53 protein-coding genes and 2 riboswitches (1 of these 55 cut by a window edge) are annotated in these 55,045 nt (G+C 69.9%); of the genes, 33 read left to right on the top strand and 20 right to left on the bottom strand.

Going from position 1 to position 55,045, the window contains the following annotated elements:
* Together arsJ and IHD13_RS11600 are read left to right on the top strand one after the other, a co-directional pair.
* Positions 1-939 carry the 3' portion of an organoarsenical effux MFS transporter ArsJ gene (arsJ, locus tag IHD13_RS11605; RefSeq protein ID WP_195861210.1) on the top strand. Its footprint begins 279 nt before the window's first position, so only the last 939 of its 1,218 coding nucleotides appear in the window; its start codon lies beyond the left edge, outside the window; it ends in the stop codon at positions 937-939.
* Between the two features lie 197 nt (positions 940-1,136).
* Positions 1,137-1,481 (top strand): metalloregulator ArsR/SmtB family transcription factor, encoded by a 345-nt coding sequence (locus IHD13_RS11600; protein WP_195861238.1) that lies wholly within the window; start codon positions 1,137-1,139, stop codon positions 1,479-1,481.
* Positions 1,482-1,538: 57 nt separating this feature from the next.
* Here the strand turns inward: IHD13_RS11600 and arsB are convergent, their stop codons facing one another.
* A complete protein-coding gene (arsB, locus tag IHD13_RS11595; protein WP_195861209.1) occupies positions 1,539-2,612 on the bottom strand; it encodes an ACR3 family arsenite efflux transporter in 1,074 nt (357 codons plus the stop codon).
* A gap of 151 nt (positions 2,613-2,763) precedes the next feature.
* Here arsB and IHD13_RS11590 point away from each other — a divergent pair, with 151 nt between their 5' ends.
* Positions 2,764-3,399, top strand: a complete 636-nt coding sequence (locus tag IHD13_RS11590) for an ABC transporter ATP-binding protein (RefSeq protein WP_195861208.1) — start codon at positions 2,764-2,766, stop codon at positions 3,397-3,399.
* A complete protein-coding gene (locus IHD13_RS11585; protein WP_195861207.1) occupies positions 3,390-4,193 on the top strand; it encodes an ABC transporter permease in 804 nt (267 codons plus the stop codon). Before IHD13_RS11590 ends, IHD13_RS11585 begins: the two co-directional genes overlap by 10 nt.
* A gap of 122 nt (positions 4,194-4,315) precedes the next feature.
* Here IHD13_RS11585 and IHD13_RS11580 read toward each other — a convergent pair whose 3' ends face one another.
* The gene (locus IHD13_RS11580; protein WP_195861206.1) at positions 4,316-4,993 is read right to left on the bottom strand and encodes an NADPH-dependent FMN reductase; all 678 of its coding nucleotides are present in this window, start codon (positions 4,991-4,993) and stop codon (positions 4,316-4,318) included.
* A 398-nt stretch (positions 4,994-5,391) separates the two neighbouring features.
* Positions 5,392-6,570 carry an acetyl-CoA C-acyltransferase gene (locus IHD13_RS11575; RefSeq protein WP_195861205.1) on the bottom strand — a complete coding sequence of 393 codons (1,179 nt, stop codon included), beginning with the start codon at positions 6,568-6,570 and terminating at the stop codon, positions 5,392-5,394.
* A gap of 97 nt (positions 6,571-6,667) precedes the next feature.
* On the opposite strand from IHD13_RS11575, the gene IHD13_RS11570 reads away from it, so the two are divergent.
* The 6 genes from IHD13_RS11570 to IHD13_RS11545 all read left to right on the top strand — a co-directional run bounded on the left by IHD13_RS11570 (position 6,668) and on the right by IHD13_RS11545 (position 14,311).
* Entirely contained in the window at positions 6,668-7,246 is a 579-nt protein-coding gene (locus IHD13_RS11570) for a TetR/AcrR family transcriptional regulator (RefSeq protein ID WP_195861204.1), read from the top strand.
* 341 nt (positions 7,247-7,587) lie between these two features.
* Positions 7,588-9,018, top strand: coding sequence for a solute carrier family 23 protein (locus IHD13_RS11565; RefSeq protein WP_195861203.1), 1,431 nt, complete (start codon positions 7,588-7,590; stop codon positions 9,016-9,018).
* A gap of 184 nt (positions 9,019-9,202) precedes the next feature.
* Positions 9,203-10,864 (top strand): AMP-binding protein, encoded by a 1,662-nt coding sequence (locus IHD13_RS11560; RefSeq protein ID WP_195861202.1) that lies wholly within the window; start codon positions 9,203-9,205, stop codon positions 10,862-10,864.
* 15 nt (positions 10,865-10,879) lie between these two features.
* Complete coding sequence (locus IHD13_RS11555; protein WP_195861201.1) at positions 10,880-11,653, top strand: SDR family NAD(P)-dependent oxidoreductase; 774 nt, start codon at positions 10,880-10,882, stop codon at positions 11,651-11,653.
* Between the two features lie 175 nt (positions 11,654-11,828).
* Complete coding sequence (locus IHD13_RS11550) at positions 11,829-12,257, top strand: organic hydroperoxide resistance protein (protein ID WP_195861200.1); 429 nt, start codon at positions 11,829-11,831, stop codon at positions 12,255-12,257.
* 242 nt (positions 12,258-12,499) lie between these two features.
* Positions 12,500-14,311 carry an acyl-CoA dehydrogenase C-terminal domain-containing protein gene (locus IHD13_RS11545; RefSeq protein WP_195861199.1) on the top strand — a complete coding sequence of 604 codons (1,812 nt, stop codon included), beginning with the start codon at positions 12,500-12,502 and terminating at the stop codon, positions 14,309-14,311.
* Between the two features lie 91 nt (positions 14,312-14,402).
* Here IHD13_RS11545 and IHD13_RS11540 read toward each other — a convergent pair whose 3' ends face one another.
* Both IHD13_RS11540 and IHD13_RS11535 read right to left on the bottom strand, forming a co-directional pair.
* Positions 14,403-15,386 carry an alpha/beta hydrolase gene (locus IHD13_RS11540; RefSeq protein WP_195861198.1) on the bottom strand — a complete coding sequence of 328 codons (984 nt, stop codon included), beginning with the start codon at positions 15,384-15,386 and terminating at the stop codon, positions 14,403-14,405.
* A 13-nt stretch (positions 15,387-15,399) separates the two neighbouring features.
* Positions 15,400-15,699 (bottom strand): winged helix-turn-helix domain-containing protein, encoded by a 300-nt coding sequence (locus tag IHD13_RS11535; protein WP_195861197.1) that lies wholly within the window; start codon positions 15,697-15,699, stop codon positions 15,400-15,402.
* Positions 15,700-15,772: 73 nt separating this feature from the next.
* On the opposite strand from IHD13_RS11535, the gene IHD13_RS11530 reads away from it, so the two are divergent.
* Positions 15,773-16,768, top strand: coding sequence for a zinc-dependent alcohol dehydrogenase family protein (locus IHD13_RS11530; protein ID WP_230086264.1), 996 nt, complete (start codon positions 15,773-15,775; stop codon positions 16,766-16,768).
* Between the two features lie 28 nt (positions 16,769-16,796).
* On the opposite strand, the gene IHD13_RS11525 is transcribed toward IHD13_RS11530, so the two are convergent.
* On the bottom strand, positions 16,797-17,870 hold the full coding sequence (locus tag IHD13_RS11525) for a PA0069 family radical SAM protein (RefSeq protein WP_195861196.1): 1,074 nt from the start codon (positions 17,868-17,870) through the stop codon (positions 16,797-16,799).
* A gap of 220 nt (positions 17,871-18,090) precedes the next feature.
* On the opposite strand from IHD13_RS11525, the gene IHD13_RS11520 reads away from it, so the two are divergent.
* Together IHD13_RS11520 and IHD13_RS11515 are read left to right on the top strand one after the other, a co-directional pair.
* Positions 18,091-18,600, top strand: coding sequence for a T-complex 10 C-terminal domain-containing protein (locus IHD13_RS11520; protein WP_195861195.1), 510 nt, complete (start codon positions 18,091-18,093; stop codon positions 18,598-18,600).
* Positions 18,601-18,620: 20 nt separating this feature from the next.
* Complete coding sequence (locus IHD13_RS11515) at positions 18,621-19,130, top strand: hypothetical protein (RefSeq protein ID WP_195861194.1); 510 nt, start codon at positions 18,621-18,623, stop codon at positions 19,128-19,130.
* 22 nt (positions 19,131-19,152) lie between these two features.
* On the opposite strand, the gene IHD13_RS11510 is transcribed toward IHD13_RS11515, so the two are convergent.
* On the bottom strand, positions 19,153-19,617 hold the full coding sequence (locus IHD13_RS11510; protein ID WP_195861193.1) for a 2-hydroxyacyl-CoA dehydratase: 465 nt from the start codon (positions 19,615-19,617) through the stop codon (positions 19,153-19,155).
* A gap of 276 nt (positions 19,618-19,893) precedes the next feature.
* Between IHD13_RS11510 and cobT the strand changes: the two genes are divergently transcribed.
* The 16 genes from cobT to tnpC all read left to right on the top strand — a co-directional run bounded on the left by cobT (position 19,894) and on the right by tnpC (position 35,093).
* Positions 19,894-20,949: a nicotinate-nucleotide--dimethylbenzimidazole phosphoribosyltransferase gene (gene cobT / locus IHD13_RS11505; protein WP_195861192.1), complete on the top strand. Its 1,056-nt coding sequence runs from the start codon at positions 19,894-19,896 to the stop codon at positions 20,947-20,949.
* A complete protein-coding gene (locus IHD13_RS11500) occupies positions 20,946-21,632 on the top strand; it encodes an adenosylcobinamide amidohydrolase (RefSeq protein WP_195861191.1) in 687 nt (228 codons plus the stop codon). The genes cobT and IHD13_RS11500 overlap by 4 nt, the downstream gene beginning before the upstream one ends.
* Positions 21,625-22,614 (top strand): adenosylcobinamide-phosphate synthase CbiB, encoded by a 990-nt coding sequence (cbiB, locus tag IHD13_RS11495; protein ID WP_195861190.1) that lies wholly within the window; start codon positions 21,625-21,627, stop codon positions 22,612-22,614. Before IHD13_RS11500 ends, cbiB begins: the two co-directional genes overlap by 8 nt.
* Positions 22,611-23,732 (top strand): threonine-phosphate decarboxylase CobD, encoded by a 1,122-nt coding sequence (gene cobD, locus IHD13_RS11490; protein WP_195861189.1) that lies wholly within the window; start codon positions 22,611-22,613, stop codon positions 23,730-23,732. The genes cbiB and cobD overlap by 4 nt, the downstream gene beginning before the upstream one ends.
* On the top strand, positions 23,729-24,265 hold the full coding sequence (locus IHD13_RS11485) for a bifunctional adenosylcobinamide kinase/adenosylcobinamide-phosphate guanylyltransferase (RefSeq protein ID WP_195861188.1): 537 nt from the start codon (positions 23,729-23,731) through the stop codon (positions 24,263-24,265). Before cobD ends, IHD13_RS11485 begins: the two co-directional genes overlap by 4 nt.
* 56 nt (positions 24,266-24,321) lie before the next feature.
* Positions 24,322-25,068 (top strand): adenosylcobinamide-GDP ribazoletransferase, encoded by a 747-nt coding sequence (gene cobS, locus IHD13_RS11480; RefSeq protein WP_195861236.1) that lies wholly within the window; start codon positions 24,322-24,324, stop codon positions 25,066-25,068.
* Positions 25,069-25,087: 19 nt separating this feature from the next.
* Complete coding sequence (locus IHD13_RS11475; protein ID WP_195861187.1) at positions 25,088-25,801, top strand: histidine phosphatase family protein; 714 nt, start codon at positions 25,088-25,090, stop codon at positions 25,799-25,801.
* Entirely contained in the window at positions 25,753-26,163 is a 411-nt protein-coding gene (locus IHD13_RS11470) for a bifunctional adenosylcobinamide kinase/adenosylcobinamide-phosphate guanylyltransferase (RefSeq protein ID WP_195861186.1), read from the top strand. The genes IHD13_RS11475 and IHD13_RS11470 overlap by 49 nt, the downstream gene beginning before the upstream one ends.
* A 251-nt stretch (positions 26,164-26,414) precedes the next feature.
* Positions 26,415-27,407, top strand: coding sequence for a bile acid:sodium symporter family protein (locus IHD13_RS11465; RefSeq protein WP_195861185.1), 993 nt, complete (start codon positions 26,415-26,417; stop codon positions 27,405-27,407).
* A 20-nt stretch (positions 27,408-27,427) separates the two neighbouring features.
* Positions 27,428-27,667: riboswitch (cobalamin riboswitch) on the top strand.
* A gap of 119 nt (positions 27,668-27,786) precedes the next feature.
* Entirely contained in the window at positions 27,787-29,634 is a 1,848-nt protein-coding gene (locus tag IHD13_RS11460; RefSeq protein WP_195861184.1) for a TonB-dependent receptor domain-containing protein, read from the top strand.
* A complete protein-coding gene (locus IHD13_RS11455; protein WP_195861183.1) occupies positions 29,634-30,524 on the top strand; it encodes a cobalamin-binding protein in 891 nt (296 codons plus the stop codon). Before IHD13_RS11460 ends, IHD13_RS11455 begins: the two co-directional genes overlap by 1 nt.
* Positions 30,524-31,492 (top strand): FecCD family ABC transporter permease, encoded by a 969-nt coding sequence (locus tag IHD13_RS11450; RefSeq protein WP_195861182.1) that lies wholly within the window; start codon positions 30,524-30,526, stop codon positions 31,490-31,492. The genes IHD13_RS11455 and IHD13_RS11450 overlap by 1 nt, the downstream gene beginning before the upstream one ends.
* On the top strand, positions 31,492-32,259 hold the full coding sequence (locus tag IHD13_RS11445; RefSeq protein ID WP_195861181.1) for an ABC transporter ATP-binding protein: 768 nt from the start codon (positions 31,492-31,494) through the stop codon (positions 32,257-32,259). The genes IHD13_RS11450 and IHD13_RS11445 overlap by 1 nt, the downstream gene beginning before the upstream one ends.
* Positions 32,260-32,890: 631 nt before the next feature.
* A complete protein-coding gene (locus tag IHD13_RS11440) occupies positions 32,891-33,100 on the top strand; it encodes a hypothetical protein (RefSeq protein ID WP_195861180.1) in 210 nt (69 codons plus the stop codon).
* Entirely contained in the window at positions 33,097-33,453 is a 357-nt protein-coding gene (tnpB, locus tag IHD13_RS11435; protein WP_195861179.1) for an IS66 family insertion sequence element accessory protein TnpB, read from the top strand. The genes IHD13_RS11440 and tnpB overlap by 4 nt, the downstream gene beginning before the upstream one ends.
* A 44-nt stretch (positions 33,454-33,497) precedes the next feature.
* On the top strand, positions 33,498-35,093 hold the full coding sequence (gene tnpC / locus IHD13_RS11430) for an IS66 family transposase (RefSeq protein ID WP_195861178.1): 1,596 nt from the start codon (positions 33,498-33,500) through the stop codon (positions 35,091-35,093).
* 135 nt (positions 35,094-35,228) lie between these two features.
* On the opposite strand, the gene cobO is transcribed toward tnpC, so the two are convergent.
* The 5 genes from cobO to cbiE all read right to left on the bottom strand — a co-directional run bounded on the left by cobO (position 35,229) and on the right by cbiE (position 39,124).
* Positions 35,229-35,834, bottom strand: coding sequence for a cob(I)yrinic acid a,c-diamide adenosyltransferase (gene cobO / locus IHD13_RS11425; protein WP_195861177.1), 606 nt, complete (start codon positions 35,832-35,834; stop codon positions 35,229-35,231).
* 1 nt (position 35,835) lies between these two features.
* On the bottom strand, positions 35,836-36,606 hold the full coding sequence (gene cobF, locus IHD13_RS11420; protein ID WP_195861176.1) for a precorrin-6A synthase (deacetylating): 771 nt from the start codon (positions 36,604-36,606) through the stop codon (positions 35,836-35,838).
* On the bottom strand, positions 36,603-37,397 hold the full coding sequence (cobM, locus tag IHD13_RS11415) for a precorrin-4 C(11)-methyltransferase (RefSeq protein WP_195861175.1): 795 nt from the start codon (positions 37,395-37,397) through the stop codon (positions 36,603-36,605). The genes cobF and cobM overlap by 4 nt, the downstream gene beginning before the upstream one ends.
* Positions 37,398-37,547: 150 nt before the next feature.
* Complete coding sequence (locus IHD13_RS11410) at positions 37,548-37,904, bottom strand: cobalamin biosynthesis protein (RefSeq protein WP_195861174.1); 357 nt, start codon at positions 37,902-37,904, stop codon at positions 37,548-37,550.
* A complete protein-coding gene (gene cbiE / locus IHD13_RS11405) occupies positions 37,901-39,124 on the bottom strand; it encodes a precorrin-6y C5,15-methyltransferase (decarboxylating) subunit CbiE (RefSeq protein WP_195861173.1) in 1,224 nt (407 codons plus the stop codon). Before cbiE ends, IHD13_RS11410 begins: the two co-directional genes overlap by 4 nt.
* Between cbiE and IHD13_RS11400 the strand changes: the two genes are divergently transcribed.
* Entirely contained in the window at positions 39,125-39,907 is a 783-nt protein-coding gene (locus IHD13_RS11400; RefSeq protein WP_195861172.1) for a cobalt-precorrin-6A reductase, read from the top strand. It abuts the gene before it with no gap.
* Here the strand turns inward: IHD13_RS11400 and cobJ are convergent.
* The 8 genes from cobJ to IHD13_RS11360 are packed head-to-tail and all read right to left on the bottom strand — an operon-like array spanning position 39,847 to position 51,339.
* On the bottom strand, positions 39,847-40,659 hold the full coding sequence (gene cobJ, locus IHD13_RS11395) for a precorrin-3B C(17)-methyltransferase (RefSeq protein ID WP_195861171.1): 813 nt from the start codon (positions 40,657-40,659) through the stop codon (positions 39,847-39,849). The two genes, IHD13_RS11400 and cobJ, sit on opposite strands and share 61 nt — an antisense overlap.
* Complete coding sequence (locus IHD13_RS11390; protein ID WP_195861235.1) at positions 40,656-41,381, bottom strand: precorrin-2 C(20)-methyltransferase; 726 nt, start codon at positions 41,379-41,381, stop codon at positions 40,656-40,658. The genes cobJ and IHD13_RS11390 overlap by 4 nt, the downstream gene beginning before the upstream one ends.
* Before the next feature lie 11 nt (positions 41,382-41,392).
* Positions 41,393-42,022: a precorrin-8X methylmutase gene (locus IHD13_RS11385; protein WP_195861170.1), complete on the bottom strand. Its 630-nt coding sequence runs from the start codon at positions 42,020-42,022 to the stop codon at positions 41,393-41,395.
* Positions 42,006-43,226 (bottom strand): cobalamin biosynthesis protein CobG, encoded by a 1,221-nt coding sequence (locus IHD13_RS11380; RefSeq protein WP_195861169.1) that lies wholly within the window; start codon positions 43,224-43,226, stop codon positions 42,006-42,008. Before IHD13_RS11380 ends, IHD13_RS11385 begins: the two co-directional genes overlap by 17 nt.
* Entirely contained in the window at positions 43,226-47,113 is a 3,888-nt protein-coding gene (gene cobN / locus IHD13_RS11375; RefSeq protein WP_195861168.1) for a cobaltochelatase subunit CobN, read from the bottom strand. The genes IHD13_RS11380 and cobN overlap by 1 nt, the downstream gene beginning before the upstream one ends.
* Complete coding sequence (gene cobW / locus IHD13_RS11370; protein WP_195861167.1) at positions 47,113-48,234, bottom strand: cobalamin biosynthesis protein CobW; 1,122 nt, start codon at positions 48,232-48,234, stop codon at positions 47,113-47,115. The genes cobN and cobW overlap by 1 nt, the downstream gene beginning before the upstream one ends.
* The gene (locus IHD13_RS11365; RefSeq protein ID WP_195861166.1) at positions 48,231-49,607 is read right to left on the bottom strand and encodes a cobyrinate a,c-diamide synthase; all 1,377 of its coding nucleotides are present in this window, start codon (positions 49,605-49,607) and stop codon (positions 48,231-48,233) included. Before IHD13_RS11365 ends, cobW begins: the two co-directional genes overlap by 4 nt.
* Positions 49,600-51,339 (bottom strand): AAA family ATPase, encoded by a 1,740-nt coding sequence (locus IHD13_RS11360; protein ID WP_195861165.1) that lies wholly within the window; start codon positions 51,337-51,339, stop codon positions 49,600-49,602. The genes IHD13_RS11365 and IHD13_RS11360 overlap by 8 nt, the downstream gene beginning before the upstream one ends.
* Positions 51,340-51,467: 128 nt before the next feature.
* Positions 51,468-51,688, bottom strand: a riboswitch (cobalamin riboswitch).
* Between the two features lie 418 nt (positions 51,689-52,106).
* Here IHD13_RS11360 and IHD13_RS11355 point away from each other — a divergent pair.
* Genes IHD13_RS11355 through IHD13_RS11345 form a run of 3 tightly spaced genes read left to right on the top strand, consistent with a single transcriptional unit; the run spans position 52,107 to position 54,921 of the window.
* Entirely contained in the window at positions 52,107-53,096 is a 990-nt protein-coding gene (locus tag IHD13_RS11355; protein ID WP_230086265.1) for an ABC transporter substrate-binding protein, read from the top strand.
* Positions 53,093-54,160 carry a FecCD family ABC transporter permease gene (locus IHD13_RS11350; RefSeq protein WP_195861163.1) on the top strand — a complete coding sequence of 356 codons (1,068 nt, stop codon included), beginning with the start codon at positions 53,093-53,095 and terminating at the stop codon, positions 54,158-54,160. Before IHD13_RS11355 ends, IHD13_RS11350 begins: the two co-directional genes overlap by 4 nt.
* Positions 54,157-54,921, top strand: coding sequence for an ABC transporter ATP-binding protein (locus tag IHD13_RS11345; RefSeq protein WP_195861162.1), 765 nt, complete (start codon positions 54,157-54,159; stop codon positions 54,919-54,921). The genes IHD13_RS11350 and IHD13_RS11345 overlap by 4 nt, the downstream gene beginning before the upstream one ends.
* The last annotated feature ends 124 nt before the right edge of the window (positions 54,922-55,045 follow it).

Below are 55,045 nucleotides of genomic sequence, written 5' to 3'. Positions count from 1 at the left end.
CTCGCCATGCTGCTGGTGCCGGCGGAGCTGCTCACCGTGGTGTGGGTGATGGCCGCCCAGGCGCTCTCGGGGATCGCCAAGGACCTCAACAAGATGAGCGCCAAGAGCGCGGTCAAGGTGCTGGTGCCCCAGGACAGCGCCAATGCCGGCAGCGCCCTCTACCGCTGGGTGGCGATCCTCACCGGTTCCAAGAACGCCCTCAAGGGGGCCGGCTTCTTCCTCGGCGGGGCCCTGCTGACGCTGATCGGTTTCCAGGGCGCGGTGCTGGCCATGGCGCTGATGCTCGTGGCCGTGCTGGGGCTGTCGCTGTGGCGGCTCAAGGCCGACCTGGGGCGGCTCAAGCGCAAGCCCAGGTTCAGCGAGGTGTTCTCCAAGTCGCGGGCGGTGAACGTGCTCTCGGCGGCGCGGCTCTGCCTGTTCGCCTCCCGGGACGTCTGGTTCGTGGTGGCGTTGCCGGTCTTCCTCCATGAACAGCACGGCTGGAGCCACTGGACGGTGGGCGGCCTGCTGGCGATCTGGGTGATCGGCTATGGCGGCGTCCAGACCCAGGCGCCGCGGCTGACCCGGCTGATTCATGGCGAGGCGCGCCGCCTCACCGCCGGCTGGGCGGCGGCGCTGGCCCTGCTCGGGGTGGGGCTGGCGCTCTTGCCGCTGGAAGCGGTCTCCTGGCTGGTGCTAGGCTTGCTGGCTTTCGGCGTGCTCTTCGCCATCAATTCCAGCTGGCACAGCTACCTGATCGTCCACTATGCCCGGGCCGACGGGGTCTCCATGGACGTGGGCTTCTACTACATGGCCAACGCCATGGGGCGGCTGATCGGTACCCTGCTGTCGGGCTGGCTCTATATGCAGTACGGGCTCAGCGCCTGCCTGTGGGTGGCCGCGGCCCTGGTGGCGGCCAGTGCCCTGCTGGCCCTGGGGCTGCCCCGTCAGCCTGCCTGAGCCCGATGCCCTCGAAGGAGGTGATTTCTGGAAGCCATTCGTCTGTTTAAGTGCCTGGGGGGCCCTGCCATGTCGGGCCGCCTGAGCCCGATGCCCTCGAAGGAGGCGATTCCTGGAAGCCATTCGTCTGTTTAAGTGCCTGGGGGGCCCTGCCATGTCGGGCCGCCTGAGCCCGATGCCCTCGAAGGAGGTGATTTCTGGAAGCCATTCGTCTGTTTAAGTGCCTGGGGGACGAGACGCGCTTGTTGCTGGTGCTGTTGATCCACCGGGAGGGGGAGCTCTGCGTCTGCGAGCTGACCCATGCCCTGGAGGCTTCCCAGCCCAAGGTCTCCCGCCACCTGGCCCAGCTGCGCGCCTGCGAGCTGCTCAGCGACCGCCGCGACGGCCAGTGGGTCTACTATCGCCTGGCCGCGACCCTACCCGACTGGGCTCACCAGGTACTGGAGGCCGCCGAGGCGGGGGAGGGGCCGCGCCTCTCGGCCCTCCAGGCCCGGCTCGGCTGCATGGGCAACCGCCCGGAGCGGCGTTCGGCGCTCTGTTGATACCCGGCAGGCCCTGCCTCGGCGCGGTGTTAACACCGGTCTCGACCGAGGGCCGGATCAGGCGGCACTGGGGAAGTGCTGCCGGGTCTGGTTGGCGATGCGCACCAGGGCCAGCATCAGCGGCACCTCCACCAGCACCCCCACCACCGTGGCCAGCGCCGCCCCGGACTGCAGGCCAAACAGGGCGATGGCGGCGGCCACGGCCAGCTCGAAGAAGTTGCTGGCACCGATCATCGCCCCCGGGGCGGCCACGTTGTGGGGCACCTTCCAGGCCTTGGCCCAGCCGTAGGCGATAAAGAAGATCAGGAAGGTCTGGAGAATCAGCGGGATGGCGATCAGCACGATATGCAGCGGGTTGGCGAGGATGACCTCGCCCTGGAAGGCGAACAGCAGCACCAGGGTGATGATCAGCCCAATCGGTGTCACCGGGCCAATATGCTTCATAAAGACGTTGTCATACCACTCGCTGCCGTGGCGCCTGACCAGGATGCGCCGGGTCAGGACGCCGGCGGTCAGCGGTATCACGATATACAGCACCACCGATAGCACCACGGTATCCCAGGGCACCTGAATATTGGAGATACCGAGCAGTAGCACCACGATGGGGGCGAAGGCGAACAGCATGATCAGGTCGTTGAGGGACACCTGCACCAGGGTGTAGGCGGCATCGCCCCGGGTCAGGGTGCTCCACACGAAGACCATGGCGGTGCAGGGGGCGGCCCCCAGCAGGATGGCGCCGGCCAGGTACTGGCTGGCGAGCTCCTCGGGAATGAAGGGGCGGAACACCACCATCAGGAAGAACCAGGCGATGGCGAACATGCTGAAGGGCTTGATCAGCCAGTTCACCGTGGTGGTGATGACCAGCCCCTTGGGTTGGCGGCGCACGCCGAGTACGGCGGCAAAGTCGATCTGTGCCATCATCGGAAAGATCATCGCCCAGATCAGCACCGCCACCGGGATCGAGACCTGGGCGACCTCGAAGCGCGACAGGGTCTCGGGTACCGCCGGGGCGAACTGGCCGAGCAGTACCCCGGCGACGATGGCCAGGGCCACCCAGACCGAGAGGAAGCGCTCGAATCGCCCCATGCCTTCGGCGGTACTGGGGGCGTGAGAACTCGTGGATGGGGGCATGGGAGGCTCCGCAGCAAGGCGTGGATCGAGGGCGTTTCGCTTGATGATATACGCATAAGCACATATGTAAACCGTTGGGGCCCGGCCGTGGCAGCGCCGGCTCGCGAGCCGGGGTAGGATGAGTGGCCATCATGGATGAGAGGGAGGTGATATGGGCGCGGCCCTGAGACTCGAGGCCCTGAGCATTGGCGCCCTGCGGGGCGTGGGTCTGACCCTGGTTCCCGGCGAGGTCGTCTGCCTCTCCGGGGCCAGCGGCAGCGGCAAGAGCCGGCTGCTGCGGGCCATCGCCGACCTGGAGCCCCATAAGGGCGAGGCCTGGCTGGGGGAGACACCATGCGCGTCGCTACCGGCCCACCAATGGCGGGCCCGGGTGATGCTGGTACCCGCCGAGAGTCACTGGTGGGCGGAGTGGGTCGGCGAGCACCTGGTGACGCCGCCCGCCGAGGCGGACCTCGCCGCCCTGGGCTTCACGGCCGGGGTGTTGGAGTGGGAGGTGGCCCGGCTCTCCTCGGGGGAGAAGCAGCGCCTGGCGCTGCTGCGTGCCATCACGGTATTGGATCAACACCCTGGCGAGCCCGGGGCGTTGCTGCTGGACGAACCCACCGCCAACCTGGACGAGGCCACGACCCGGGCGGTAGAGGCCTGGTTGAGCGAGCGCCTGCGGCAACGGGGCTGGCCGACCCTCTGGGTGGCTCACGACCGGGAACAGATTCGCCGGGTAGCGCATCGCCACTGGCAGATCGAGGGCCAGCGGCTGGTCGAGAGGGAGCCCCGCCCATGGACGTGATCGCCCTGAGCTGGTGGCAACTGGCCCTGGCCGCCGTCATGGTGGTGGCACTGGCCGGTTGCACGGCGGCCATGCGCCTGGGGGTCGGGCGCAGTCTGCTGATCGCCGCCACCCGCACCGTGGTGCAGCTGGCGCTGATCGGCCTGGTGCTGGAGGCGCTGTTCGCCGCCGAGCGCCTGCTGTGGGTCGCCCTGATGGCCCTGGCCATGCTGCTGATCGCCGGGCGCGAAGTGATGGCCCGCCAGCAGCGCCGGCTGCGCGGCGGCTGGGCCTTCGGCATCGGCACCCTGGCGATGTTCCTCTCTTCCTTCGCCGTGACCGTCCTGACCTTGACGGTGATCATCGGCCCCGACCCCTGGTACCGGCCCCAGTACGCCATTCCACTACTGGGCATGCTGCTGGGCAATACCATGACCGGGGTCGCCCTGGCCCTGGACCGGCTCACCGAGAGCGCCTGGCGCCAGCGGGGCGTGATCGAGAATCGCCTGATGCTGGGTCAGCCCTGGCAGGAGGCGATCGGCGATATTCGCCGCGAGGCCATGCGCAGTGGCCTGATGCCCACCATCAACGGCATGGCGGCGGCGGGGCTGGTCAGCCTGCCGGGGATGATGACCGGGCAGATCCTGGCCGGCACGGCACCGGGACTGGCGGTGAAGTACCAGATCCTGATCATGTTCGCCATCGCCCTGGGCACCGGCTTCGGCGCCCTGGCGGCGGTGGCGGCGGGCAGCCGGCGGCTGTTCGACTCCCGGGAGCGGCTGCGCCTGGACCGCCTGGCGCCGCCGCGGAAATAAGGGCGCCCGCCTGATGGCGGGCGCCGGTTCACCCTCATGATGGTGATCGGCCCCCTGGACTGGCGTGGCCATCGAAAGATGTCGCCCATGCCTGCCCGACCCCCGAACGAATGGTTGGGAAGTCACTCCTGCTCCCGGGCTTCCCCGGCGGCCGGCGCGTTGCGCTGATCCGGGGCGCGCAGGAAAGCCGGCGAGACCTCGCGGGGATCCTGCCTCAGGCGATGGGTGGCGGCGGCCTCGGCCCACCAGTCGAGCTGGCCGAGGGTGCGTCCGAAGTAGCCGGCCCAGCGATCCGGGGCCTCGCGAAAGCGGCCATCGTCATCTAACGCTTCCTGGGCCTTGGGGACATGAATCATCGCCGAGACCGGCAGGCAGCCGAGCTCCGCGAGGAAGCTGCGCATGGACACCGCCGCCCGGGCGCCCCCCCACTGGCCCGCCGAATAGGTGACGATGGCGCTGGGCTTGAAGGCGAATAGCGAGCTGCCGAAGTGGTTGAGCAGGTGCGAGAGCGCCGGGCTCATGGCGTGGTTGTACTCGGGGCTGACCATCACGTAGCCATCGGCGGCCGCGATCTTCCCGGCCAGGGCCTCCAGGGGCGCGGGCACCTTCGATCTCGCATAGGCGAAGTGCGGCTTGAAGACGGCGCCGAGCTCGAGGTCCAGCGGATCGATCAGCTCCACGCTGGCGCCATTGGCCTCCAGTAACCGGACGCAAGCGCGAGCCACCCGCAAGCCGAGTCGGGCGGGGGCCGGCGGTGTGCTCTCCCGGGCCGAGCCGAGAAAGACCAGGTAATGGGGCATAATGATGGTTCCTAATGCGGTGGGGGATCCGTCTACCCTAGCAGGCTTTTCCGGGCATTCGGCGGATAGCATCGCCGGTGCGATGCGCTCTTGTGACGACGCGAGGTTTGCCGTGATGGCACCCTTGGTCCTGTAGGGGCGATACCTATTGCTTGCTACCCCAATGGGGCAGGCGCTTTCCTCGGCCTGCCCCGAATGCCGTCGGGCGGCCTACAGGCCGCCCGACGGGGTCTCGATGGGGGAAGCCCCCATCAGTCGATGAGCTCGACCGCCATCGTGATGGCTGCGCCGCCGCTGGGTTGCCTCCCTTCAATCCATCAGTTCCACGGCGATGGCGGTGGCCTCGCCGCCGCTGGGGTGGAACAGGACAAGGCTGGCGATCCGCCGGTCTGCTTTCTTCAATCCATCAGTTCCACGGCGATGGCGGTGGCCTCGCCGCCACCGATGCACAGGCTGGCGATGCCACGCTTGCCGCCGGTGGTGCGCAGGGCGTGCACCAGGGTGGCGATGATCCGCGAGCCGGTGGAGCCGATGGGGTGGCCCTGGGCGCAGGCGCCGCCGAAGACATTCACCTTGTCGTGGGGAATGTCGAGCCCGTCCATGGCCAGCAGGGTCACCACCGCGAAGGCCTCGTTAATCTCGAAGAGGTCGACGTCACCCACGCCCCAGCCGAGCTTTTTGAGCAGCTTGTCGATGGCGCCCACCGGGGCGATGGTGAACTCGCTGGGGTGCTGAGAGTGGGTGCTGTGGCCGAGGATTCGCGCCAGGGGCGTGGCCCCATGGCGCTCTGCGGCGGCCTGGCTGGCCAGGATCAGCGCCGAGGCGCCGTCGGAGATGGAGCTGGCATTGGCGGCGGTGATGGTGCCGTCCTTGGCGAAGGCCGGGCGCAGGCCGCGGATCTTGTCGATCTTGGCCTGGAAGGGTTGCTCGTCGTGGGCGACCCGGGTCTCGCCCTGGCGACTGGTGACCGTCACCGGGGCCATCTCGGCCTCCAGGTGGCCCGCCTCCTGGGCAGCCATGGCACGCTCCAGGGAGGCGATGGCGAAGTCGTCCATGCGCTCGCGGCTATAGCCCCGCTGGGTAGCGATTTCCTGGGCGAAGCCGCCCATCAGCTTGCCGGTCTCGGCATCCTCCAGGCCATCCAGGAACATATGGTCCTTGAGCTCGCCATGCCCCAGGCGGTAGCCACTGCGCGCCTTGGTCAGCAGGTGGGGGGCATTGGACATGGACTCCATGCCGCCGGCCAGCAGCACCTCGCCGGAACCGGCGCGGATCAGGTCATGGGCCAGCATGGTGGCCTTCATGCCGGAGCCGCACAGCTTGTTGATGGTGGTGGCACCGACCCCATCGGGGATGCCGGCCTGGCGCATCGCCTGGCGGGCCGGCCCCTGCTTGACCCCGGCGGGCAGCACGCAGCCGAAGATCCCCTCGTCGATCGCGCTTGCCGCGATGCCGGCCCGCTCGATGGCGGCCCGGGTCGCCACCGCGGCCAACTGCGGGGCGGTGAGGCTCGACAGGCTGCCCTGCAGGCCGCCCATGGGGGTACGAGCCGCGGAAAGAATGACGACGTCGTTCATGGTGGTTCTCCTTGATGATGGGGCGCTATCTCGTTGACCCTCGGGCGGGGCCATGGTTTGCTGTCAGCATAACCAAGCAAGCGCTAGTGTAAACAGGATGAATGTCGTGAATGATTCTCCACGCCGCCGGGAACTGACGCGCCTGGCGGCCCAGCTGTTCGTCCAGGAGGGCTTCGATCGCACCACGGTGCGCATGCTGGCCCAGGAGATGGGCATCAAGTCCGGTAGCCTCTTCCATCACTTCCGCGACAAGCAGGAGATCCTCTGCGCGGTGATCGAGGAGGGCACCCAGAATGCCCTGGCCATCGCCCGGGAGGCCCTGGAGGCCTGTGCGTCCACCCCGGAGGCGCGCCTTCACGCCATGGCCCGGGCACACCTCGAGACCCTGCTCACCGACCGCAACGCCCATGTGGTGGCCCTCTACGAATGGCGGCGCCTGGACGCCGAGTCCCGGGCCCACCTCAGCCACCTGCGCGACGCCTATGAGGCATTGTGGCAGGAGGTGGTGGGGGATGCCCTGGAGGCCGGCCTGATTCATGGCGACAAGTTCCTGGTCTCGCGCTTCGTGCTGGGGGCCCTCAACTGGACGGTGCGCTGGTACGACCCCGAGGGGTCGAGAACCCCCGAAGAGCTGGCCCGCGAACTGATCGCCATGATCACTCCTCCTGCGCGCTGAATGCTTCATTGCCGCCCGTTCGGGCGGCCCGCTCGACCATGGTCTAGTCCCGGTCGCCTTGCCGAGCCTTCCCCTTTCGCCTTAGCGTTGTACCAAGCGCTTGCTTGGTTTTGCAAGTTTACGTTTACGTAAAGTGCAAATTTGATCCGTCAGGCGACGCCACTCGCGCCCACCCGGCCCCGAGTGGTCAGCGGTAGCACCCCGCCGCTCCTCGAGTCCCTTGCCATCCGGCCACCCCTGCCGGACTCGGCGGCCGGCGATCCCGGCGCCCTCCCTGGCCCGGGCCTGCTCGCACAAGGACAACCACCACGGAGTGCCGCCTCGAGCGGCCGGAGAGAGCCATGCAACTCAAGCACCGTCGCGAGGGTGACGAACAACCCTACTGGCCCGCGGGGCCCTTCAAGATTCGCCTGCCCTTCGTCCACTACCGCTGGGAAACCGCCGAGATGATCCAGGCGCTGATCATGTTCGTGGTCAGCCTCAGCGCCATTCCGCTGCTCGACCAGTACCTGGGCGTGCCCTACGACGTGGCCCTGGCCTATGTGGTGATCTGCGGCATCGGTTTCATGCTGCCGGCCCTGCTGGGTGTACCCCTGGTGCCGGGCTGGATCACCCCGGCGGTGCCGGTGGTGCTGGTCTTCCTGGGGGACTTCGCCCCGGGGCCGGAGGCGATCCAGGCGCTCTTCGCCCTGCAGTTCCTGGTCTTCGTGATCTTCTTCGTGATGGGCATCACCGGCCTGGGGCGACGCCTGGTGCACCTGGTGCCCAACTCCCTGCAGGCGGGCATCATCATCGGTGCCGGCATCGCCGCCATCACCGGCGAGATCCAGCCCGGCGGCCGCCTGGCGGAAACGCCCATCTCCCTGGTGCTGGGAATGCTGCTCTCGGTCTTCATGCTCTTCTCGGTGGCCTTCCGCGGCTGGGTGGCCCGCCATGTGCTGTTTCGCAAGATCGCCAACTACGGCATGGTGCCGGGCATGATCGCCGCCATCCTGATCGCCTGGGCCCTCAACGAGTACCCGCGCCCCACGGTGGAGTTCGGCATCACCCAGCCCAACTTCGGCGAGCTATGGAACTACCTGCCCTTCACCGTCGGCTTCCCCGGTATCGAGGTCTTCCTGCTGGCCATTCCCACCGCCATCATCGCCTATGTGATCGCCTTCGGTGACATCCTGGTGGGGCGCTCCCTGATGTCCCGGGCCGACCACCTGCGCCGGGACGAGAAGATCGACTACAGCACCGACCGCATTCACCATGTCACCGGCCTGCGCAACCTGATTCACGCCTTCTTCGCCCCCTACCCGGGGCTCGCCGGGCCCATCTGGACCGCGGTGACCGCCACCATGGCGGAGCGCTACAAGCACGGGCGCCGGGCCATGGACTCCATCTTCAGCGGGGCCGGCACCTTCTGGATTACCGGCTTCTTCGCCCTCTTCATGCTGCCGCTGGTCAGCCTCTTCCAGCCGGTGCTGCCCATCGCCCTGTCGCTGACCCTGCTGCTGACCGGCTACATCTGCCTGATGGTGGGCATCGAGCAGACCCAGACCACCGCCGAGCGGGGCGTGGCCGGCACCATGGCGGTGGTGCTGGCGGTGTATGGCGCCGGCTGGGGCCTGGCCGCCGGGGTGGTGCTCTACTACCTGGTGGAGAAGCAGAACCTGCTGGGGCGCGAGGCCCGGGAGGCGATCCCCGAGGAGGCCATCGACGAGGAGGCCACACAGAGTGAGACGTCGGCGGTCTCCGCCGACACGGGCGCCGCCCAGCCCCGCTAGGGGGTATCGCCGGGGCTCGGGGCGGCTCGACCAAGGTCGTAGTCGTCCCGGTGCCACAGGGCTTGCCTCTCGCCGGGTGAGCCACTAGCTTGAACCGAGCGCTTGCTTGGTTAACGTTTACGTCAAGGATAGATCGAAGGCCGGCGACGCCGTCGCTTCGACAACAATCACAAGAGGGCACGTCATGAGCATCACCGCGACCCAGACCGACTACGCCAGCTACCTGGAAGGCTTCTCCCTGGAGGCGTTGATCGCGCGCCTCGACGATCACCGGGATGGCCGCTTCAACGCCTTCGAGGCCTGCTGTGGCCGCCACCTGCGCGAGGGACGCGGCGAGGTGGAAGCCCTGGTCCAGGAGGGGCTGGACGGCAGCGTCAGCCGCCTCACCTATGCCGAGCTGGATGCCCAGAGCGCCAGGCTGGCCGGCTGGTTCAAGGCCCGCGGCCTGGGGGAGGGGGATCGCATCGCCTGCATGTTGCCGCGTACCCCGGCGCTGCTGGTCACGGTGCTGGCGACCTGGCGGATCGGCGCGGTCTATCAGCCGCTGTTCACCGCCTTCGGCCCCGACGCCCTGGAGTATCGCCTGGGCCGGGCCGAGACCCGCCTGGTGATCACCGATGCCGCGAACCGGACCAAGTTCGCGGGCCTCGCGGCCTGCCCGCCGATCCTCAATGTGGATGGTGCCGGTGAGGGTGACCTGGCCTGGGCCGAGGCCCTGGCCCAGGCGCCGCTCACCGAGGCACCACCGCGCCTGGCCCCCGAGGCCCCCTTCCTGCAGATGTTCACCTCCGGCACCGTGGGCAAGCCCAAGGGGGTGGCGGTGCCGCTCTCGGCGCTGCCCGCCTTCGCCCTCTATATGGAGCTGGCCATCGACCTGAGGCCCGAGGATCGCTTCTGGAACATGGCCGACCCCGGCTGGGCCTATGGCCTCTATTACGCCATCGCCGGGCCCCTGCTGCTGGGGGTGACGACGCACCTGTGCGAGGCGGGCTTCAGCGCCGAAGGGGCCCTCGACTTCATGCGGCGCCACCGCATCACCAACTTCGCCGCTGCCCCCACCGCCTACCGGCTGATGAAGGCCTCGGGGATCTTCGACGAGGCCGCCGAGCAGCTGTCGCTGCGGGTCGCCAGTTCCGCCGGTGAGCCCCTCAACACCGAAGTGGTCGGCTGGGTGGAGCGGGCCCTGGGTTGCCCGGTGATGGATCACTACGGCCAGACCGAGACCGGCATGACCTGCTGCAACCACCATGCCCTGGCCCATCCCAAGCATGTCGGTGGCATGGGGGTGCCGATGCCCGGTTATCAGCTGGCGATCCTCGATGCCGAGTACCGGGAGCTACCCGATGGGGAGCCCGGGGTGCTGGCGGTGGACATCGCCCGCTCGCCGGCCTTTTTCTTCCCCGGTTACACCTGGCAGGAGAAGCACCCCTTCGCCGAGGGCTACTATTTGACCGGGGACGTGGTGATTCGCAATGCCGATGGCAGCTTCCAGTTCGCCGGCCGTGACGACGACATCATCACCACCGCCGGCTACCGGGTCGGCCCCGCCGATGTGGAGAACTCGGTGCTGACGCATCCGGCGGTGGCGGAGTCCGCGGCGGTGGGCAAGCCCGACGAGATCCGCGGCGAGATCATCAAGTCCTTCGTGGTGCTGCGGGAGGGCCATGAGCCCAGCGAGGCCCTGGCCGACGAGATTCGTCAGCGGGTGCGCGAGCGGCTCTCCACTCACGCCTTCCCGCGGGAGATCGAATTCGTCGAGACCCTGCCCAAGACCCCCAGCGGCAAGATTCAGCGCTTCAAGCTGCGCGCCCAGGCCGCCGACGAGACGGCGGCGACCCCCTCTTAATTCGTGGAGAACCCCATGCAGATTCAAGACCAGACTTTCCTGATTACCGGTGCCGCCTCCGGGCTGGGGGCGGCCACCGCCGAGCGCCTGGTGGCCGCCGGCGGCCGGGTACTGCTCAGTGACCTGAGCGACAAGGTCGAGGCCCAGGCCCAGGCCCAGGCCCTGGGCGGGGTCGCCCGGGCCCTGTGCGGCGACGTGACCTCGGCAGCGGACATGCAGGCGGCCATCGACGCCGCCATCGAGCTCAGCGAGGGGCGCGGCCTGGCGGGGGTGATCCACTGCGCCGGGGTGGTCAGCGTGGCCAAGCTGGTGGACCGGGAGGGCAACCCCGCGGATCTCGAGGCCTATGCCCGCACCATCCAGATCAACCTGGTGGGCAGCTTCAACGTGATGCGCCTGGCCGCCGCCGCCATGACCCGCAATGCGCCGGGCGAGGATGGCGAGCGGGGCGTGATCATCAATACCGCCTCCATCGCCGCCTTCGATGGCCAGGTGGGGCAGTGCGCCTACAGCGCCTCCAAGGCCGGGGTGGTGGGGATGAGCCTGCCGGCGGCCCGGGAGCTCTCCCGGCACGGTATCCGGGTAATGGCCATCGCCCCCGGGGTCTTCGAGACGCCGATGATGAGCGACATCCCCGAAGACGCGGTGGCGGCCCTCTCCGCCGCCGTGCCTTTCCCCAAGCGTCTCGGCAAGCCCGATGAGTTCGCCCGCCTGGCGGAGCAGATCATTACCAATACCATGCTCAACGGCGAGGTGATCCGCCTGGATGGCGGGATCCGGATGCAATAAGCCCGAGGGGGTGACCTGCCCCCAGGATAGCCCCGGGCCTCTACGGGGAAGGGGGCCTGCGACGGCTTGACGGTTGGAGTTGCGCGAATCGGCCCCAGCTGCTTGGTTTAATAGACCCCGGCCCACGATGGGCCGGCCTGTTGAAGCGCGACTCAAGCGATCAAGGAGGCGTCGAATGTCTATCGAGAAAGTTGCCTATCGTGCCCATGCCAAGGCCACCGGCGGTCGTGACGGCCGCGCCGTCTCCTCCGACGGGGTCCTTGATGTCGCCCTGGCGGTGCCCAAGGAGATGGGCGGCGGCGGGGGCGAGGCCACTAACCCCGAGCAGCTCTTCGCCGCCGGCTACTCCGCCTGCTTCCTGGGGGCCATGAAGTTCGTCGCCGGCCGCGACAAGTTGCCGATGCCGGATGACGCCAGCATCGAGGGGGTGGTGGGCATCGGCGAGATTCCCGGCGGCTTCGGTATCGAGGTGGAGCTCAAGATCTCCCTGCCGGGCATGGACAAGCAACAGGCCCGGCAGGTGATCGATGCCGCTCACCAGGTCTGCCCCTACTCCAATGCCACCCGGGGCAATATTGATGTGACCCTGACCCTGGTCGACTAGGCAGCGGCTAAAACTGGGGGAGATAGCCCCAGCACGACACCGCCCACCCCGAGGCCTCGGGGTGGGCGGTGTCGTGTCGGGCCCCGGGTGACTATCGACCAAGGTCGGGGGCGGTTCCCCGGGGAGAATTCAAACGAACGCTTGACGTCCGCTGGGCTAGCGGCTAGTTTTCAAACATGTGTTTGAAAGTGGCGCTGCCTTGTTGCTTCCGATTTCCGGCGCCCTCTTCTGGAGAGACCGACATGCCCGACTATCAGGCCCCCCTGCGTGACCTGCGTTTCGTGATGGACGAGATGCTCGACTATCCGGCCCACTACGCCCGCCTGCCGGCTGGCGAAGAGGCCTCCCCGGACGTGGTGGCGGCCATCCTCGAGGAAGGGGCCCGTTTCGCCCGCGAGGTGCTGCTGCCGCTGAACCAGAGCGGCGACCAGGAGGGCTGTCGGCTGGAGGGCGGTGAGGTCAAGGCGCCCAAGGGCTTCAAGGAAGCCTATGCCCAGTACGTGGAGGGGGGCTGGCCGAGCCTCGCCGCCGATCCCGAGCACGGGGGCCAGGGCCTGCCGCACTCCCTGGCCATGGTCCTCTCGGAGATGATCTGCGCCACCAACCTGGCCTGGGGCATGTACCCGGGGCTTTCCCACGGCGCCGCCGACGCCCTGCGTCACCACGGTACCGATGAGCAGCGGGCCACCTACCTGACCAAGCTGGTGGAGGGCACCTGGACCGGCACCATGTGCCTCACCGAGCCCCACTGTGGCACCGACCTGGGACTGATCAAGACCCGCGCCCTGCCCACCGATGACGGCGCCTACGCGATCACCGGCACCAAGATCTTTATCTCCGCCGGCGAGCACGACCTGGCCGAGAACATCGTTCACCTGGTGCTGGCCAAGCTGCCCGACGCTCCGGAGGGCTCCAAGGGGATCTCGCTCTTTGTGGTGCCCAAGTTCCTGCCCGATACCGATGGCAATCCGGGCGAGCGCAATGGGGTGGTCTGCGGCTCGCTGGAGCACAAGATGGGCATCCACGGCAACGCCACCTGCGTGATGAACTTCGATGGGGCCAAGGGCTTCCTGGTGGGCGCCCCCAACAAGGGCCTGGCCTGCATGTTCACCATGATGAACGCGGCCCGCATCGGCGTCGGTATCCAGGGCCTGGGCCTCACCGAGGCGAGCTTCCAGAACGCCCTGGCCTATGCCCGCGACCGCCTGCAGATGCGTGCCCTCTCCGGGCCCCAGGCGCCGGAGAAGGCCGCCGACCCGATCATCGTGCACCCGGACGTGCGGCGCATGCTGCTGACCCAGAAGGCCTTCGCCGAGGGCGGCCGGATGCTGGTGCTCTATACCGCCCAGATGATCGATATCGTCGAGCACGGCAGCGATGCCGCCGAGAAGGCGCACGCCGAGACCCTGCTGGGTCTGCTGACCCCCATCGTCAAGGCCTTCCTTACCGAGGTGGGCTTCGAGGCCACCAACGAGGGCGTGCAGGTCTTCGGCGGTCACGGCTTTATCCAGGAGTGGGGCATGGAGCAGCTGGTGCGGGACGCCCGCATCACCCGTCTCTACGAGGGCACCACCGGCATCCAGGCCCTCGACCTGCTGGGCCGCAAGGTACTGATGAGCCAGGGCGAGAGCCTCAAGGTCTTCACCAAGGAGATCCACAAGTTCTGTCAGGCGGAGGAGGGCAACACCGCCCTCGCCGAATTCGTGCGGCCCCTGGCCAAGCTCAACGCCGAGTGGGGCGAGCTGACCATGGGCATCGGCATGAAGGCCATGGCCGATCGCGAGGAAGTGGGCGCGGCCAGCGTCGACTACCTGATGTACTCCGGCTACGTGACCCTGGCCTACCTCTTCGCCCGCGCCGCCAGGCAGGCCCAGGCGACCCTGGCCGAGGGCAGCGACGATGCCGCCTTCTACCGCAGCAAGCTGAATACCGCGCGCTTCTACTTCGACCGCCTGCTGCCGCGCACCCGCACCCATAAGCAGGCCATCGAGGCCGGCGCCGAGTCGCTGATGGCGCTCTCCGCCGAGGACTTCGGCCGCGGCTTCGAGCTCTGAGTTCGAGGTGATGCCAGACTTGCTGTGATCGATCTCTCTGGTCAGTCGCGCTGACCGCTTCCTTACGGCGACCTCGGGTCGCCGTTTTTTTTTATCGGCACAGGCGTCGTTCGGCGGTCTCCGGCGTGACCTCCCGGCCGGAGGGCAGGGGCGCCGCCGGGTCCTGCAGCCAGGCCGCCAGGTCCGCCTCGGTCTGGGCCCGTCCCCGGTAGCGGGTCAGCATATGGTAGCCCTCGGGGTAGAGCACCAGGCGCCAGGCCGGGGGCGGCGGCAGGGTCGCCAGCAGGGTGCAGACCGCGTCCTCGGGAATCACCTGATCCGCCTCGCCGTAGAGCAGCAGCAGGGGCCCCGTCTGCTCGGGCGCCGCGGCCAGGGCGGTGTCCATCAATCGAGCCACCCCGTCCAGGGCCTCGATGCGGGCGCTGCGCAGCAGCAGCGGGTCCCGGGCCAGCTGGTGGCGAATCTCCGGGTCATCGGTGGGCTCGATGCCCAGGCGCCGGGCGGTGCGGGCCGAGAAACGCGCCTCCGGCGCCAGGCGCATGCCGAGCCACAGCCCCAGGCGCTGGTACCAGGGCATGGTGCTGCGTCCCCATACCGCCGGGGCCACCAGGACCCCGCCCGCTACCGCGGGCCGCTCCGCCAGCACTCGCAGCGCCACGGCGGCCCCCATGCTCTTGCCCAGCAGGTAGCGGGGCGTGTCGGGATAGCGTGCCTCCAGCCAGGCCAGCATGGCGTGGGCGTCCGCCACCAGGGCCGCCTCGCCGGGCCAGTGGCCGCGGGGCTCGGTGGTGCCGAAGCCGCGCTGATCATGGGCATAGAGGGCGATGCCTTGCCCACTCAGCGTTTCCCCCAGGGGGGCGAAGCTGCCGGCGTGGTCGTTGAAGCCATGCAGGGCCAGCACCAGGGCCCGGGGGGCGTGATCCGGCAGCCACTGCCGGTAGGGCAGGCGCTGGTCTTCCGCGACCTCGACATAGCCCGCATAGGGGGGCGGCAGGTCGAACGGCGGCGCCTCGCCCGACGACGCGCAGCCACCCAGGGCGAAGGCCAGCAGGCCGATGAGCCACGGCAGCCTCATGGCGGGCCCGCGGTCAGGGGTAGCCCAGGGCGGCCTTGAGGCGTGCCGCGTTGACCTCGACCCAGCGTGGGTCGATGGCGCCCCAGTCGCGGATGCGGTAGCGGCCGATATTGTGGCGGGCCCCCTCGGCCTGCTCGAAGTCGCAGGCGATATCCAGCTCGGCGAGGGAGTGGATGGTGTCCTGGGCGGTCCGCCGCGGCATGCCGGTGGCTTCGATCAGCTCGGGCACGCTGGCCACGCCGTGATCGATCAGGTGGGCCACATAGAGGCGTCGATAGAAGCTGCTCTTGGTCTTGCTGAGGGACTCGGCCATGGGTCGCTGACTCGTTTCGCGGGGGAGCCATCTATCCTACGCCTTGAGGGTGGCCAATATCGAGGTGAGGGCGATGAGCGAAACGATGTGGGCCATGCGGCTCCACGAGACCGGGCGGCCGCTACGCCGGGAACGGGTCCCGCGTCCCGTGCCGGGCCCCGGGGAGCTGTTGATCCGGGTCGAGGCCTGTGCGGTGTGCCGCACCGACCTGCATGTGGTGGACGGCGAGCTCAATGAGGCGCGGCTGCCGCTGATTCCCGGGCACGAGATCGTCGGCGAGGTGGTGGCCCTGGGGCCGGGGGTGACGACGCCGGCACCGGGCAGCCGGGTAGGGGTGCCCTGGCTGGGCTGGACCTGTGGCGAGTGCACCGAGTGTCGTGCCGGGCGGGAGAACCTCTGCCGGCGGGCGCAGTTCACCGGCTACACCCGGGACGGTGGCTACGCGGAGTATTGCGTGGCGGATGCCCGCTACGGCTTTCCCGTCACCGGCGAGGCCCGGGCCTCGTCACCGCTGCTCTGTGCCGGGCTGATCGGCTACCGCGCCTGGCGCCTGGCGGGGGGCGAGTCACTGCGCCACCTGGGGCTCTACGGCTTCGGCGCCGCGGCGCACCTGCTGATCCAGTTGGCCCGAGCCAAGGGCCAGCACTGCTACGCCTTTACTCGCCCCGGCGATCGAGAGGCCCAGGCCTTCGCCCGACGCCTGGGGGCCCGCTGGGCGGGGGACTCGGGGCAGGCGCCGCCCCGGCCGCTGGATGCGGCCATTATCTTCGCCCCGGTGGGCGAGCTGGTCCCCGAGGCGCTGGCCCGGGTGCGCCCCGGTGGCGTGGTGGTGTGTGGCGGCATCCATATGTCGGAGATTCCCGCCTTCCCCTATCGGCTGCTCTGGGAGGAGCGCCTGGTGCGCTCGGTGGCCAACCTCACCCGTGCCGATGGCGAGGCCTTCCTGCCCCTGGCGGCGCGAATCCCCATCCAGACCGAAACCCATGCCTACCCCCTGGCAGACGCCAATCGCGCCCTCGATGACCTGCGCGCCGGGTGCTTCTCGGGCGCCGCCGTGCTGATTCCCTGAGCGGCGGTGTGCCGCCGGGACTAAACCCCTAATCGAAGAGGTCGCCCTGGAGATGCGGCGGACGAAAGGCGCTGGTATCCAGCCGCTGGGCGGCCAGGGCCGGGGCCTGGTTGAGCCCCAGGCGCCGACAGGTGGTGGCGAAGCGCTGGGCCAGTAGCTCGGCGAAGACCCCTTCGCCGCGCATGCGCTTGCCGAAGCGGGCGTCATAGGCGGCGCCGCCGCGGCATTGGCGCATCAGGCTCATTACCCTGGCGGCCCGCTCCGGGTAGTGGGCCTCGAGCCAGGCCTCGAACAGCGGCGCCACCTCCCGGGGCAGGCGCAGCAGCATCCAGCCGGCGCTATCGGCCCCGGCCTCCCGGGCCGCGCCGAGCAGGCGCTCCAGCTCGTGGTCGGTGAGGCCCGGGATCACCGGGGCCACCAGGGTGCCCACCGGCACGCCTGCCTCGGCCAGGGCGCGGATCGCCTTGAGTCGCGCCCCCGGGCTGGCGGCCCGGGGCTCCAGGCGGCGCTTGAGGGTGCGGTCGAGGCTGGTCAGGCTGATCATCACCCGCACCAGGCGGCGCTCGGCCAGGGCCCGGAGCAGGTCCAGGTCGCGCAGGAGCAGGGCGCTCTTGGTGACCAGGGTCAGGGGGTGACGGCATTCCAGCAGGAAGGCCAGCAGCTCCCGGGTGCTGCCCCGCTCCGCCTCCAGGGGCTGGTAGCAGTCGGTGTTGCCGGAGAGGTTGATCGGGCGGCACACATAGCCGGGACGGCAGAGCTCCTCGCGCAGCCGCTCCACCAGGCCGCTCCTGGCGATCAAGCGGGTCTCGAAGTCGAGCCCCGGGGAGAGATCCCAGTAGGCATGGCTGGGGCGGGCATAGCAGTAGATGCAGCCGTGCTCGCAGCCGCGGTAGGGATTGAGGGAGCGGTCGAAGGGCAGGTCCGGCGAGTCGTTCCAGGCCAGGGCGCTGCGCGCCGCCTCCTCGGCCACCAGGGTGGCCCGCCGTGGTGGCGTTTCCTCCTGCCACCAGCCGTCGTCTTCCGCCTCGACCCGGGTGGGGGCGAAGCGATTGTCGGGATCATAGGTGGCGCCGCGGCCCTTGAGCGGTGGCGGGGTCGGCATAGGGCGCTCCTGATGCTGTATATAAATACAGTATATGTCGGAGCGCCCAGGCTGGCCAGGCCGGGCGAGGGGCCCTGCCTCGAACTAAACTGCAGATCAGTGCGCCGCGCGCCGGAAATGACTCGGAGGGCTTATGGGCAAGCGATGCGATTCATGGTGCCGGGGAAGTGGATGGTCGCCGTGCGCCAGGCTCTGGCCGGGGCTGCTGTGCCTCGGGCTGGTGGCCTGGGGACCCGGGCAGGCGGACGATTTCGGCGCGCCCCCGGCCCTGGCGCAGCTGGGGCCCGCCCTCGAGGAGCTGTCGCCCCGGCTGATGCAGTGCCTGGCCCGTTGCAGTGGGGTGGACGAGGCGCGCCTGCGGGAGCCGGGCCTTGCTCCCGAGACGCCGGGGGAGCGGCGCCGCATCCTCGAGGACGGCACCTTCGAGACGCACTATCCCGATGGGCGCATTCACCGCCAGTTCCCCGACGGCTCCACCACCACGCACTTCCCCGACGGCACCTCCCTGGGCACCCTGCCCATGCAGGTACCCTCGGCCGAGCTGCCGCTGCTGCCCGATGAACTCGCTGCCTGGGGCGGCGAGCTCGGCGAACGCTTGCTGGGGGTGCTCGGCAACCTGCTCGGTGACGCCGAGTTCGAGGCCTACCGGCAGACCGAGGCCGGCAAGGGCTACTATGAGGTGATTGACTGGCGGTTGCGCAGCCTGCGCTTCCTGACCGCGGCGCCCTGAACTTTCGCAGGAACACGCCGATGTGCCCGATATGCCGCTGGCTACTGCTGGTATGGATGATCGCCATGGCGGGGAGCGCCGCCGCGGAAACGCCCGAGCCACTCCCCGAACGCATCGCCGACCTCGTGTCGGCCCTGGAGGGTGGCGAGGGGGACTTCGCGCCGATGATGGTCGACCCCGGCTGGCTCGACGACCAGGGACAGGCGGCCCAGCGCCGGGCCCTGCAGGCCTACTACGACTATCGCCGCGAGGGGTATGAGCACCGCCGGCGGGTCTTCGCCTGGCAGCTCCTCTCATCGAAGATCACCTTCGTGCTGGTGGTCTTCCTGGTGGTGGTCGGGATCTATTTTTCCTGGCTGCAGTTTCGCCAGGGGCAAGGGGGAGGCGGTGATACCCGCACCACCCTGGAGGCGAGCCCCGGCGGCATCAAGCTGAGCTCGCCGGTGCTCGGGGTCATCATCCTGACCCTGTCGTTGCTCTTCTTCTACCTCTACCTGGTGCATGTCTACCCCATCGAGGAGATCCTCTAAGCCCTCCTCGGCGCGATGCCGGCTAGTAGGCCTCCAACCGCTGCAGGTCGCGCACGATGCGCCGCACCTCCGCCTTGTGCTCCGCCGCCAGGGAGGCGAAGAACTCCTCCTCCCGCTGGGCACCGGCCCGCTCGGCGCGGTGTTCGTAGAGGTCCTGCAGAGTGCGATGGGTGGCCAGGGCGGTGGCCAGCACGTCCTGTACCTCACCGCCGTCGAGCCGCTCCGGCAGGCGGCCCAGTACGGGAGCATGGGGAAAGTCGGCGGGGTCGTCGAACCAGGTCTCCAGCACGGCGGTATGGTCGCCATTCTCCTCCAGGTAGCTGGCCAGCTCCTGGCCCTGCTTGGTCTCCCGCTGCACCAGGTACTCCAGCGCCATCTTCTGGCGCTCGTTGCTGGCCTCATCGGCCAGCCGCTGGTACTGGCCGGCCAGTTGGCGGTGAAAGTCCACCGCCCAGGTCACCAGCTCCTTCACTTGATGAAAGCGCATGCTCGGTTCCTCCCGTCGGTTCGTCAGGGCTTCCCGTTAGCCTAGTCTATGTCCGAAAACTGGCTGCGCTCGGCCATACGGCGTTAAAAATCGGCTCAAAGTACTCATTTACACCCCGTAAACTCCGTCTTTTCGCCGATTTTTGCCTTGTCTGACCTTCGCTCGCCGACTTTTCAGACAAAGCCTAGTCCGTGGCGCCGCCGGCGCCATGACCTGCATCAGGACGTGGCGCATCTGCTACCATGCGCCTCTTCTGATGATCCGCCCGGAGTCCCCATGCTCTCCTCGACCCTCGCCGTCATTCGCGAGCCCGACTCGGCCCTGGCCGAGCGGGTGACCCAGCACCTGGACAACCTCACCAAGCCGCCGGGCAGCCTGGGTCGTCTGGAGCGCCTGGCCATCGAGCTGGCGCTGATCCAGGGCGAGGCCCTGCCGCGGGTCTCGCCTCCCGGGGTGCTGGTCTTCGCCGCCGATCACGGGGTGGCGGCGGAGGGGGTCTCGGCCTTTCCCCAGGCGGTCACCGCCCAGATGGTGGCCAACTTCGCCGCCGGCGGCGCGGCGATCAATGTCTTCGCCCGCCAGCACGGGGCGCGCCTGGAGGTGATCGACGTGGGGGTGGCCGGCGAGCTGCCCGCCGAGGTGCGCCAGGCGGTGGTGAACGCCAAGGTGCGCCCCGGCACCCGTAACCTGGCCCGGGAGGACGCCATGACCCGGGACGAGGCCGAGGCCGCCATCGGGGTCGGGATCCAGGCCGCCGAGCGGGCGGTGGCGGCGGGCTGTCGCTGCCTGATCGTTGGCGAGATGGGCATCGCCAATACCACCGCCAGCAGCGCCCTGCTGGCGGTTCTCTGTGACGCCTCCCCGGAGGCCGTGGTGGGGCCGGGGACCGGCATCGACGCCGCGGGCCTGGCCCATAAGCGCGAGGTGATCGCCCGGGCCCTGGGCGCGCGCCGGGTCGAGGCGGATGACCCCCTGGGGGCCCTCGCCGCCCTCGGCGGCCTGGAGATCGCCGCCATGGCAGGGGCCTACCTGGGCGGGGCGGCCCGGCGGGTGCCGCTACTGGTGGATGGGCTGATCGCCACGGCGGCGGCCCTGGTGGCCTGTCGCCTTTGCCCGGCGCTGCGCCCTTACTTGATCTTCGGCCACCGCTCCCGGGAGCCGGGCCACGATATCGCCCTGCGTGCCCTGGCGGCGGAGCCGCTACTGGATCTGGGGCTGCGCCTGGGGGAGGGCAGCGGCGCGGCCCTGGCCTTCCCGCTGCTGGAGTCGGCCTGCCGCATGCTCGCCGAGATGGCGACCTTCGATCAGGCGGGCATCGGTAACGCCCCATGAATGCCCCGGTCTGCCCGCAAGCACTGGATTTCGCCCCGGGCCTGAGCCTGGCGGCGGACGCCCACTGCCTGCACTTCGCCGCCGCCCGGCCCCTGCGTACCCTGAGCAGCGCCCTGGTGGGGGGCGGCCTGGGCTGGCGGCGCCACTTCTGCAACTTCCATGTGGACAAGGCCTATGATGGCCGGGCGCCTGCTAATGACCTGGGCGCCTGGCTGGCCCGGCGCGGCCTGGGCTTGGGTGAGAGCCTGGCGATGATGACCGCGGTGCATCTCGAGCACCTGGCCCTGGTGGCGGGGGAGGGGCTGCTGGTGGCGGTCACCGCCGGGGCCGGCAATGCGGTGGATATCACCGCGCCCCTGACGGGCGACCCGCGGCCGGTGGGCACCATCAATACCCTGGTCTTCCTGGACGCCCACCTGAGCGATGCGGGCCTGGTCAATGCCGCCCTCTCGGCGACGGAGGCCAAGGCCCGGGCCCTCCAGGCCCGGGCGATCCGCGACCCCCACAGCGGCACTCCGGCCAGCGGCACCTCCACCGACTGTTTGGCCGTCGCCGCCACCCAGGCGGGGGAACCCAGCGACTATGCCGGCTCCGGTACGCGACTGGGCCGCGAGCTGGGCCGGGCGGTCTTCGTGGCGACCCGGGACGCGCTGCGGCGCAGCCAGGAGGAGCGCCATGGCTGAGCCGCTCTCTCTCGGGCTGCTGGGGCTGGTGCTGCTGGCCCTGGTGCTGGATCTGATCATCGGCGATCCCCGCGCCCTGCCGCATCCGGTGGTGGGCATGGGGGCGGTGATCGCCCGCCTGGAGCGGGCCTGGAACCGGGGGAACGCCCGGGCTCAGCGCCTCAAGGGGGCGCTGATGTGCGCCCTGGTGGTGCTGGGCACCTTCCTGCTGGCCTGGGGAGGGCTCGCCCTGCTGGCGGCGATTCACCCGGGGCTGGCCTGGCTCGCCGAGCTCTGGCTCTTGGCCAGTTGCCTGGCCATCAAGGGGCTTCGGGACGCCGCCCGGGAGATCGCCGCGCCCCTGAGCCGGGGCGAGCTGCCCGAGGCACGCCGGGCGCTGGCCAGGGTGGTAGGCCGCGATACCGAGCACCTGGACGAGGCGGAGATCAGCCGCGGCGCGGTGGAAACGGTGGCCGAGAACACCGTGGACGGCATCACCGCGCCGCTGTGCTTCGCCCTGCTCGGCGGCGCCCCCCTGGCCCTGGCCTACAAGGCGATCAATACCCTCGACTCCATGGTCGGCTACCGGGACGAGCGCTACGCCGACTTCGGCTGGGCCTCGGCGCGTCTCGACGACGTCGCCAACTGGCTGCCGGCGCGGCTGACCGCCCTGACGCTCTGGCTAAGCGCGTTCTTTATGAAAGGCTTGGGATCGGGGGAGGTGGCTACCCGTGGGGCCCTGGCCGCCACCTGGCGGGAGGCGCCGCGCCACCCCAGCCCCAATAGCGGCTGGCCGGAGGCGATGGTGGCCAATCTGCTGGGGGTGCAGCTGGGGGGCATCAATCACTATCGCGGGCGGGTCTCAGAACGGGCCCGGCTGGGCACGCCCCGCCGGCCGCTGATGGCAGGGCATATCGCCGCCACCCTGCGCCTGATGCATGGCGGCTGGCTGGGCTTTCTGCTGCTGATGGCGGCACTGATCCTGCTCAAGGAGGCGTGGTGAGTCCGGACGTCCCCCCCTCGAATCACTGGCCCTTGCACGGGGGCGAGGCGGCGCCGCTGCTGGCGCGCTTTGGCCTGCCGCCACAGACGCCGCTGCGCGATGTCAGCGCCAACCTCAACCCGCTCGGCCCCCCCGAGTGGCTGCCCGAGTGGCTGGCCGAACGGGCCGCCGACCTGGGCCGCTACCCCGACCCGGACTATGCCGCCGCCCGGGCCGCCATCGCCGCCCACGAGGGGGTGACCCCGGAGCAAGTGCGTCTCACCAACGGCGGCGCCGAGGCGATCTACCTGGCCGCCGCCCTGCACGCCGGCCGGCCCGCCGCCATCCTTGAGCCGGGCTTCGCCGAGTATCGCCGCGCCTGTGCGGCCTATGGACTGTCGGTGCATGGCCTGCCCCTGGCCGCTCCTGATTTCTCCCCCGACCTTGAGGCCCTGGTCGCGGGCCTGGGGGAGGCGGAGGTACTCTTTATGGGGCGTCCCAATAACCCCACCGCGACCCTGGTGCCGTGCCCGGTGATGGCGCGGCTGCTGACGCTCACCGCCGAGCGGGGCTGTACCCTGGTGGTGGACGAGGCCTTTATCGATTTCGTCGGCGACGCGGAGCGGCTGACCCCCTGGCTCGAGCGCTTCGAGCACCTGGTGCTGCTGCGCTCCCTGACCAAGTGGTTCACCCTGCCGGGGCTGCGCCTGGGCTACCTGCTCGCCTCACCGGATCGGGTCACCGCCGCCGGGGCCTTCCAGCCCGCCTGGAGCGTTAACCAGCTGGCCGCCGACCTGGTGGCACCGCTGCTGGCGGATCGCGACTTCAATGCCCGCACCCGGGCCTGGCTCGCCGCCGAGCGACCCGCCATGCAGGCGGCGCTCGGCGCCCTGGGCCTGAGGGTGGTGCCGAGCCGCGCCAACTTTTTCCTGGTGCGCCACCCCCGGGGCGCCGCGGCCACCGCCCGGCTCTTGCCGGCGCTGCTGCGCCGCGGTTGGCTGGCGCGCCATACCCAGGGTTTCGCCGGCCTGGACGGGGGCTGGCTGCGCCTGGCCCTGCGCACCGGCGAGGAGAACCGGGCGCTCTGTGCGGCCCTGGCGGAGGCAATGGAAGAGATCGCCCGAGGAGAGACATCATGATTGCCTTTATCAGCGGCGGAGCCCGCTCCGGCAAGAGCGACTACGCCGAGCGCCTGGCCCGCCAATGGCGGGAGGCGCGGGGCGGAAACCTCTGGTACCTGGCCACCGCCCGGGCCTCGGATGACGAGATGGCCGAGCGCATCGATCGCCATCGACGCCAGCGAGGGGAGGGCTGGGAGACCCTGGAGGTTCCCCTGGCCCTGGATGCCGCCCTGGACGAGGTCGCCCCGGGCGAGACCGTGCTGCTCGACTGCCTGACCCTCTGGGCCAGCCAGTGGCGCTACGGGGGTGGCGGCAGCGATGCCGAGGGCCGCACCCTGCTGGCCTCGGTGCTGACCGAGGCCCGGCAACGCCATATCGCCCTGGTGGTGGTCTCCAACGACATCAACGAGGGAGTGCCCGCCGAGGATGGCGATACCCGCGCCTTCGTGGGCTTCCTCCAGACCCTGCACCGGGACCTGGCCGCCGAGGCGGATCTGGTGGTGCAACTGGTGGCGGGGCTGCCCTGGGTCTGGAAGGGGGAGGGCCCATGAGCTCGACGACGCCATCGACCCCGCCATCGGCCCCGCCATCGACCACGCCCCGGGGCCTGGCCGCCGCCGGTTTCGGCCTGGTGCTGGCGCTGCAGTTCCTGACGCGGATTCCGCTGCCGTTGGCCTGCCCCTGGACCCCGGCCACCCGGCGCTGGGCGCTGCGCGCCTACCCCCTGGTGGGCCTGCTGCTGGGCGGCCTGCTGGCCCTGGCGGCGCTGGCGCTGTCGGGCTGGCCCACGCCGCTGCTGGCCCTGGCGCTGCTCAGCCTCTGGGTGGCGCTCTCCGGCGGCCTGCACCTGGATGGGGTGATGGACCTGGCCGATGCCCTGGGCAGCAATGCCCCCCTGGAGCGGCGCTGGGCGATCATGAAGGATGCCCAGGTAGGCAGCTTCGCCATCCTGGCGCTGATCTTCCTGCTGGCCTGGAAGGGCGTGCTGCTCTGGGCGCTGCTGGAGGCCGGCGTCGCCCCGCTGTGGCTGCTGGGGCCGCCGGCCCTGGCGCGCTTCGGCGCCGTGGCCCTGCTGCGCCTGGCACCGATCGCCCGCCGCGAGGGGCTGGCCTGGACCTGGCGCCAGGAGAGCCGCCACCGGGACCTGGGGCTGTCGCTGCTGCCCCTGGTCGTGCTCTTCTGGTGGCTGCCCGGCGGCTGGCTGCTGCTGATGGCGCTGGCCGCCTTCCTGCTGGCCTTCGCCGCCCTGATGGTGCGCAGCTTTCGCGGCATCAACGGCGATATGCTGGGGGCCGCCATCGAGGGGGGCGAGCTCTGGCTGCTGCTGGTGGCCTGGCTCTGGCTGAGTTCGTGAGACGACAGGAGGGATTCGCATGTCATCGCCTAGCCTGACCCTGGTTGTGGTGCGCCACGGCCTGACCGCCTGGAACCGGAGCGGCCGCTACCAGGGCCACCGGGACATTCCCCTGGATCTCGAGGCGGCCCGCCCGGGGCTCGAGCGCCTGAGGGCCTGGTGGCTCGAGCAGCAGGGGGAGTGGGATGCCATCCACTGCAGCGACCTGACGCGCTGTCGCCAGACCCTGGCACACCTGGCCCTGCCTGGCGCGACACCCTGTTCCGAGACCCGCCCCGAGACCCATTCCGAGACCCGCCCCGAGTCTCAGCCCGAGCCGCGCTTCGATGCCCGGCTGCGGGAGCTGAATTTCGGCGCCTACGAGGGCAAGTGCTACGCCGAGCTCGAGTCGGACCCCGGTTACCGGGCCTGGATCGACGCCCGGGGCGAGCAACCGCCCCCCGGGGGCGAGTCCGCCGGCGAGCTGCGCGCACGGCTCGACGCCTGGTGGCGTGAGCTGACCTGGGATGCCGAGGCCAAGGAGGGCGGGAAGGAGGGCGGCGCATACCGCGCCCTGGTGGTGACCCATGGCGGGGTGCTGCGGGAGCTGCGTCGGCGCTTCGAGGCCATCGACTTCTGGGCCGCCGGCGTCACCCAGGCGGAGGGGCGCCACTTCCACTTCATTCGACACGGAGGCGCCTGGCGATGCGAGTGGTCATCGGCGGTACCCACGCCGGCAAGCGCGACGCGGTAAGGAGCTGGGGCGGGGCGCCGCGCTGGCTCGAGGCCGCAAGCCTCCTCGAAGGCCCGCCGCCCGCCGGAGACCTGGTGATCGATGGCTGGGCGCCGTGGATCGCCGCCCAGTTGGCAGGCGAGGCCGATAACGACCGCCTGCGGGCGCGCCTCGCCCAGGCCATGGACGCCCTGCGGGACGCAGAGCGCCGGACGGGGGCGTCCATCACCCTGATCCTCGAGGAGATGGGGCGGGGCCTCGTGCCCCTGTCGCGCCGCCAGCGGCGCCTGCGCGACCTCAACGGCTGGCTGGCCCAGGACGCCGCGGCCCGGGCCGAGGCGGTCTACTACGTCTGGCACGGCTTGCTAAGAAGGCTTGGCTAAAGCCTTGCAGATGGAATGGCTGAGGGGCGCTGGGGGCAGGACGCCGCGGGGGTTTTTTGCCAGGGATGGCAAAAGTAGCTCCCAGGGAAGGGTTTACAGCGCCCCGCGGCGGCCTGACCGCCAGGATAGCCCCGGGCCTTCAGCGGAAAAGGTAATAACTGGATTGCCTAAGGGCTTGGCTAAAGTCGCTTGTCTGGGCCGCCTCGGGACGTAATAGAATATGGAACTGTTTTTCAATAAGTGGAGCTGAGATGCTGGGACAATTACGACGGTGGGTCGATAACTTTACCCTGACCCTGGTGGGGGTGGTGATCCTGGCCAGCGTGCTGCCGGCCCAGGGGCGCGGGGTGCCCTTCTTCGAGGGGCTGACCGTGGCGGCCATCGCCCTGCTGTTCTTTATGCATGGCGCCAAGCTCTCCCGCCAGGCGATCATCAGCGGCGCCACCCACTGGCGCCTGCACCTGGTGGTGTTCGGCTTCACCTTCGTCGCCTTCCCGCTGCTCGGGGTGCTGGGGCGGCCGCTGATGGAGCCCTGGCTGGGCACGCCCCTGACCCTCGGCATGCTCTACCTCTGCGTGCTGCCCGGCACGGTGCAGTCCGCCATCGCCTTCAACTCCCTGGCCCGGGGCAATGTGCCGGCGGCGATCTGCAACGCTTCCGCCTCCAGCCTGATCGGCATCCTGGCCACCCCCCTGCTGGTGATGCTGATCATGGGCATCCAGGCCACCGGCGAGGGCTACAACGCCGGCGAGGCGGTGCTCAAGATCAGCCTGCAACTGCTGCTGCCCTTCGTGCTGGGGCACCTGGCGCGGCCCTGGATCGGCGACTGGGTGGCCCGCAATCGCCCCTGGCTGAGCAAGGTGGATCAGAGCTCCATCCTGCTGGTGGTCTATACCGCCTTCAGTGCCTCGGTGGTGGGTGGGCTCTGGCAGACCGTGGGACTCGGCCCGCTGCTGGCGCTGATCCTGGCCTGCTGCGTGCTGCTGGCCCTGGTGCTGGTGCTGACCACGGCCCTGGCCCGGGGGCTGGGCTTCAGCAAGGAGGACGAGATCACCATCGTCTTCGGCGCCTCCAAGAAGAGCCTGGCCACCGGGGTGCCCATGGCCCAGGTGCTCTTCGCCGGCAGTGCCCTGGGGCCCATGCTGCTGCCGATCATGCTCTTCCACCAGATCCAGCTGATCGTCTGCGCCATCCTGGCCCAGCGCTACGCCCAGCGTCCCGAGCCGCTGGCCGCGACAAATTGACCTTTGCCTGGTGGATTGCTAGCTTACGCGCACTCTCAGGTGCTGGTGGAAGCCATTTCTACCAGGTAAACGGGAAGTCGGTGCACGGCCTTGCCGCCATTCCGACGCTGCCCCCGCAACGGTGATCGAGTCAAACACCGCCATAACGTCACTGTGCCGCTTGGCATGGGAAGACGGCGGTGCGGAAGGTGCTTAGCCTGGCCCCCGGGCCTAGGCCTTCACTCGTCAGCCCGGAGACCGGCCTGGAGAGGCATGCCGTGTCGCGGTGGGCGACGCCAGGCTGGGGGCCTTGTGGCGCCTTTCCTGTCCTTTCCGCCGTGTCCCGGCCACCATAACGCATGACGCCGTGCGGGTGAGCACGGCGAGCAAGGGACACCCCATGACGACTTCCTTCTCCCCCCGTGGCCTGGCGACCCTGGCCGTTGCCGCCTTGCCGCTAGCACCGCTCTCCCAGGCGATCGCCGCCACGTCCGGCGACAACGACTCGCTCCAGACCCTGAACCCCCTGGTGGTGACCGCCACCCTGGCGCCGCGCACCGCCGACGAATCGCTGGCCTCGGTGACCGTGCTGGACGAGGCGACCCTGCGCCGCCAGGACCCCACCAGCCTCACCGACCTGTTTCGTGGCCAGCCCGGGGTGGATGTCTCCACCAGTGGCAGCTTCGGCAAGAACAGCAGCGTCTTTCTCCGTGGTACCAACAGCGACCAGAATGTACTGCTGATCGATGGCATTCGCCTGCGCTCGGCGACGCTGGGCAGTGCCGCCTGGCAATTCCTCGATCCGCGGCTGTTCCAGCGTGCCGAGATCGTCCGCGGCCCCCGCGGCAGCCTCTATGGCGCCGATGCCATGGGCGGCGTCATTCAGCTCTTTACGCCCGAGGGCGAGGCGGGGGCGCCGACGCCACGCATCTCGGTGGGCGGCGGCTCCTTCGATACCCAGCGTTATAGCGCCAGCCTCGCCGGCAGCAGCGGCGGCACCCGCTACTACTTCGCCGGTAGCCGCTTCGAAACCGATGGGCAGCCGGTGCGCCGCGGCGGTGACGACAAGGGCTATGACAATACCTCGGGCCTGGTGCGGCTCTCTCACACCTTCGATAACGGCGCCGAGGTGGGGGTGCTGGCGCTGCGGGCCCGGGGAACTACCGAGTACGACGAGAGCGGTTCCCTGGCTACGACGGATTATGTTCAGCAAGTGGCGGGGATCTACGGTGAGCTACCAGTCACTGCCAACTGGCGGAGTCGCTTGACCCTGAGCGAGGCGCGTGATGAGAGCGACAACCACTTCTATGACTCCATTCTCGATACGCAGACGCGAACCGCTCGCTGGGAAAATACGCTTGGCGCAGGTGCCCATGAGTTTATCGTCGGTGCTGAGTACCTGAACGATAGCGTTGCAGGCAGCATTACGGGAAGCATGCCTTGGGATGGGCCCTACGACGTAGAGGGGCGGGATAACAAGGCCATCTTTACCCAAGCACTGCTCGATTTCTCTCCCTTCGCGGTACAGGCCAGCCTGCGATATGACGATAACCAAGCCTATGGTGAAGAGGTAACCGGCAGCCTGGCCCTGGGCTATGACCTGGACGCCTACCATACCTTGAGGGCCAGTTATGGCACTGCCTTCAAGGCACCGACGTTTAATCAGCTCTACTGGCCGGGGTTTGGTAACCCTGACCTAGAGGCCGAGACGTCGACGTCCTATGAACTCGGTGCTCGTGGTCAGTATCGCCACTATTTCTGGGATCTGGCGCTATATCAGAGTGATATCGACAACCTGATTTCTGGACAGAATGGCGGAGCAACGAATGTGCCGACTACGCGGATTCGCGGCGTCGAGCTTTCCGCTGGTGCCGAGGTTGCCGACTGGAACCTGGCCGCGGCCCTGACCTATACCGATCCGGAGGATCGCGAGACCGGTAACCGGCTGGCCCGACGCGCGTCACAGAGTCTGCGTCTGGATGCCGATCGTGCGCTGGGCGACTGGTCCCTGGGGGGCTCCTGGGTCGTGCAGAATCACCGCTATGACGATGCCGCCAACGAAGAACGGCTTGCCGGCTTCGGCCTGGTCAATCTGCGCGCCGGCTGGGAGTTCGCGCCCCTGTGGTCGGCCCGCCTAACCCTGGAGAATGCTTTGGATAAGGAGTATGTCACGGCGAGATTTTTCGACGGTGATGACTACCTCAATGCCGGTCGCGCCGCCTTCCTTAGCCTGCACTTCGGTGGCTAATGGGTAAGCGACTGCTGGCAGCCCTGGCGCTGCTCCTTGCGGGCGCGGTTCAGGCCGGCGAGCGCTGCGCCGTCGATGATCGGGGCCGGGAGGTGTGCCTGCCGGCCCCCGCCGAGCGTATCGCCGCCCTGTCGCCGGGGGCCACCGAGCTGGTCTATGCCGCCGGGGCCGGCGAGCGGGTCGTCGCCGTGGTGGCCTATAGCGACTATCCCCCGGAGGCCCGCCAGGTGGCCTCGGTGGGCAGCCATACCCGGGTCGACCTGGAGCGGCTGCTGGCGCTCGCTCCCGACCTGGTGATCGGCTGGGTCACCGGCAACCCGGCGGAGCAGCTCGAGACCCTCGAGGCCCTGGGCCTGCCGGTCTTCTATATCGAGCCACGCACCCTCGAGGGCGTGGCCACGGCCATCGAACGCCTCTCGCGCCTGGCCGGCAGCGAGGCGGCGGGGGAGGTCGAGGCGGCGCGCTTTCGCGACGGCATGGCGGAACTCGCCGAGCGCTACGCGAATGCCGCGCCGCTGTCGGTCTTCTACCAGGTATGGGACGAGCCGCTGATGACCATCAACGACGACCACCTGATCGGCCAGGTGCTCTCCCTGTGCGGCGGCGTCAATGTCTTCGGCGAGCTCGACCGGCTGGTGCCGCGCCTCGACGAGGAGGCGGTGCTGGCCGCCGACCCCGAGGCGATCCTCGCCGGCGGCATGGGCGAGGAGAACCGCGCCTGGCTGACTCATTGGGAGCAGTATCCGGCGCTCACCGCCGTGGCCCGGGACAACCTCTTCTTCGTGCCGCCCTCGCTGATCCAGCGCCCCACGCCGCGCCTGCTGGAGGGCAGCCGGCTCTTCTGCGAGAAGCTCGAGGTGGCCCGGTCTCGTCGCGAGGCGAGTCCCTGATGGTGACCCTGGCGCGCCCCCTGGGGGGCCTGGCCCTGGCCGCCCTGGCGGCCCTGATCCTGTCGGTGGCACTGGGCAGCGTGACCCTGCCACCGGGCGAGATCCTCGCCGTCCTGCGCGGCCAGGGCAGCCCGCTGGCCCAGACCCTGATCCTCGAGCTGCGCCTGCCCCGCTCGCTCTCCGCCTTCGCGGTGGGCGGGCTGCTCGCCGTGGCCGGCGCCCTGATGCAGGTGCTGCTGCGCAACCCCCTGGCCGACCCCTATGTGCTGGGGCTCTCCGGGGGCGCCTCGGTGGGGGCCCTGGCCGCCATGCTGGCGGGCGTCGGCGGCCTGGTGGTCTCCGGCGGTGCCTTCGCCGGGGCGCTGCTCTCGACCCTGCTGGTGTTCGGCCTGGCCCATGGTCGCGGCGGCTGGACCCCGGCGCGGCTGCTGCTCACCGGGGTGGTGGTGGCGGCCGGCTGGGGGGCGATGATCACCCTGATGCTGGCGGTGACCCCCGCCGACCGCCTGCCCGGCATGCTCTACTGGCTGATGGGGGACCTCGCCTATGCCCGTGCGCCCTGGCCGCCGCTGGCCCTGCTGCTGGTGGTCTGCCTGCTGGTCATGCCGCTGGGGCGCAGCCTCAATGTGCTGGCCCGGGGGCCCCTGCAGGCCGCCGCCCTCGGCGTCTCGGTACGCCGCCTGGAGTGGGGCATCTACCTGGGGGCCAGCGCCCTGACCGCCATGGCGGTAACCAGCGCCGGCAGCATCGGCTTCGTCGGCCTGGTGGTGCCGCATATGCTGCGCCTGCTGCTGGGCAACGATCAGCGGCTGATCCTGCCCGCCTGCGCCCTGGCCGGCGGCACCCTGCTGCTGCTGGCGGACACCCTGGCGCGCACGATGATCGCCCCCGAGCAGCTGCCGGTGGGGGTGATCACCGCCCTGCTGGGGGTGCCGACCTTTCTTTACCTGCTTTATCGGAGCCAGTGATGAGCCGTCTCGAGGCCCGCCAGTTGGTGATCGATATTCCCGGGCGTGGCGACGGCCGGGCCCTCGACGTGTGCATCGAGCCGGGCCAGGTGTGGGGCGTGCTGGGGCCCAATGGCGCCGGCAAGACGACGCTGCTGCATACCCTGGCCGGCCTCAGGGCCCCGCGTTCGGGGCAGGTGCGCCTCGACGACCGGCCGCTGGCGGCGTTGGGCCGTCGCCGGGTGGCGCGCCAGCTGGGGCTGGTCTTCCAGGAGCGCCATGATGGTTTCCCCGCCACGGTGCGCGAGACCGCCCTGATCGGCCGCCACCCCTACCTCTCGCCCTGGCAGATGGAGGGGGCCGAGGAGCTGCGCCTGGCCGAGGCGGCCCTGGAGCGGCTCGATATCGCCCACCTGGCCGACCGCCTGGTGGGGACCCTCTCCGGCGGCGAGCGCCAGCGCCTGGCCATCGCCACGGTGCTGACCCAGGCCCCGGCCTTGTGGCTTGCCGACGAGCCCACCAACCACCTCGACTTGCACCACCAGACCGAAGTCATGGCGCTGCTCGCCGGCGAGGCCCGCCAGGGCAGGGCGGTGATGATGTGCCTGCACGACCTCAACCTGGCCGCCCGCTGGTGCGACCACCTGCTGCTGCTCTACCCGGGCGGCGAGGCGTGCTGGGGCCCGGCGGAGGCCATGCTGGAGCCCGCGGCCCTGGAACGGCTCTACGGCCAGCGCCTGGCCACCGCCTGGGTCGACGGGGCCCCGGTCTTCGTGCCCCTGAAATAAGGTTCATCGCACTTACAGGTAGGCTGGGTAGCTATTCCCATAGTGGGCCTGGTTGGCCACTGGTGCTGGGAGAGGCTCTGGGGTTGTGGGAGTTCGGGTTCCCCGAACGATTGGGCGACGCAGTCGCCCTTGGGTGCCGGTCAGGATCGCCCTGCGGCCGATATCGCGCGGAACCGGGACGCCGGACCGCCGCGCTTGTATGTTTGAAGGAGACCCAGAACGGGCAATAGTGAGAAGGCTTGTCGGAGTGGAGGGACGAGCCGCGCATCTGGCCCTGCTCGGGTACAGACAGTGGGAGACATGGCCCCACCCCACCCACCAAGCGCCGATAAGGAATCCATCGGCTGAGCGCCCCTCAGACCGACGATCTTGGCAAGCCAGCGCTTGGGTGCACCCCGACAAGCCTTTTCAACCTAGCGTGGAGGGCGAGAGATCACATCTAGATGCCCTCAACACGGATGGTGATTCCGTCGAGATGGCTTTGGCCAGGCAGCTTGTTGCATGACCTTAGCCCTCCTTCCGCGCGGAAGGAGGGCTTTTTCAACTTATTCGTAAGCGATCCACGAACCCCATCTTCTTGAGCTGAGCGGCGTCGATCACACTGGCAACTCCTGTTGATCTGGAGGATGCCATGAACGAACTGACGTCAACGCAGGCTTATTGGCTGGGTCATCTGTTCCATGCCTCATCCCGGCAACTGGCGTTGAGCGAGTATGCCAAGGAGCAGGGCCTGAACTTGGCGGCGTTGCTGGCCTGGGAGCAGCGTCTCGCGGTCCAGGGCATGCCGGTGCCGCCGCGGTATCGACCACTGCGCTTCGTCACCGTGGAGGTGGCATCATGATCCGGCCCGACACCGGGTTACGGGTCTATCTGTGTCGCGAGCCGGTCGATATGCGCAAGCAGATCGATGGCCTGGCCCTGCTGGTCCAGGAGGCCATGGCGCTCAACCCCTTCGACAAGGCCGTGTTCGTGTTCGGCAACCGCCGGCGCGACAAGGTGAAGCTGCTGTTCTGGGAACGCAACGGCTTCGTGGTCTGGTACAAGCGCCTGGAGCGCGAGCGCTTCAAGTGGCCCGACCGACTGGAGGGCGATACCGTCACGCTGACGGGGCAGGAGCTGAACTGGTTGTTGGATGGCTACGACCTGCGTGCCATGCAACCCCATAAGACACTGGACTTTCAATCGGTTGGATAGGCTTCCCACTCCCCTTGCGTGGCGGGATTCGGTAACATCAGCGCATGACCTCCTCCGCTTCCCACACCGCCGACACGCTGGATCAGCTGCAACGTAAGCTGGCCGCTGCCGAGGCCGAGAATGACCGCCTGCTCGCCTTGATGGCCAGGAAGGAGGCCCAGTGGGAAGCGGCCAAGCAATCGCTGTTCGAGCAGTTCCGTCTGGCCATCGAGCGTCAGTTTGGTCCCTCCACCGAGAAGTACCGCGTCGAGCAGGGTGACCTGCTGATCAACGAGGCCGAAGTGGCCGTGGATGCAGAGGACACCGCCGCCGATGAGGAGTCCACCACGCAAGACGCCGCGGCCGAGCCCCGTCAGCCGGCCAAGCGCCGTACGCGTGGTGGCCGTGTTGCGCTGCCGCCCGATCTCCCGCGCATTGAGGTGGTGCATGAGCTTCCCGAGGAAGGGCGTCGGTGTGCCGAGGATGGCACCGCGCTCAAGGTCATCGGCGAGGAGGTCAGCGAGGAACTCCATGTGGTGCCGGCCCGGGTCGAGGTCATTCGCCATGTACGGCGCAAGTACGCCTGCCCAATCTGCGAAGAGGGCGTGCGCGTCGCCTCACCGCCGGCCAAGTTACTGCCCAAGAGCAACGCCAGCGCCACGCTGCTTGCCTACGTGGCCACCGCCAAATACCAGGATGCCTTGCCGCTCTACCGGCAGAGCCAGATCTTTGCCCGGCACGGCGTCGAGATCCCGCGCAACACCCTGGCGCGCTGGATGGTCCAGGCTGGCGAGCGATTGCAGCCGTTGGTCGCAGCCCTGCGTCGGCACCTGCTGCAGGCCCCGCTGATCCACATGGATGAGACCACCCTACAGGTCAACACCGAAGTCAACCGCTTGGCGAGCTCGACCTCCTACATGTGGTTGCAGCGGGGTGGCCCGCCGGGCCAACAAGTGGTGCTGTTCGACTATGACGCCAGCCGCGCCGGTCGGGTGCCCGTGCGCCTGCTGGGCGACTATACCGGTCGCCTGGTCACCGACGGCTACGAAGGCTATGCCGAAGTGGTGCGAAAGAACGGCATCCTCCATGCCGGCTGCTGGGCCCACGCGCGACGCAAGTTCGTCGAGGCCCAGAAGGTGCAGCCCAAGGGCAAGACCGGCAAGGCCGACTGGGCGCTCAACCAGATCCGCAAGCTCTACGCCGTGGAGAAACAGGCCAAGGCCCTGGATGCCGACGCGCGGCGGGAACTGCGCGATCAGAAAAGCCGTCCGCTGATCACCCAGTTGCGCACCTGGCTCGACAAATCCCAGCAGCAGGTACTGCCGAAGAGTGCGCTGGGCAAGGCGCTGCATTACCTGGATGGCCAGTGGGGGCGCCTGACCCGCTTTCTTGATGATGGGTTGATCCCGCTCGATAACAACCTGGCGGAGAACGCCATCCGCCCCTTCGTGGTCGGCCGCAAGAACTGGCTGTTCAGCCATACGCCGAGTGGTGCCCACGCCAGCGCAGCGATCTACAGTCTGATCGAGACGGCCAAGGCCAACGGCCACTCGCCATACGACTACTTGCAGTTCGTGTTCGAGACCCTCCCCACCCTCAGTGAAGCTGACGACCTCAGCCCGCTGCTGCCTTGGCGCTGGAAAGAGACGCTACCGCTGTAAGGTCGCCTTGGGCAGATGGAGTTCGTGGATCGCTTACATGGATAGGTACGGGCGGCGCGGAACAGGGCAGAGTGGAGGGCTTTGGATAGGCCCCCACCCTGCCCCGTGCGTATCCGAAATGGCGTCATGTACGGCTTAGAGCTCGACGCCCTTCTGGGCCCTGACGCCCTGGTCCTTGAAGGCGTGCTTGACCACCTTCATCTCGGTGACGGTATCGGCCAGCTCGATCAGTGCCTCGGGGGCGTAGCGGCCGGTGACGATGGCGTGCTGCATGGCCGGGCGAGCCTGGAGGTCGTCGAGCACCCGGTCGAGGTTCAGATACTCGTAGCGCAGGGCGATATTGAGCTCGTCGAGCAGCACCATATCGAAGCTCGGGTCGCTCAGCATGCGACTCGCCACCTCCCAGGCCGCCTCGGCGGTCTGGACGTCGCGCTCCCGGTCCTGGGTGTCCCAGGTGTAGCCCTCGCCCATCACGTGGTACTCCACGTTCGGCAGGTTACGGAAGAAGGCCTCCTCGCCGGTGCTGAAGGCGCCCTTGATAAACTGCACCACGCCTACCTTCATGCCGTGGCCCAAGGCCCGGGCCAGCATGCCGAAGCCGGAGCTGCTCTTGCCCTTGCCGGGGCCGGTCAGCACCAGCAGCACGCCCTGGTCCTTGTCGGCGGCCTCGATGCGCTCGTTCATGATGCGCTGCTTGATGGCCATGCGTTCGGCATGACGCTGAGGATCGACTTTCTTCATTTCACTCTCCACCGCTTATTTTGCGTAACAGATAGATGTCCATGATCCAGCCATGCCGCTCGCGCAGGGCGGCACGCCGCTCGAGAATCGTCGCGGCCACCTCCGCCAGGGGGCCGTCGATCAGGTGCTGCTTGTCCATGCCCAGGTAGGCGCCCCACCAGATATGCAGGCCCTCCGGCGGCAGCGCCTGGAAGGCGCCGCCGCTATCGAGCATCACCGCCACGCTCGCGGCGTCGCTCGGCCAGCCGCGCTCTCTTAGACGGCGGCCGGTGGTGATCTGCACCGGTTCGGCCAGCGCATTGAGGGGGATGCGGTGCGCGGCGGTCAGCACCTGCAGGCTGGTGATGCCCGGCACCACGTCCACCGTCACCTCGCCCCTCGTTCGGGACCCCAGTCTCCCGGCGATACGCAGGCTGCTGTCGTAGAGCGAGGGGTCCCCCCAGATCAGCAGGCCGACCCGCCCGCCCTGGGGCAGATGGGTCGCCATCAGTTCCCCCCAGATGGCGGCAATGGCCCCGTGCCAGTCGTCCACCGCGGCCAGGTAGTCGGCATGGGCATCGCGGCGCGGCAGGTCGAACTCCACGACCCGGGGGCGGGACGACGCCTCCAGCAGATTGCGACACAGCAGCCGGCGCAGGTCCACCAGGTCCGAGTTGGCCTCGCCCTTGCGGGGCAGCAGGATCAGGTCCGCCTCGTTGAGGGCCCGCACCGCGGCCAGGGTGACATGCTCGGGATTGCCCGTGCCGATGCCGATCAGCGAGAGATGGATCATACGCCGTCACCCTCACCCGCGGCGAAGGGCGAATCCGCCGACTGGGGCCGGAAGCGGCGGTCATAGCCGAGCGAATAGAGGCAGCTCTCCTGGAAGTCCTGGCTGCCCAGCACCGGGCCCACCAGGATCAGCGCGGTGCGCTGCATGGTGGCGTCGACCCGAGCCTCCACGGTCGACAACTGCCCCCGCACCACCCGCTCGTCGGGCCAACTGGCCCGCCAGACGATGGCCACCGGGCAGTCGGCACCATAGTAGGGCGTCAGCGCTTCCACCACCTGGGCCAGGTTATGGATGGAGAGATGAATGGCCAGGGTGGCGCCGCTCCTGGCGAAGTTGGCCAGGGTCTCGCCGTCCGGCATGGCGCTGGCTCGCCCCGGGGTGCGGGTCAGCACCACGGACTGGGCTACCCCCGGCAGGGTCAGTTCCTGGCCCAGGGTGGCGGCGGCGGCGGCGAAGGCCGGCACCCCCGGGGTAATGGCATAGGGAATCGCCAGTTCACGCAGCCGGCGCAGTTGCTCGCCCATGGCGGACCAGACCGACAGGTCCCCGGAGTGCAGCCGGGCGACATCGTGCCCCGCGGCATGGGCGGCGCGCATCTCGGCGATGATCTCGTCGAGGGAGAAGGGCGCGGTATTGATGATGCGGGCGCCATCCGGGCAGTGCTCAAGCAGTGCCTCGGGCACCAGCGATCCCGCATAGAGGCACACCGGGCAGGCAGCGATCAGGTCCCGGCCGCGCAGCGTCAGCAGGTCCGGTGCCCCGGGGCCGGCGCCGATAAAGTGGATGGTCATATTGGCTTTCCTCTTATTGCGTTCATCGGCACCAATCGCCGGCTAAAGCCGGCTCCTACACACACCAAGGCGCCTATCGGCGCCAATCGTCCGGAATCCGGACTCCCACAAGGGCAGGCTGGAGATCCCCCACAATGGCGGATCGGGGGTCTACCCTGTTGCCAGGGCCGCGGTGGCTTGGCGGTCCGTCGAGATCAGTCGGGGGCCGAGCAGGGTCGCCCCGGGTCCCGCCGCCAGCAGGGCCACCGCCTCGGCGACGCTGCCGGTGCCCCGGGCCGCCAGGCTATGCGGGGAACGGGTCAGGGTGGCCGCCCGGGGCAAGTCACCCTCCGCCACTCCCATTACCGGGATGCCGTGTCGTTCCCCCAGTGCCTGGACCAGCGGTAGCATCGACTGCACCGCGGCCAGCCGGTCGACCGGGCCATAGCGCCGGCACAGCCGGTCCAGGGCGTTATCCAGCGAGGCCAGGCCGGCGCCGCGGCGAAAGCCGAAGCCCGCCACCCTCATCGACTGACCCGCCACTGCACGATGGGGTAGCTGGCCTTCCAGCCCCGCCGGGTGCCGAGGGGCGCGGCACTGGCCAGCTCCAGGCGCAGCAGCTCGCCGCCGGCCCGCCGCTGCCACTCGGTCAGCAGGGCCTCGGATTCCAGGGTCACCGCATTGGCCACGATCCGCACGCCGGCCGGCAATCGCCGCCACAGCGCCTCCAGCAGGGCCTGGGACAGCCCGCCGCCGATAAAGACCGCCTCGGGTGGTGGGGCCTCGGCCAGGGCGCCTTCCTCCAGCATCGCCAGTGCATCGCCCTCCACCACCTCCAGCCAGTCGACGCCGAGGGCATGGGCATTGCGGCGCGCCCGGGCCGCCCGCCCGGCGTCGCGCTCGACGCCCAGGGCGCGGTTGTCCGGGTGGGCCAGCAACCATTCGATGGCGATAGAGCCCGAGCCGGTGCCGAGATCCCAGAGCCGCTCCCCCGCCCGGGGGGCCAGGGCAGCCAGGGTCAGGGCGCGCACGGCTTGCTTGGTGATCTGGCCATCGTGGTCGAACCATTCGTCCGGCAGGCCCGGCGTCAGCGGCAGGGCCGGCCCCTCGCCGGCCACTTCCAGGCCCACCGCCACCGGGTGGGCGATATCGTCCGGCAGGGTGGCATCGGCCCGCACGCTGCGGATGCGCTCCTCGCCGCCGCCCAGGGCCTCCAGCAGATGCAGCCGGGTGGCGCCGAAACCGAAGCGCACCAGCCAGCCGGCCAGCTCGCTCACGGCGTCGCCGTCCCGTACCAGCACCAGCAGGCGTCGGCCGAGGTGCAGATGGGGGCGGATCCGCGTCAGCGGCTTGGCATGCAGGCCCAGGCAGGTGCAGGCCTCCAGCGGCCAGCCCAGGCGGGACGCCGCCAGGCCGAAGATGGAGGGCACCGGCAGGGCCCGCCACTCGTCGGCGGGCAGATGACGCGCCAGGCTGGTGCCCGCCCCGAACCAGAAGGGGTCGCCGGAGACCAGCATCACCACCCGGCGGCCGCGCTCGGCCAGCAGCTGGGGGATGCCGTCGGCGAAGGGCACCGGCCATTCGCGCACCTCGGCCGCCAGCGGCGGCAAGCGGCGCAGATGGCGCCGCGCGCCGAACACCAGCTCGGCGTCCTCCAAGGCGCTGCGGCTTGCCGCGGTCAGCCCTTCTGTGCCACCTTCCCCCCAGCCAAGCAGCGTCAGCCAGGGAGCGTCGTCTAGGTCCGTCATATGAAAATCCTGATTCTAGGGGGCACCACGGAAGCCAGTGCCCTGGCCGGCGCCCTGGCCGAGCGCCAGGTTCCTGCCCTGTTCAGCTATGCCGGCCGGGTGGCCACCCCCAAGCCGCAGCCGCTGCCCACCCGGGTCGGCGGCTTCGGCGGGGTGGCGGGCCTGGCCGACTTCCTCGCGGAGCACGGCATCACCCACCTGGTCGACGCCACCCACCCCTTCGCCGAGCGGATGAGCCAGAACGCCGTGGCGGCGGCGCACCATGCTGGCGTCCGCCTGATTGCCCTGACCCGCCCGCCCTGGGTGCCCCAGGCCGGCGATCGCTGGACCCGCGTCGCCGATATCGAGGCGGCGGTGGCGGCGCTTGCCGGCCCGCCCGAGCGGATCCTGCTGGCCATCGGGCGCCAGCACCTGGCCGCCTTCGCGGCCCAACCCCGGCACCACTACCTGCTGCGCCTGGTCGATGCCCCCGAGGCGCCGCCGCCCCTGCCCCATCACCGGGTGATCCTGGACCGCGGCCCCTTTACCCTGGCGGGCGATCGGGCCCTGCTGCGGGAGCACGGCATCCAGCGCATCGTCTGCAAGAACGCCGGGGGAGGCGGTGCGGTGGCCAAGCTCAGCGCCGCCCGCGAGCTGGGCCTGCCGGTGGTGATGATCGAGCGGCCGGCGCTGCCTTCCCGTTATGAGGTGCACTCGGTCGAAGATGTGCTGGCCTGCCTCGCTCACGAGTCGGCCCCTGAACCAGACCCTGAGCCAGCCCCCAAGGCCGACCGCGGGGTATAGACCCAGGGCAGGCCCTGATGCGGGGTCAGGCGCGGGATCAGCCGCGTCTGGCTGGAGCCCACCAGCACCAGGGTGCGCATATCGGCCATCTCCGCCCTGGCCTCGCCGAGGGTGGTGACCCGTAGGGACTCCTCCGGCGTGGCCACGGCCCGGGCGAACATGATCAGACGCTCCGGCCCGCAGGCCTCGCGCAGCACCTCCAGGGCACGCTCGAAGCCCTCCGGGCGCGCCCTGGAGCGGGGGTTGTAGAAGGCCATGGCGAAGTCGGCCTCGGCGGCCAGGCGCAGGCGGCGCTCGATCAGCGCCCGGGGCTTGAGGTTGTCGGAGAGGTTGATGCAGCAGAAGTCGTGGCCCAGGGGCGCCCCCAGCCGGGCGCTGGCGGCCAGCATGGCGGAGATGCCCGGCAGCACCTGGATATCCAGGGCGCGCCACTCGGGCTCGCCCGCCTCCAGCGCCTCGAAGAGCGCCGCGGCCATGGCGAAGACCCCCGGGTCCCCCGAGGAGACCACCACCACCCGGTGACCCGCGGCGGCCAGGCGCAGGGCCGCCTCCGCCCGGCGGATCTCCTCGCGGTTGTCCGAGCCGTGGCGCACCAGCCCCGGCCGCGGCGCCACCCGTTCCACGTAGGGCACATAGCCCACCACATCGGTGGCCTCGGCCAGGGCGGCGGAGACCTCGGGGGTAATTAGCGCCTCACTGCCCGGCCCCAGGCCGACCACCCTGAGCCAGCCGCCGCTTGCCGTCTCGTTCATGGCCGCCTCCCGTTGCCGTGGATCACCAGGATGGAGAAGTAGGGCACGCTGTCGCCGACCTCGCGAAACGGCCGGATGCGCTCCTGGGGCATGGCGGCGTATTCGATCAGCCAGGCCTCGTCGTCGCGGCCGGCCCGGACCAGGGCCCGGCGCAGCTTGTCCAGGTTGCGGCCGATCTTCATCACCACCAGGGCGTCGGTGCGGGCGATACGCTCGACCAGGGCCTCCTCCGGCAGGGTGCCCATCAGCACGGTGAGGACGTCGTCGCCCCAGGTCACCGGCCGCCCGGTGGCGGTCCAGGCGGCGGACATGCCGGTGATGCCCGGCACCACCGCCACCGGCACCCGCCCCTCGAGGCGCGTATAGAGGTGCATAAAGGAGCCGTAGAAGAAGGGGTCGCCCTCGCAGAGCACCACCACGTCCTGGCCCGCTTCGGCGATCTCAGTGAGCTGCGCGACCTGCTTGTCGTAGAAGGCCGCCAGCAGCGCGTTGTAGCGGGGGTCGTCGAAGGGGATCTCGGTGGTGACCGGGTACTCCATGGGCAGCTCGATCACGTCCCGCGCCAGCAGGCCCTCGACGATGCTGCGGGCATGGCCGCGGCGGCCCTGCTTGCGGAAGTAGGCGACATGGGAGGCCCCGCGGATCAGCCGGTCGGCGCGCACGCTCATCAGGTCCTGGCTGCCGGGGCCCAGGCCGACGCCGTGGATGGTGCCCGGTGTCATGGTGGCGAGGCTCATTCGCGGCGATCCGCCATGGCGTTGAGGGCGGCCACCGTCACCGCGCTGCCGCCGAGGCGCCCCTCGACGACCACGCAGGGCGCCGCGGCGCTCTCCCACAGGGCCTGCTTGGATTCGGCGGCGCCCACGAAGCCCACCGGGCAGCCAATGATCGCCGCCGGCCGCGGGCACGCCGGGTCTTCCAGCATATTCAGCAGGTGGAACAGGGCCGTCGGCGCATTGCCGATGGCCACCACCGCGCCGTCCAGTTGGGGGCGCCACAGCTCCAGCGCCGCCGCCGAGCGGGTGTTGCCCAGTTCCCAGGCCAGGTCGGGCACCCGCGCGTCGTGCAGGGTGCAGAGGATGGCGTTGTCCGCCGGCAGGCGCGTGCGGGTGATGCCCTCGGCGACCATGCGCGCGTCACAGAGGATCGGCGCCCCCGCCTCCAGCGCCGCCCGGGCCCGGTTCACCGCATCGCCACGGAAATGAATGTAGGGGGCCAGCTCCACCAGGCCGGCGGCATGGATCATGCGCACGGCCACCGGCTCCTCCTCCGGCGCGAAGCGCGCCAATTCGGCCTCGCGCCGGATCGTGGCAAAGGACTCCCGGTAGATGGCCGGGCCGTCCGTTTCATAGACGTAAGGCATCGCGATTCTTCTCTAGGTATTCGATCACATCGGATTCACTGAGGCCGGTGGCGGCCGGCGTGCCATCGGCGCGACCGCCGATGATCAGGTCATAGCGCCCGTCCCGCCCGGTCAGGCAGAGGTCGGTCGGTTGCCGGCAGGCGCAGCCCTTGGCGCAACCGGAGAGATGCACGGAGCCCGCGATAAGCCGGCGTTCGGCCAGCGCCCGCGCCAGGCCCAGGGTCGCCACGCTGGCCTGCTCGCAGTGGGGGGCCCCGGGGCAGGCCTGCATGGCCAGGCGCGGATCGCCCTCGCTCTCCACTAGCCCCGGCGGCACCTGTTTCTGGAAAGTCTCCTCCGTGGGAACCCCCTCGATCAGCAGGCGCCGCCAGGGGGTGACCCGCACGGCGGTAAGCGCCTCGGAGCCGACCGCAGCCCGCAGCACTGAGGCCTCCGCCCGGCCGAAGGGCAGGCCAAGGACTCGCCCCCTCGGATGCCGCCCCAGCGCCATGGGCTTGCCGGCCCTGATTGGCAATGTAGAAGCCGGCGGCGTGGATGCCGGCGCCCAGGGCGGCAGCGGCGCCTCGTGCCGGCGCATCCGCCCGGCGTCGCGGCCGCCGCTGGCGACGAACCAGTGGGCCAGCCGAATCAGCAGCTCGACGGCGGCAGCGGGAGAGTCCACCGGGGTGCCCCGGGCGCGGCCCTCTGCACGAACGAGCAGGCCCCCCACCGCCGCCCGCTCGATACGCAGGTCCGCCGAAGCCTCGCCCAGCAGTGGCGCCGCCCCGGCGTCGATGGCCAGGCCCCACTTGGCCGGCAGCGCCGGCAGCTCACTAAGCCGGGCCTCCAGCAGGCGCGCCACCTCATGGGTGGCGTCGCCGGCCCGCCAGTCGGGGGCCAGCAGCAGTTGGGGACGGCGCTCGGCCGCGGGGTCCGCCTCGACCAGGCCGTGCTCGACGAGGGCCTCCATCAGCCCGGGCCAGGCGGCCTCGGAGACGCCGCGCAGCTGCAGGTTGGCGCGACTGGTCAGCTCGATCAGGCCACTGCCGTAGGTCTCCGCCGCTTCGCATAGCGCCAGCAGCTGGTCCCGGGTCAGCCGGCCGAACCGCGGCCGCACCCGCACCAGCAGCCCATCGCCGCTGGCCATGGGGTGCCAGGCCCCGGGGCACCAGCCTTTAATACGTGGCTGATTCGCCTTGGCCACCGTATCCCGCTGATCCACCATCAGGGCGCCAGCTCCCGGCTCTCGTCGATCTCCAGCAGCAGGTCCTGCAGCGCCTCGCCCTGCTCGCCGGGCTCCCGCCACAGGTCGCGCTGCGCGGCCTCCAGCAGCCGCTCCGCCATCTCCTCCAGGGCCGAGGGGTTATGCTCACGCAGGAACGCCTGGTTACGCGGGTCCAGCACCAGCGCCTCGGTGACCTGGGCGTACTGGTAGTCGGCCACCAGGTCGGTGGTGGCGTCGTAGGCGAACAGGTAGTCCACCGTCGCCGCCATCTCGGCGGCGCCCTTGTAGCCGTGCTCGCGCATCGCCTCGATCCACTTGGGATTGAGCACCCGGGAGCGGATCACCCGGGCCAGCTCCTGCTCAAGGGTGCGCATCCGCGGCCGCGCCGGGTCGGCGTGATCGGCGTGGTAGATGGCCGGGGCCTGGCCGGCCAGCGCCCGGCTGGCGTTGGCCATGCCGCCCTGGAAGGCGTAGTAGGCGTTGGAGTCGAGGATATCGTGCTCGCGGTTGTCCTGGTTGTGCATCACCGCCTCCAGCCCCTCGAGCTGGTGCTCGAAGGCGGCCCGGGCGGCGACGCCGGACTCCGGGAACTGGCCGTAGGCGAAGGCCCCGGCCCCCAGGTAGGCCTCGGCCAGGTCGTCGGCGTCCTCCCAGGCGCGGCTGTCGAGGAGCCGGTTCAGGCCGGCGCCGTACTCGCCGGGCTTGCTGCCGAAGACCCGGTAGCCGGCCTCCCGGGCCGCCGCCTCGGGTGAGAGCCCCTGGGCCTCGAGCTCGTCCCGGCGCGCCCGGACCGCCGTGCGAATGGTGTTGGAGTCCCCCGGCTCCTGGTACTCGGCCACCGCCCGCACCGCCCGGTCGAAGAGGCGGATCACATTGGCGAAGGCGTCGCGGAAGAAGCCGGAGACCCGCAGGGTGACGTCCACCCGGGGCCGCTGCAGCAGCATGGCGGGAATCACCTCGATATCGATCACCCGCCGGGAGCCCAGCGACCAGACCGGCCGCACCCCCATCAGGGCGAAGGCCTGGGCGATATCGTCGCCGCCGGTGCGCATGGTGGCGGTGCCCCAGATCGACAGGCCCAGGCGGCGCGGGTAGTCACCGTGATCCTGCAGGTAGCGCTCGACGAACGCCTGGGCCGAGGCCTCCCCCAGGGACCAGGCGGCGGGGGACGGAATCGCCCGGTTGTCGACGCCGAAGAAGTTGCGCCCGGTGGGCAGCACGTCCAGGCGCCCGCGGCTGGGGGCGCCGCTTGGCCCGGGGGGCACGAAGCGCCCCTCGAGGCCATCCAGCAGCGACTGCAGCTCCATCTCGGCGCCGCGTTGCATATCGGCCCAGAGCCGCTCCCGGGCATGGCGGCACTGCTCGGCGGTGGCCGGGTAGTCGCGGGCCAGGGTCGCCAGGCAGCCCTCCTCCAGGATGTGCGCCTCCACCAGCCGATGGGCCAGCAGCTCCAGGCGTTCGCGGGTATCGGCGGCGCTGCGCCAGGGGGAATCGTCGAGCGCGGCCAGCGCCGCTGGCCGCGGCCCGTGCCAGGGCTCGGCCCCGGCCGCCAGGGGGTCGAACTCCGGCGGCAGCCCCAGGTCGGCGGCCAGGTTGTGCAGCAGGCCGCGCTGGGCCGGCGACTCGCCTCTCGGGAGCCGCAGGATGGCGACCAGGGTCCCGGCCCGCTTGTCCCGGGGCGGCAGGCTGCCCAGCACGTGGAGGCCGTGGCGAATCTGCGCCTCCTTGATATCGCACAGGTAGGTATCCAGCTCGTTAAGCAGGCGCTCGTTATCCGTGTCGCCCTCGGTGCCATCCCCGCCCTGGGCCAGCTCCCGGTCGATCCCGGTGTCGCGCAGATGGGCCAGGATCCGCTCGCGCAGCAGGGCCTCGCGGCGCGGGTCCATGCCGAGGGCCTGGTAGTACTCGTCGGTCAGCGCCTCCAGCTCCGCCATGGCGCCATAGAGCTCGGCGCGGGCCAGCGGCGGCATCAGGTGGTCGATGATCACCGCCTGGCTGCGGCGCTTGGCCTGGGCGCCCTCCCCCGGGTCGTTGACGATAAAGGGATAGAAGTGCGGCAGCGGCCCCAGGGCGATCTCCGGCCAGCAGTCGGCGCTGAGCGCCGTGCTCTTGCCCGGCAGCCACTCCAGGTTGCCGTGCTTGCCGACATGGATCACCGCGTCCACCCGATAGTGCTCGCGCAGCCAGAGATAGAAGGCCAGGTAGCTATGGGGCGGCACCAGCTCGCTATCGTGATAGCTCTTGGTGAGGTCAGCGCCAGGCCCTTCACTGATGTCGCGCTCCGGCTGGATGCCGACGAAGGTCTCCCCCAGGCGGATCCCGGCGATCATCAGCCGGCCCTGGCGGCACTTGGGGTCCGCGCCGGGCGGCCCCCAGCGCGTCCACACCGCCGCCTGAAGGGCCTCCGGCAGGGTCCGGAACCAGGCCAGGTAGTCGCCGACGGCGATGCTCTGCCAGCAGGGGCGCCCGTCCAGGGCCTCGCGAGCATTGGTGACGCCGCCCTGCAGCCGTCGGATCAGGGCGTCGCCATCCTCCGGCACCTCGCTCACCGGATAGCCCGCCCCGGCCAGGGCCCGCAGGATGGCGACCGTCGAGGCCGGGGTGTCGAGGCCGACGCCGTTGCCGATGCGCCCGTCGCGGTTGGGGTAGTTGGCCAGCACCAGTGCCAGGCGCTTGTCCCGATTCGGCCCGTGTCGCAGGTCGCAGAAGCGCCGCGCCAGCCGGGCGACGAAGGCGGCGCGCTCCGGGTGCAGGGCGTGGCGAACCACCGACAGCTGGCAGCGCTCGCTGTAGTGGGCCTCGCTCTTGAAGCCCACCGCCCGGGTCAGGATGCGGCCATCCATCTCCGGCAGCACCACCTGCATGGCCAGGTCGCGGCTGCGCAGCCCGCCGGCCTCGGCCCGCCAGTCCTCTTCGGTGCTGCTGGCCAGGATCGCCTGCAGCACCACCGGCCGGCCGACGAAGAGTCCCGCGAGCTCCTGTTCGAGCTCCGCCTCGCCGAGGGCCTCGCTATCGTCCGTATGGCGATTGACGGAGAAGCCGGTGGTATTGACCACCAGGCCCGAGCCGGTCTCCTCGATCAGGTGATTGACGAAGGCCAGGCAGGCCGACTCCTTGAGGGAGGCCACCGCCACCGCCAGGGGCGCCAGGCCCTGGGCCTCGAGCGCCGCGATCAGGCCATCCAGCACATCGGTATTGGCGCCCTGCAGATGGCTGCGATAGAAGAGCAGCAGGCAGACCGGACGCGCGGGGTCGCGGCTTGCTTGCCACTCACTCAGGGTGGTGAGCGGCGCCCCCCGGCCAGAACCTTGATAAGAAGCGGTTTGGGGAAAATAGAGCAGCGCCGCGGGAAGGGGCTTGGGCTCCTGCCACGCCAGGGGCAGTCCCAGGCATTCCGCACCGACACGGCGCAGCAGCTGCTCGGCGTTGTCCACGCCCCCCTCCCGCAGGTAGCGCCACACCCGGTGGGCCAAGGCGATGGGGACGCTCGAGGCCGCCAGCAGATCGTCGTCCGGGGCGTCGCAGCCCGGCACCAGGATCAGTTGACGCCGCTTGTCGGCGGCCGCCCAGGCCTGCAGGCGCTCGAAGCCGTAGCGCCAGTAGCCGCTGCCGCCCAGCAGCGAGACGATCACCAGCCGCGCCTCGTCCAGCACCCGATCCTCGTAGAGGTCATAGGCGGCGGGCTTGACCAGGTTCATCCAGTTGGCCAGGCGCAGCGAGGGAAAGCCCTCGCCGCCCGCCCCGTCCAGGCGCTCCACCGCCTGGGCCAGGGCCGACAGGCTGCTGTCGGCGGCGGACAGGATGACGACCTCGGCGGGACTCTGCTGCAGGTCGACGATGCCCTCGTCGTCGACGAAGCCCCCGGGCTTGGCGGCGAAGAGGTGCATCAGGGCGCCGTCGCGATCTCGGCGCCCGCCAGGGCGGCGTGCAGGGCCTCGCTATCCAGCCCCTTGCCGATGATCACGAGCTGGGTAGCGCGCGGTTCGTCCGGCGCCCAGAGGCGGTCGAAGTAGCCGTCGAGGCGCTCGCCCACGGCCTGGATCACCCGGCGCATGGGCTTGCCCGGCAGGGCCGCGAAGCCCTTAGCGCGGTATATCTCGTGGCCCTGCAGCAGCGCCTGGAGGCGCGCCGCCAGGGCCTCGCCGTCCACCTCGCCCAGGCGGATCACGCAGGAGTCGAAGTGATCGTGGGCGTGGTCGTGGTGGGCCCCCTCGGCGTGGTGGCGATCGTGGTGGTTGTCGATGCGGTCGATATGCTCCTCGCTGGCCGCGCCGATGCCCATCAGGGCCTCCAACTGGGCCCGGTCCGCGGCCCGAGACTGGTCACCATAGGCACGCTGGTCGATAAACAGGGTCTTGACCGAGGCCGGCACCCGCTGGGCCACCAGCGCTTCCACTCGAGCCCGCTCATCCGGGGCGAGCAGATCGGTCTTGGTGACCAGCACCAGGTCGGCGGCGCTGAGCTGGTCGTCGAGCAGCTCGCGCAGGCTGGGGTCGTGATCCAGGCTCTCGTCGGCCCGGCGCTGGGCCTCCACCTTGTCGACGTCGCTGGCGTAGCGGCCGGCGGCCACCGCTGGGCCGTCGATCACGGTGATGATGGCGTCCACGGTGCAGTGCTGGCGCACTTCCGGCCAGTTGAAGGCCTGGACCAGCGGCTTGGGCAGGGCCAGGCCGCTGGTCTCGATAAGGATATGGTCGATATCGTCGCGGCGGGCCACCAGCTGCTTCATCACCGGCAGGAACTCCTCCTCCACGGTGCAGCAGATGCAGCCGTTGGCCAGCTCATAGATGCCGCGCTCGAGCTCCACGGGGGCGTCTTCCCCCTCTTCATCACAGCCGAGGGCGCAGCCGCGCAGCAGGCTGGAGTCGATGTCCTGCTCGCCGAACTCGTTGACGATAACGGCGATGCGCTTGCCGGTGACCTGGCGCAGCATGCCGGCCAGCAGCGTCGTCTTGCCGCTGCCCAGGAAGCCGGTCACCACCGTGGCGGGGATCTTGTTCAGGTTCATCCTTGGGACTCCTCAGTCTCTATGGTCGCGCATGCCGGCTGCCCGCTCGACGCAAAAAGCCGGGCCAGGGCGGCGGGGTTATCGGGGAAGTAGAGGTGCAGGTAGGTGGCCGTCAGGCCGCGCTCACGATAGATGGCCTCCCCCGGCGCGGGGTGGCGCTGGCGCCGGCCGAAGGCGATGGGCTCAGGCGTGCCTTCCGCCACCGAGCGGTGATGGGCGTGCCCACGCACCGGCCCCTCCGGCAGCTCGGCGGTCTGCATCCCCTGGCAGCCGCGCCGCCCGCGCATGGCGCCCCGGCCGGGCAGCAGCCCCAGCATGGCGTGGGTCTCGCCGTCCACATCGGTCAGGCTCTCCAGGCAGTAGAGCAGGCCGCCACACTCGGCGAGGATCGGCTTGTCCGCGGCGAAGAAGCCCTGGATCGCCTCGCGCATCGGCACGTTCGCCGCAAGCCGAGCGGCGTGCAGCTCCGGGTAGCCCCCCGGCAGCCAGAGGGCATCGCAGGGCGGCAAGCGGCTGTCGGTGAGCGGCGAGAAGAAGCGCAGGCTCGCGCCCATGCGCTCCAGCAGCTCCAGGTTGGCCTGGTAGATAAAGCTGAAGGCCGCGTCCCGGGCCACGCCAATAGTCCGGCCCCGCAGCGACGGCAGGGGCGCCGTGGCGGCCTGGGGCGGCGCCGCGAAGGTGACCGGCGGCAGCGCCAGCAGCGCCTCCGCCAGCCCCTCGGCCTCGAGTGCGGCGGCGCCGGCCTCAAAGCGGGCCTCCAGGTCGTCGCGGATCTCCTCGGCCTGGACCAGCCCCAGGTGGCGCTCCGGCAGGGCCAGAGCGGCATCCCGGGGCACCGCGGCCAGCAGCGGAATCTCGGCCGGCAGCGCAGCCTCGATCAGCTCCCGGTGGCGCCGGGAGCCGCAGGCGTTGGCGATCAGCCCGGCGATGCGCACGTCATCGCGGAACCCCGCCAGGCCGGCCACCAGCGCCGCCGCGGTCTGGGCCATGCCCTTGACGTCCATGACGATGGCCAGCGGCAGGTCGAACAGCGCCGCCAGGTCGGCGCTGGAGGGCTCGCCATCGAACAGCCCCATGGCGCCCTCCACCAGGATCAGGTCCGCCTCCCGGGCGGCCTCGTACAGGCGCCGGCGGCAATCGGCCTCGCCGGCCATCCACAGGTCGAGGGGGTCCACCGGCCGCCCGGAGGCCTGGGCCAGCACCCGCGGGTCCAGGTAGTCGGGGCCGGTCTTGAAGACCCGCACCACCTTGCCCCGGTTGCGCAGCAGCCGGGCCAGGGCCGCGGTCACCGTGGTCTTGCCCTGCCCCGAGGCCGGGGCGGCGATAAAGAGGGCGGGACAGGCGGCGCTCGCCGCCTCGGTCGGCTTAGTCATGGGACTCTCTACTGGAGAAGGGGTGATAGCGGGCGCCCAATTGCGCGGCGATTAGCGCGCCGCGGCCGCGCTTGACGGCGGCCGCTTCGGTATCCACGACCACGCACTCCCCCAGCGACGGCAGGCCGTCGAGGGGCTGGCGGGTGCGGCCGTCGGTGATCAGGTAGGTGCGCACCCGCAGGCCGGCGTCCTGCCGGCGCCACCGGCGAATCAGCCGCGCCGCGTGCTGGATCGCCTCGCGCAGCGGCGTGCCGCCACCACCACCGGCGGCCTCGAGCCGCCCGGGCAGCGCCTTGGGGGCGCGACGCCGCGGCACCAGCGGCGTGACGCCGTCGTTGCCGAAGCCCAGCACCGCCAGTTGCTCCCGGGCCGCGTAGGCCTCGCGCCCCAGCCGCTCCACCAGCCCCTTGGCGCGACCCAGCCGCTGCCCGCCCAGGGTGGAGGCGGAGGTATCCAACAGCACCAGGTGCACCAGCGGCTGTCTAGCGCGGCCCCGGCGATAGCGCAGTTCCCGCCAGGGCCAGCGGCCGCGGTTGGCTACCAGGGTGGCGAACCAGTCCGGCCGGCGCGGCCTGGCCTCGCCACCGGAACGCTGCCGCCCCGGCCCGCCCTGCGGCCAGGTCCCCCGCGGTGCTGTCGCCGCGGGCGAGGCGGCGGCGGTACGTGCCGGCGCCTCGGTCGTCGGCAGCGCCTGGGCCGGCACGTCGATGCTCGGCTGGGCCTGCGGTGGCATGGCGCCCCACTGCCCCTCTCCAGTCGGGCCGGCCTGGCCGTCGCCGGACGCGGCACCGCCGCCCGCCCCGCCATCGGAGCCGCCCTGCCCGCCTAGGCCACCGGACGGCGGCGTGTGATCGGGCCGGGGCTCCCGGGTGCGGCGATGGGCCAGTACCCAGGGCGCGACGGTCTCCAGGTCCTCCTGGGTCACCTTGGTCGCGCCGCGCCAGGCGGCATGGGCCCGGGCCGCGCGATGCCAGGTCACGTCCGCCCGCAGGCCCTCGACGCCGGCGGCCTCGCAGCCCCGGGCGATATGCTCGTAGACCCAGGGGTCGGTGGTCACGTCGGGCAGCACCCGCTGCGCCTGGCTCAGGCGGTGGGTCAGCGCGGCCTGGGCCTCGGCATGGCTCGCCACGAAACCCTCGGGGTCACGGTCGAAGGCCTCCCGCTGGTGCAGGATGGCGATGCGCTCCTCGACGCCCACCGCCGCCTCGAGCTCGAGGCAGAGGCCGAAGCGGTCGAGCAACTGGGGGCGCAGCTCCCCCTCGTCGGGATTCATGGTGCCGATCAGGGCGAAGCGGGCGGGATGGCGATGGCTGATGCCGTCGCGCTCGACGCTGTTGACGCCGCTGGCCGCCGCGTCGAGCAGCAGGTCCACCAGGGAGTCCGGCAGCAGGTTGACCTCGTCGACGTAGAGCACGCCGCCGTCCGCCCTGGCCAGCAGCCCCGGCTGGAAGGCCGCCTCGCGCTCGGACAGCACCCGCTGCAGGTCCAGGCTGCCGGTCAGACGCTCCTCGCTGGCGCCCAGCGGCAGGGTGACGAAGGGCGGCCGGCGCCCCTCGGCGGTGTCGGGGAGGATCGCCGCCAGCGCCCGGGCCAGGGTGGACTTGGCGCTGCCGCGGGGTCCGCTGATCAGCACGCCCCCCACCCGGGGGTCGATGGCGTTGAGCAGCAGGGCGGTCTTGAGGGCCGGCTGGCCGACCACGGCGACGAAGGGGAACTCGGCCACGGGGCTCATGGCGCCACCGCCCGACACGGCGTCGGGGCCTGGCACACGACCAGCCGCGGCCCCCGACGGATGCCCCGTCGGGAAGCTAGGAAAGGAATCACAGGCAGACTATCCCCGGTGCCCACCGCACCGTCACTGGATGAACGAAATAATGGGCCGGTCTCCGGGCTCGAGGAGGGCATGGCGCAGATCGTCTCGGCGCCGTGCCGTCGCCTGCACCTTCCCGGCGGATGCCAGTGGTCGTCGCAGGCGTTTCACTCATTACCGTTGCGGGGGCAGCGATGGGATCGGCGCGAGGCCTCACCATACTTCCCGATTATCCCCTGCAGGCAGGGGCACCCATTTTCAGTCGGGCCATCCTAAAGCAAGAACCGCACCGGCGGCAACCGGGCTTGTTTTTTTGTGCCGACTTCCTCCATGATCTTCGCCGCTTGCGCCGACTCCCCGGGGAGAGCGACGAGCCCCATCATGCAAGACGCGGCTTATTTATCGATTTACCGCCAAAAACTTAGGTTCTTCGCACTCTGACGTGAATGCCATTGTGGGAGCGCGGATTCCGCGCGATATCGCCCGAAGGGCGATCCTGGGAAGCACCAAGGCGCCTGACGGCGCCAATCGTTCGGCATAGCCGAACTCCCACAATAGCCTGTCGAAAATCAGCTATTCCGTGGCTTCACTCTGATCTTCGATGAACCAAAACTTAGCGTTAATTCAGTATCCATTATCCAAATATTACCGGAAGAAAGTTTATGAAATTCGCTCGCCATCTACTGGCCATGTTATCGATAATTCCCGCCTCCCATGCCCTGTCAGATGGCACGAATTATCCGCTGACATTGACCAACTGCGGCATGGAAATCAGCGTCCCATCCGCACCGGAAAGCACGGTCACCGTCGGCCAGTCGGCCACCGAGATCCTCTATGCCCTGGGACTGGCCGAGCGGGTGTCCGGCACCTCGGTCTGGTTCACTCCGGTGCTGCCGGAGTTCCGCGAGGTCAATGCCGGCATCGAGCGATTGGCCGACAACGACCCGAGTTTCGAGGCCGTGGTCAACCGCCGCCCCGAGCTCGTCGCCGCCCAGTATGAGTGGCATATCGGCCCCACCGGCAGCGTCGCGACCCGCGAGCAGTTTCACGAGCTGGGCATCGCCACCTATGTGATGCCGGCGGATTGCGATACCAAGGACAACAGCACCGGCGGCGACGGCACTCGCGTCGCCGCCTTCTCCCCCGAGGCGGTCTACAAGGGCATCCGCGAGCTGGCCACCATCTTCGACGTCCAGGAGGCCGGGCAGGCGCTGGTGGCCGACCTGGAAGCGCGCGAGGCGACTGCCATCGCCGCTGCCGAGGCCCTGGAACTGCCGGAGGAGTTGTCGGCGGTATTCTGGTTCTCTTCCCCCGACCGATCCGCCGATCCCTATGTCGCCGGCCGGCTCGGTGCACCGGGCTATATGATGGACGCGCTGGGCATCCGCAACGTGGTGGCATCCGATGAGGAGTGGCCCACCGTCGGCTGGGAATCCATCGCCCGGGCCGACCCGGATATCATCGTGGTGGCCCGCATGGATCGTCGTCGCTACCCGGCCGACGATATCGCCGAAAAGCTCGACTTTCTGCATAGCGACCCGGTGACCCGGGAGATGTCGGCGGTACGCAACGGCCGCATCATCGAGATGGATGCCCATGCAATGAGCGCCACCATGCGCACCCTCGTCGGCCTCGAAACCCTGGTCGACGCCTTGCCGACCCTCGCCTTCGACCGATGAATTCGTCGATAGTCCTGCCTCCATCGGTGCGCTTGCCATGGCGCTGGGCCTGGCTGGCGCCACCGATCCTGTTTATCGCCATCATGGCGGGTACCGCCATCGGCGAGACCTCGATCCCGGTGGAGACCATCCTCAAGGTGCTGGCCAACCAGCTCTGGGGGGCCGGCTATGCCGTCGATCGCATCGATGCCGGCATCATCTGGAACTATCGGCTCAGCCGCACCCTGCTCGCCGCCGGTTGCGGCGCCGGGCTGGCCCTGGCCGGCGTGGTCCTGCAGGCGCTGCTGCGCAATCCCCTGGCCGATCCCTTCCTGATGGGGATCTCCGCCGGCGCCTCCACCGGCGCCGTGGCGGTGACCATCGCCGGGCTCGGCGCCGGCACCCTGACGCTCTCCCTCGGCGCCTTCGCCGGGGCGGGGCTGGCCTTCGGCCTGGTGGTGCTGCTCGCCCATGCCGCCGGCAGCGGCACCGGGGGCGGACGCGGTGCCCAGGCCGCGGGGGCCATCATCCTCGCCGGTATCGCCGGCTCGCAGCTCTTCAATGCCCTCACCGCCTTTATCATCGCCAGGTCGGCGAGTGCCGAGCAGGCGCGGGGGATCATGTTCTGGCTGATGGGCAACCTCTCCGGCGTGCGCTGGGACGATGTCTTCCTGGGACTGCCCGCCGCCCTCGGCGGCCTGCTGGTCTGCCTGTGGTACCGGCAGGCGCTGGACGCCTTTACCTTCGGGGCCGACGGCGCCGCCGCGCTGGGTATCGCCGTGAACCGGGTGCGCGGCGTGCTGATCGGCGCCATGGCCCTGGTCACCGCGGTGATGGTCTCCATGGTCGGCGCCATCGGCTTCGTCGGCCTGGTGATTCCCCATGCCATGCGTTTCCTGGTCGGCAGCCGCCACACCCGGCTGGTCCCGGCCTCGGCGCTGGCCGGCGCGGTCTTCCTGATCGGCGCGGATATCCTCTCGCGCATCCTGGTGCCGGGGCAGGTGCTGCCGATCGGCGTGGTCACGGCGCTGATCGGCGCCCCGGCCTTCGCCATGATCCTGGTGCGCGGGACGAGAAGACAATGAGACTGAGCGCGGAAGGCATAGACTGGACGATCCAGGGGCACCGCTTGCTGAGCGAGGTCAGCCTCACGGTGGCCCCCGGGGAGACCTTCGGCCTGATCGGCCCGAATGGCTCGGGCAAGAGCACCCTGCTACGGGTCTTGGCCGGGCTGCGCCGGCCGAAGCGCGGACGCGTGCTGGTGGATGACCGGCCGATGCAGCGGATGCGCCAGCGGGATATCGCCCGCGCCCTCGCCTTCGTCGAGCAGCAGGCGGAGACCCTCGACCGGGTGGTGGTTCACCAGGTGGTCGCCCTGGGTCGGACCCCCTTCCTCTCGCCGCTGCGGCCCTGGTCCGACGAGGATGATGCCATCGTCGGCCAGGCCCTCGACGACGTCGATATGGGACATCTGGCGGGGCGTCTCTGGCACACCCTCTCCGGCGGCGAACGCCAGCGGGTGCATATCGCCCGCGCCCTGGCCCAGCGGCCGAGGATCCTGCTGCTCGACGAGCCCACCAACCACCTGGATATCCGCCACCAGCTGTCGATCCTGCAACTGGTCGGGCGGCTACCGGTCACGGTGGTGATCGCCCTGCACGACCTCAATCAGGCCATGGCCTGTGATCGCATCGGGGTGATGGAAGCCGGCCGCCTGGTGGACATCGGCCCGCCCGAGCGGGTCCTCACCGTCGAGCGGCTGCGCCGCACCTTCGGCGTGCAGGCGGACTTCCTCGATGACCCCAGGGATCACGGCCGGATCCTGCGCTTTCGCAGTGCCCTGTGAGCCGACCGGGCCAGGCACTTACTTCGGGTTCTTCGCCGTTTAGCGTGAACCCGCCTTATTCACGAAGGTACCGAATCGCGCGTTATGACCCCATGGCTTGTCGGCTGCGCTTGCCACCAGCAGC

Origin of the sequence: Halomonas sp. 328 (assembly GCF_015645095.1) — a bacterium.
GTDB lineage: Bacteria > Pseudomonadota > Gammaproteobacteria > Pseudomonadales > Halomonadaceae > Bisbaumannia.
The sequence above is the reverse complement of the archived record's forward strand: the minus strand, read 5'-3'. Positions and strand labels throughout refer to the sequence as shown.

Coding starts and splice junctions, on each gene's coding strand:
- cobJ (WP_195861171.1), bottom strand. CDS start 40,659: ATGAACGAGACGGCAAGCGGCGGCTGGCTCAGGGTGGTCGGCCTGGGG.
- IHD13_RS11590 (WP_195861208.1), top strand. CDS start 2,764: ATGGGCGCGGCCCTGAGACTCGAGGCCCTGAGCATTGGCGCCCTGCGG.
- cobM (WP_195861175.1), bottom strand. CDS start 37,397: ATGACCATCCACTTTATCGGCGCCGGCCCCGGGGCACCGGACCTGCTG.
- tnpC (WP_195861178.1), top strand. CDS start 33,498: ATGACCTCCTCCGCTTCCCACACCGCCGACACGCTGGATCAGCTGCAA.
- IHD13_RS11555 (WP_195861201.1), top strand. CDS start 10,880: ATGCAGATTCAAGACCAGACTTTCCTGATTACCGGTGCCGCCTCCGGG.
- cobN (WP_195861168.1), bottom strand. CDS start 47,113: ATGCACCTCTTCGCCGCCAAGCCCGGGGGCTTCGTCGACGACGAGGGC.
- IHD13_RS11445 (WP_195861181.1), top strand. CDS start 31,492: ATGAGCCGTCTCGAGGCCCGCCAGTTGGTGATCGATATTCCCGGGCGT.
- cbiE (WP_195861173.1), bottom strand. CDS start 39,124: ATGACGGACCTAGACGACGCTCCCTGGCTGACGCTGCTTGGCTGGGGG.
- cobO (WP_195861177.1), bottom strand. CDS start 35,834: ATGAAGAAAGTCGATCCTCAGCGTCATGCCGAACGCATGGCCATCAAG.
- IHD13_RS11515 (WP_195861194.1), top strand. CDS start 18,621: ATGTGCCCGATATGCCGCTGGCTACTGCTGGTATGGATGATCGCCATG.
- IHD13_RS11580 (WP_195861206.1), bottom strand. CDS start 4,993: ATGCCCCATTACCTGGTCTTTCTCGGCTCGGCCCGGGAGAGCACACCG.
- arsB (WP_195861209.1), bottom strand. CDS start 2,612: ATGCCCCCATCCACGAGTTCTCACGCCCCCAGTACCGCCGAAGGCATG.
- IHD13_RS11355 (WP_230086265.1), top strand. CDS start 52,107: ATGTTATCGATAATTCCCGCCTCCCATGCCCTGTCAGATGGCACGAAT.
- IHD13_RS11550 (WP_195861200.1), top strand. CDS start 11,829: ATGTCTATCGAGAAAGTTGCCTATCGTGCCCATGCCAAGGCCACCGGC.
- IHD13_RS11535 (WP_195861197.1), bottom strand. CDS start 15,699: ATGGCCGAGTCCCTCAGCAAGACCAAGAGCAGCTTCTATCGACGCCTC.
- IHD13_RS11460 (WP_195861184.1), top strand. CDS start 27,787: ATGACGACTTCCTTCTCCCCCCGTGGCCTGGCGACCCTGGCCGTTGCC.
- IHD13_RS11530 (WP_230086264.1), top strand. CDS start 15,773: ATGAGCGAAACGATGTGGGCCATGCGGCTCCACGAGACCGGGCGGCCG.
- cobF (WP_195861176.1), bottom strand. CDS start 36,606: ATGATCCATCTCTCGCTGATCGGCATCGGCACGGGCAATCCCGAGCAT.
- IHD13_RS11465 (WP_195861185.1), top strand. CDS start 26,415: ATGCTGGGACAATTACGACGGTGGGTCGATAACTTTACCCTGACCCTG.
- IHD13_RS11500 (WP_195861191.1), top strand. CDS start 20,946: ATGAATGCCCCGGTCTGCCCGCAAGCACTGGATTTCGCCCCGGGCCTG.
- cbiB (WP_195861190.1), top strand. CDS start 21,625: ATGGCTGAGCCGCTCTCTCTCGGGCTGCTGGGGCTGGTGCTGCTGGCC.
- IHD13_RS11380 (WP_195861169.1), bottom strand. CDS start 43,226: ATGGTGGATCAGCGGGATACGGTGGCCAAGGCGAATCAGCCACGTATT.
- IHD13_RS11545 (WP_195861199.1), top strand. CDS start 12,500: ATGCCCGACTATCAGGCCCCCCTGCGTGACCTGCGTTTCGTGATGGAC.
- IHD13_RS11400 (WP_195861172.1), top strand. CDS start 39,125: ATGAAAATCCTGATTCTAGGGGGCACCACGGAAGCCAGTGCCCTGGCC.
- IHD13_RS11385 (WP_195861170.1), bottom strand. CDS start 42,022: ATGCCTTACGTCTATGAAACGGACGGCCCGGCCATCTACCGGGAGTCC.
- IHD13_RS11475 (WP_195861187.1), top strand. CDS start 25,088: ATGTCATCGCCTAGCCTGACCCTGGTTGTGGTGCGCCACGGCCTGACC.
- IHD13_RS11470 (WP_195861186.1), top strand. CDS start 25,753: ATGCGAGTGGTCATCGGCGGTACCCACGCCGGCAAGCGCGACGCGGTA.
- IHD13_RS11455 (WP_195861183.1), top strand. CDS start 29,634: ATGGGTAAGCGACTGCTGGCAGCCCTGGCGCTGCTCCTTGCGGGCGCG.
- IHD13_RS11390 (WP_195861235.1), bottom strand. CDS start 41,381: ATGACACCGGGCACCATCCACGGCGTCGGCCTGGGCCCCGGCAGCCAG.
- IHD13_RS11450 (WP_195861182.1), top strand. CDS start 30,524: ATGGTGACCCTGGCGCGCCCCCTGGGGGGCCTGGCCCTGGCCGCCCTG.
- cobT (WP_195861192.1), top strand. CDS start 19,894: ATGCTCTCCTCGACCCTCGCCGTCATTCGCGAGCCCGACTCGGCCCTG.
- IHD13_RS11585 (WP_195861207.1), top strand. CDS start 3,390: ATGGACGTGATCGCCCTGAGCTGGTGGCAACTGGCCCTGGCCGCCGTC.
- IHD13_RS11350 (WP_195861163.1), top strand. CDS start 53,093: ATGAATTCGTCGATAGTCCTGCCTCCATCGGTGCGCTTGCCATGGCGC.
- IHD13_RS11360 (WP_195861165.1), bottom strand. CDS start 51,339: ATGAGCCCCGTGGCCGAGTTCCCCTTCGTCGCCGTGGTCGGCCAGCCG.
- IHD13_RS11365 (WP_195861166.1), bottom strand. CDS start 49,607: ATGACTAAGCCGACCGAGGCGGCGAGCGCCGCCTGTCCCGCCCTCTTT.
- IHD13_RS11440 (WP_195861180.1), top strand. CDS start 32,891: ATGAACGAACTGACGTCAACGCAGGCTTATTGGCTGGGTCATCTGTTC.
- IHD13_RS11540 (WP_195861198.1), bottom strand. CDS start 15,386: ATGAGGCTGCCGTGGCTCATCGGCCTGCTGGCCTTCGCCCTGGGTGGC.
- IHD13_RS11570 (WP_195861204.1), top strand. CDS start 6,668: ATGAATGTCGTGAATGATTCTCCACGCCGCCGGGAACTGACGCGCCTG.
- IHD13_RS11345 (WP_195861162.1), top strand. CDS start 54,157: ATGAGACTGAGCGCGGAAGGCATAGACTGGACGATCCAGGGGCACCGC.
- IHD13_RS11525 (WP_195861196.1), bottom strand. CDS start 17,870: ATGCCGACCCCGCCACCGCTCAAGGGCCGCGGCGCCACCTATGATCCC.
- tnpB (WP_195861179.1), top strand. CDS start 33,097: ATGATCCGGCCCGACACCGGGTTACGGGTCTATCTGTGTCGCGAGCCG.
- IHD13_RS11565 (WP_195861203.1), top strand. CDS start 7,588: ATGCAACTCAAGCACCGTCGCGAGGGTGACGAACAACCCTACTGGCCC.
- cobW (WP_195861167.1), bottom strand. CDS start 48,234: ATGAACCTGAACAAGATCCCCGCCACGGTGGTGACCGGCTTCCTGGGC.
- IHD13_RS11575 (WP_195861205.1), bottom strand. CDS start 6,570: ATGAACGACGTCGTCATTCTTTCCGCGGCTCGTACCCCCATGGGCGGC.
- IHD13_RS11410 (WP_195861174.1), bottom strand. CDS start 37,904: ATGAGGGTGGCGGGCTTCGGCTTTCGCCGCGGCGCCGGCCTGGCCTCG.
- IHD13_RS11485 (WP_195861188.1), top strand. CDS start 23,729: ATGATTGCCTTTATCAGCGGCGGAGCCCGCTCCGGCAAGAGCGACTAC.
- IHD13_RS11560 (WP_195861202.1), top strand. CDS start 9,203: ATGAGCATCACCGCGACCCAGACCGACTACGCCAGCTACCTGGAAGGC.
- IHD13_RS11510 (WP_195861193.1), bottom strand. CDS start 19,617: ATGCGCTTTCATCAAGTGAAGGAGCTGGTGACCTGGGCGGTGGACTTT.